Raw genomic sequence first — 57,671 nt, 5'->3', positions numbered from 1 at the left:
CTTACAAAGCAGGTTGAAGAGATCAACACAGAGCTTCGCGGTTTTGGCCGAGCGGCTGTGCAAGAGATCAAAATGATGAAGGACGGGAAGGTAGTAGGCCAGATTCGATATGGCTACAAACCCCAGTATGTCTTTGATGCCGTCAATAAAATCCTTTTGCCGGAAAACTGGCGATACGAGGTGGTAAGCAAAGAGATCTTTGATTCGCAGGTGGTTGCCGAGGTCCGGCTCTTTATCCGCGTGAATGATTCGGAGTGGATCTGCAAAGGATCCCAGACCGGTCAGATGCAGATCGTCAAAGGTAATGTCGGCGATTCATATAAAGGGGCAATCACGGATGCTATTCAAAAATGTTTGTCTCTGCTCTCGATCGGGACTGATGCGTACAGAGGATTGCTTCGTGATGTCTATCTTGGAAGTGATCGTCCAACTGCGCCCACGCCTAAGCAACAACAAGAGCAATCCAGCAAAGCATCCACTAATCTCCAAGCCGATCTCGATAAAAGTGATGCAGATCTGCCCAAGATTGCCGGTATCAGTTATCAGCGCAAGGATGGCATCGTTGTCGCTGTCGGCAACTCGTTTGATAAAAAGGACCTGCTGAAATCAGCCGGTTTCAAATGGGATAAGGCTGATAAGAACTGGTACAAAGAGGTTGTGCTTCATTAGCGCGTAACCCATCTCACTTTTTATCTCACCCAATGAGGGAGGACATTGTTTCCCCTCGTGGGGTCCGTGTGTTCTCCCTTTACCTTAGGGAGGAAATGACACATGGATATCAAAACCACACTGCTGACAAGTCTGCGTAAGCTGGCAAAACAGCATACCGAAGAGACTCTGGGAGATCGCAGCAATTACCTTGGTGCATCCGATATCGGATATTGTCCAAGAAAAGTGATCCTGGAGAAAATCAACCCAACCGAGCATGACCTGGCCACTCTTCTGCGTTTCGAGCGGGGGCACATGGCCGAGGAGATCGTTGCCAACGCTTTTGCCGCTGCCGGTTACACCAATTTCGAGCGACAGGTTGAAGTGGAAGCCGCAGGCAGTGTGCCAATCAAGGCTCATATCGACTTCGTCTTCACCTCTGAAATCCATAAGATAAAATCCGTCCTGGAGACGAAGAGCACAAGCAATATTCCCGAGGGGCCCTACGGTTCATGGGAGTCTCAGCTCTATATTCAGATGGGCGTATTAGCGGAAAAGTACCCTGATTACACAATCCGAGGTGCGTTCATAGCGTTGGATTTGGCCAACGGAGAGGCAGAGTTTTTTAACGGCTATTCACCTCAGAAGGCCATTTTTGACGGACTGCTCAACAAGGCTGAAGCTATCTGGGCTGACTATCAGGCAATGCTTTGCGGCAAAGAAGTAGAGCTTGATACTGATCCAGGACCCCTTTGTGGCTTCTGCAACCACTTGATAAGCTGCCCCATGTTCGAGGCTGATGAGGTCCCGCACCTGGCAGCAAGCGTTAATGAGTTACAGGAACTGCAGTCTCATGAAAAGGCATTCAAAGATAAGGTTGGTTCCTGCAAGCAAAAGATTTTTGCCATTGTCCAGAAACGAGGGGCAATCAAATCGGGCGGTTGCGTTCTCAGGGCGGCAAGCAGGAAAAGGAAGCATCTCGTTACCAGTCGCCTTGATCACTTTTTGAGAGAACATGGCAGCTCCATCGACGATTTTCAGGAAGATCGGTCTTTCTCCTTTCTGGAGATAAAGAAAACAAACTCTGCCTCGGTATAAAGGCAAACAACACAATCCCAGCTCGAGGAAATCATTTTCCCATGGTGGGAAGCTGCATTTCTCCAGAGTTTTATCAATGTTCTATCAAAGGAGAATGACATGAACAAGACAATGATAATCGGAAACTTAGGCAACGACCCCGAATTGCATTACACCAAAAACAGCGCTGCGCCTGTGACAACGTTATCCATTGCAACAACCGAGCGGTGGAAAGATGCTGATGGTAACAAACAGGAACAGACAGATTGGCATCGTGTCGTTGCCTGGGGAGGGTTGGCCATCGTGTGCGGTGAACATCTCCATAAAGGCGACAAAGTCTACATTGAGGGACGACTTCGTACACGGAAATGGGACGATCAGGAAGGCATCACCCGTTACACCACTGTAATTATCGCCAGGGAAATGGAGATGCTCGGTGGTAATGGTGACAGGAATACTGGCACTCCGCCGAATAGTGATACCGCCGAACCACCCTTGCCTGACGATGTCCCCTTCTAATCGATAAACACCAACAACCATTCACCTGACCAGGGGAATCCTTTCCCTGGCTGGGGCATTGGTTTCTCTGGTCCCAGAGGAGGAAACCAATGCTCTTTGTAAAAGATCAGGATGGTGAGTACCATCCCGCGCCGAAAAAATTGGTTCTCACCGAAGCGAATAAGCTCATGGGCTACCAATTGCGACGTGGTGCCTCGATTCTCTCTTCAGAATGCGCCAAGGCGGTTATCGGCTGTAAGCTCCGTGGCAAACAGTGCGAGGTGTTCGCCTGTCTGTTTCTGGACTCCAAACATCGAGTCCTCGCATTCAAGGAGATGTTCACAGGTACAATCAACAATACAACGGTCCATCCAAGAGAGATAGTCAAAGAGGCACTGCAACTCAATGCCGAGGCAATAATCCTGGCCCACAATCACCCTTCAGGTGCAAGTGAACCAAGCACTCAGGATATTTCCCTGACGACTATCCTGACCAATATTTTGAAAGTCATAGACGTGCGGATCCTCGATCACCTGGTAGTTGGTGATGAAGTGACCGCGTTCTCCGATCTGGGACTTTTGCCGAAAGAATAAACTCACATCCCATAACAAGGGGCAGACATGTCCCTTGAGGGGAGTGGCCTGCCCTTTGCTAGACAACAAAACTCAAGGAGGCAGGTATGAACGAACTCAACAATCTAACCGACGACCAAATAATTTCTCTCGCACCGGCAGCAGGATCTCTCACGCCCATTGGCACCGTTTCGTCACGGTATTCATTTGTACCGACCTTGACGGCGGTCGATTTGTTGCGCGAAGCCGGATGGCTTCCGATCCATGCGGAGCAAAGCATAGTACGCAAAACTGAGCGGGAAGGGTACCAGCGGCACCTCATCCGTTTTGCCAAGAATGGCTTGTCATTTGACGGCGAACGGGTTGATCTGGTCCTCTATAATTCCCACGATTGTGGCTGTGCTTTCAAGCTGATAGCTTCAGTCTGGCGGCAGATATGCGGCAACGGATTGATGGTTGCCTCGGAGTTTGCCAACTTCAGCCATAAGCATATCGGTTTCAGCCCGGATGCTTTTATCCAATCAGCTGGTGAGATTGCCTCTGCAGCCGGCATCATTGCCGAGCGGGTCGACGAGATGAAGGTCATTGAGATGACTCCGGATGAGCGAGGGGTTTTTGCCCAGGCAGCCCATGGCCTGATTTATGATGAGCCCAAGCAGGCGCCAGTGCTACCCCATCAATTGCTTGAAGAACGGCGCTACGACGACAAGGGGAAAGACCTCTGGACAACATTCAACGTGATCCAGGAAAATGCCATGCGTGGCGGCCTCAAAGGCATAACCAGAGGCGGCGACGGACGAATCAGGAGAACAACCACACGACCAGTCAAAGCACTTGATCGAAATATCAAACTGAACCAGGCTCTTTGGTTCCTGACGGAAAAGATGGCTGAGCTGAAGAACGTCGAGGAGGATCTTTCGACTGTATCGGCTTAATCAGCCATTTACCAATACATTAGCCGTCTCCTTTGGGGGACGGCTTTTTTTTTGTTCTCTTTTCGCAGAGTGTCGGAAAGTAGAATGCAGTGATGACATGAAAAGAAATAACAAAACCCACATTAAAAATATGGTTTACTAAAATTTTATACAATTTCCTTGGATTCAGAATTGACAAAAAGTCTAGAAAAACATAGTATGGTTGTGTGTTATCCTTGATGAATTCAAATTGAATGGATATGAAGCACGAAACATTTTTCCGCAAACATCCGGTGTTCACAGCCGAAGAGTTCAATGATCATCTCGCAAGTTTTGGGAAAACAGGCCCCAGGACCCGGGAATCCCTGCTGAATTATCATAGGAATACCGGGCATGTCATTCTCATCCGGAGAGGATTGTATGCGGTTGTTCCGATAGGGGCCGATCCGGATTCGTATCCTGTTGATCCGTTCCTTGTGGCTGCCAAACTCACGGCCGATGCTGTACTATCATACCACACGGCTTTGGAAGTACACGGTTACGCCTACTCCATACGTGAGCATCTGACGTATTCATCAGCCCGCCCGGTTTCCCCTGTTACGTTTCGGTCCCATGTTTTTCGAGGTGTCAGGTTCCCCCAACAACTTTGCCGTGCAGGAAAAGTAGATCTTGGTGTTACCGCCGTTGATCGAGTGGGTCTTACGGTCAGAGCCACTTCCCTTGAGCGAACATTGGTGGATGTCTTGGATCGCCCTGCTCTTTCAGGCAGCTGGGAAGAAATCTGGCGTTCCCTGGAGGCGATTGAGTTCTTTGATCTCGACAAAGTGGTCGAATATGCCCTTTTACTCGGTAATGCGACAACGATAGCAAAGGTTGGCTTTTTCCTGGATCAGCATCGCGAAGCGTTGATGGTTGAACAGAGTCATCTGGGTCCGCTTCGTGACCATCGCCCCAGGCAACCACATTATCTAGATAGCTCCAACAGAAAATCGGGGAAGGTAGTTGCAGATTGGAACCTGGTGGTCCCTGTTGATTTACTCGACCGGACTTGGGGAGAAGTTCTATGAAAATATCTTATGAGACACTGATAGCTCAAGCGGAAGCAACAGGGTTCAGGGCGGATGTGCTTGAAAAGGTTGCCCACCTGCTGGGATTGCTCGAAGCTCTTGGTGGCCATCCTTTTTTAAAAGGTAAACTGGCGCTTAAAGGTGGAACGGCGCTGAACCTTTTTGTATTCAATGTCCCGCGACTATCTGTTGATATTGATTTGAATTACGTGGGGGCAGAGGACCGTGAAACAATGCTCGCCGAACGGCCCAGGGTAGAGCAGGCAGTTCAGGCAGTATTTGCACGAGAAGGATTCACGGTGAGGCGCATGCCGGAAGAGCACGCTGGCGGTAAATGGTCCCTGCGTTACCAGAGTGCTGCAGGCCAAGGCGGCAACCTTGAAGTGGACCTCAACTTCATGTACCGAGTCCCATTGTGGCCTGTAACGTTGTTCGACTCGTATCCGGTAGGGACCTGGCAGGCCAACCGGATACCGGTAATTGATATCCATGAATTGGCGGCGGGAAAGCTGGCAGCGTTACTCGCACGAAGACAGGCACGGGACCTGTTTGACAGCCACCGTATTTTCCATAGGGAAAATCTCGACTCTGACCGACTGCGCACAGCTTTTGTCGTTTACGGTGCTATGAACCGCAAGGACTGGCGAAAGGTTTCCATCGAGGATGTGAACTTTGAAAGCGGGGAACTTGCTCGACAGTTAATCCCGACCTTACGTGTTATAGAATTTGCAGAAAAAGAATCTATCGACCAATATGGTGCTAGTCTTGTTGAGGAATGTCGACAGGCCTTGTCTGTTGTCCTGCCTTTCACTGAAAATGAGAAAGCGTTTCTCGATTTGTTGCTTGATAAAGGCGAGATTGATTCAACAATACTGACCTCCGATTTGGACCTGCAACAACGCATTCAAAAGCAGCCTCTTCTGGAATGGAAAGCTGTCAATGTTAGAAAACATAAAAGGATATAAAGATTACTGAAAATGTCTTCTCCGTATATCTGCAATGACAAGAGACAAAGAAACCCTGTCAACTAACTGGAAGAAAAAAGAAACAGCGTGTAAGAAGAAACGAAAAAATAGTTTATAATAATATACAGTTATGGGTATTGTCAGTTTCAAATACCATATTTCCCAGCTATTGGATCTTCAATCATCGACAAGCATCCTCATTTCAGCATGGTCAACATATGAGTGATGCCGCTGGCGAAGCTCTTTATATGCTTGCGACCCAATTTTTTCTGCTCGAATGGCATATCTGCCGTTTCCATTGATCAATCTCCACGCTTTGACTCAACCAGACAGGTTTACTCCGGCTGCCAGGCGCAATCTGCCCAGTGTGCTTCGTAGCGTTTCACAAAGTCTTTCATCTCTCGGATGTTGGAGGCAGGCTCGCGGCAAGCTCGGGCGCAGGTAGAAACGACATCCCGGTAGAACTCCGGAGCGACAGTATTGATTCCGCCATAATTCATAAGCAACTCTGGAAGGCGCTCTGTGATTTTTGCTCCGCGAGGTGCCATCACAATGCTCGGGGGCTCTCCATAGGTGTTGATCACCACGTATCTCCAGCTTGGATCGGCGGCTCCCTGACGAGGGACAATCTCACAGGGACATGCATCTCCACCGCCGGAAATGCCTTCATAGACTTTTTTGAGGGCCAGTGATTTCTGGGCCACCAGCACATAAGGTCCGGCCTCGACATACCTGCCCATGCTTTCGTCGTATTCGATTCCGAGCAAGGCCTCCAGATCAAAACGTGCATGCCGGTCAAGAGATGCCTTCGCCGAGGTGAACCATTGAAGTTCCCTTAGGGTGATCCCTGCACACTTGGCAATCTCTACAGGTGGATTGGGCCAGCACGCCACGAGGTTCTTGGCGATCTCGGCCGCGTTGTCATAGTCACTGCCGGCCCAGAAATCATCATCCTCGACGATATCCTCCTGTGCCTTTTCCCCTGTCAGCAGCCAGGTACTGCAATCAAACCCATTGTGGTTGAAATAACGGGGCTGGTCTGGCGGCAGAGATGTCTCCCAGGATGACAGCCATGGACCGGGTTCCCAGTCGAGTCCACCGGTCACCGTTGACACCGGAACTTTTGTCGGTAAGGTCAGCCACTGCTGGATTCTGTCTTCAACCTCGCGGCTATTGATGCCTCTGTGGCTATCTCTGACACGGAAATCGTGGTCAACTTGAGCGTACCGGCAAAGGGCCTGGATGGACCCGGTAAGAGTCCGGTCATTTCCGTCTTGCTTCCTCAGTAGCCACCGGCTGGAATCCTGGGCTGAGCGCAGGGAAGCTGGAAGCGATTTTTCCTTGGCACCAGCTAGCTCGACCCGGACACCGATTTTTGCCATTTCCTCAACCAGTTCAGGGCTGGCTGTCGCGAGGTGTCGGTTGATCCGCAGGATGTCTGGTCGGCCACGCAAGCCCTCACCGTTACGCCACGCCTCCAGAAGAACATTCCGGAAGGACCTGGGCTGATCGACTGGAGTGAAGGTCATCCACCGGATGGGCAGCCCGGCAACGGTGATTCCATATAGTATGAGGGGGCTGAGCCCGTACCGCTCTGCGTCTTTGATCTTGATCGGGTCCCCCACCGACACAATGCCATGTTCCGGATGATGGAAAAGGAACTTGGCTATCGCAACGTAGAAATGATGCTCTCTTGGTGATGGTTGTGTCTGTTGATTCATGGCCCCTGCCTACTTGTGAAAATTACCCACAGAAATTTGCAGTATGTACATCAGCCACGAATCGGTCCGGAGGAGAATAGCCCTGAGCTGCTCATCGGTCAGCGCAGTCTCCAACTCGTGAACCCGATTGAACAGCTCGATCATCTTCACCAGTGCCCGGGTATCGTGCATCAGAAAGTCGGTCAGCGGATCGTTGTTCAGCTCCCGGCAAACATAAAGAACCCTAGCTCGACGAGTTGGCTTGCCCTCATGTAGAAGGTCCTTCTGATTGGACACATCCGGAATCCATGCAGCGACGAGATCATCGGGTGCCAATCGCCTGAGAAGATGGTTCCACAGCTCCCTGAGCGAGCTCAGAATGTGTCTTGCCCGGTCAGTATTGTTACTATACAGGGCATCCCGAGCGCCGATATACGGCCGAGCGAGCCCCGGATCGACCTGCTGCAAAAGAGCGATGCAGCCAGATGTTTCCAGCTCGGCTTCAGCGACAAGTTGAATTTCCGTTTCTGCATCTTCCTCATCCCGTTCATCCCAGGGGCGAAGGGTCTCGAGCGCGAAGCTGGTGGCGTAGATCTCACGAGTGGCCCCCGGCAAAACGAAGGCGGGCAGGCGCGTGATGTCCGAGATCTCCCGCAGTGACTCGGCCAAACTCCCATACGAGGCTGCCACATGGGCAATTGAACTCTCCAGTCCAGAGATAACCGGCATCTCGATCTGGAAACGCCCCCTTATCGCCTCGAAATCGATGCCCGCCATGATCCGTTCCGTGGCGAAAAGTCGTAGGGAGGTATCACACAGGGCCAGCTGGGCGGATGCCTGAAGCTGGGAAATGTGCGAGAAGTCGTGCTGGATGGGCTTGATCGTATCAAGCCATGACTGATGTGCAGCCGAAAGGCTCTCGGCAATGCGGCTTGTCGCGGTGGCTTGCTTTATCAAATCCTGCCAGTGTTGATTGGCACTGACTATTTCCTGTATGCGGGCCGCTGCTCCAGATATTTCGAGGGCGCGACTGATTTCCAACTGCTGACGACGGATCGGTTCCAGCGTGAGCTCCATCTGCTCGATCACGCTCAGATAGGACGGCTTGGCCAGCCTGTTAATGGCCTCCATGTCCTGATGGAGCTTGGCGAGAGCAGATTTGGTGGACTTCAGATCGTCGGACATAATATCCATACTTTGCTATTCGTCCTGGGGTTGGAGACGAGCACTGCTTTTTTAAAGTTTGAGCAGACTGGGCCAGTCTCAAAAGCCTCTCTTGAAATCATCGGCGCTGATATCTCCAACGGTTAACCACCTCTTGGATCTGTATGTCTGGGGTTGCATCATTTTGCCAACCCTTGTCGAAATCGATGTCATTTGATTTCGGTAGCTGTTCAGGCTTCAAATCCCGGATAAGAATACGCGAAGGCAGCATTGCAGCCTGCCCAACAAAAATCGCTTCCTGCCTGCGCAGGCCAGATAGCATCTTAGTTAGACCGGACATCGAATCTGGCAGTATGGATCGAACGTGCTCTCTGTCGGCGTCATTTGTGATTCTCAGGACAATCCAGCTATTACACTGTGAAAGAACTGTTGCTTCCACTTCGCTCGGGCGCTGGGATACCAATAAGAGCCCAACGCCATATTTTCGCCCTTCCTTGGCGATGCGCCTGATTGCCTCTTGAGCGGCCTCATATTGCGCTTCACCCCGATTCGGAACGTAGCGATGAGCCTCCTCGCAAACCAATAGGACCGGGTCAGATTCGCGCTCTGGTTGGGTCTGCCATATCTTCAGATTGAATAGGGTTCTTGCAATAACCGCACTTGATACACCGGCGACTTCGTTGGGAACTCCAGACAGATCGACAATGCGTGGCTGAGGGCCGTCCCCAGTGAGTTGTTTGATGACTTCAGGGAATGGATCGTTACCGCCATCATTCCATTCCGCCATCATGAATCGGAGTCGGGCATCGGTCATCAAAACTTCGAGCTTTTGAAGAATCGAGTTATGAGAGTCCTGTTTGCTAGCCTGTGGAGGTTTGTCCGTGTCGATTTTAGCCTTTAGTGTCGACAATTTGTATGGAACCGGCGAGTCAACGGTAATGCTATTGGCATCTAGACCAAGCTTTTGTGCCCCCTCTTCACGGGCAGCCATAAGGGCGCTCTTGACGATATTGGCTTGAGAGGTCGCAACAAATTCAGTCTTTCCTATCAACAAGGCAACTGTCTCTTGGAAATTCAAGAGCCAGTATGGAAGGGTTAATGATCCATCATCAGAGGAAAGTTTTGCGTGATCCGCAAAAGCAGTCCCGTATTCACCATGAGGATCGAGGATAATTATTCTTGGCTTCCATTTCTCGTATGAGTTTTTTTCTCCTCTCTCAAGGATGCTGTGGATGACGGCGGCAACCGTCCCAGATTTGCCCGCACCTGTGGAGCCGAGAACGGCTGTGTGTTTACCGAGTAGTTCGTTCAAATCGGCAAGGCAAGGAGTCCCCCCGGAGCCGACATGCTGCCCAAGCTGTACAACGGCACCTTTTGCTTTACCGTAAATAAACCGCAATTCAGCTTTTGGGGTCAGATAAACAGTTTGTTGTGGGAGAGGGTATGTGGAAACCCCTCGCTCAAAGCGGAGTTCCCATTCACCAGATGACCCATGGACCCATTCGCCTTCGCCGAATAGGTCGGCTTCGACAATTCTTTCATCAGAGGATGACGCTGGTACCAGTCCCCGCTCTGCCTGGAATTCGGACTTCATCCTAAGTCGGCCAATCAACGCGTAGACGAGTCGGCGTCCGAAGTGAATTCTGATGATGGAACCAAATTGCCCTATGGGATAGGTTTCCCCTGCATACACCCGCGAAAGTTCAGAAAGGGTTGGATTCAGCTCGGCTACAAGGCGAGAGCCATCAACCTCGATTATCTGACCTATTGCCAGGTTTTCAATTGGCTCATTGGGATTACGAGTCGACATGCTCATCTTTCACCTCCAAGCAGGCGGGTCAGATTTTCAAACTTCCACCAAAGTAAGTCAGCGTCGGATGGCGTCTTATTGCTGCCATGAAAGAAACCGCGATTTGCGAAAATGAGTATCTGCTCGGTGATGATGGGATCATCATGCCAGTTCTTTAGTTGGCCTTGTGGCTCATTATCAGAGGTAAACACAACGACCGTAAGGCGACCTTCAGATTCGCGCAGCGCCCTGTCAATCTCGAGGTTGATGTGAGAATCTCCAAAGCGATACCCGCATGTAATGAGAATTTTCTGTGACCCAGGAACAGCCCTTAATGCTCTTCTCCCATGTTCGGCCAGCTGAGCGTAAGGGTCTCTTTGAGTTTCGCGGTATTTGGTTGACGCAGGCCAAATGAGGATTCTTTTGTCACCCTCTGATTGCACATTAACATTACCGGCAACACGGCGAGGAAGCGGGTCGCCATCAAACTCGCACCAGTTTATGGAGCCGTGCAATTTGAAAATCCTCGACGAAAGCCCATCACGCTCAAAGACTGAAGGGTTCCACCATCCGGTGACGCCTCCATCCAAACCATCTGAGAAAGAGATTCTCTCAAGCGCAAGTGCATCTTCAAGAAGCGTGTCGTAGTTAAGGCAGAGATAATCCACGCAACCAAGGCCGTCTGTTTTACCCGGTCGAATTGGGCGGTGAACCGCTTTTACAAATTTCCGGTGAACCGCCACATCAATCTTCTTGTCGCCGCACTCAATGATGTCAGAAATAGTGCGCTTGATCTTTTCTGCAGATTCTCTCAATTGCTGTCCGGAATACTGCTTCTCTTTTATAAAGACTTGGTTATCGGTCGCGCCTCGCTCAGCCCTTCTCTCAGCGATAGCCAGCAAGTCAATAATTTCACTTAGGTAATCCTCAATGTTGGGACCGCTCGCGCCAGTAAAGCTGTCCTGAATTCCCTTGAGAATAACTGCGGTGTCAGCATCGAGCATACCACTATCCAGCACCTTAGATGTAAGCTCCTCCATTAATGGGAGACCAGCGCATTTGCTACAGCCAGCACCAATCAGAAACACTCTGCCATGCTGGGCCATAAGCGCGTCCAGGCCCTCCAGAGCTTCACTAAATGGAGCAGCCCATATTGTTGCAAGATTGTCAGGTGCGCTCATGGGGAGTCCTCCCTATTTTTAATTTCATGCTGGCCTTCCGTTGAATAGATTCCCAAAGAAAATTTCAGAACCTGCAAAAGCTGCTCTCGGATTTCCTTTTCCGTCGCTCCCATATCAACGGTGGCAAATCGAATCTCATGGTTCTGGATCACGACGTCCTCGTTAACCATATCGCCCGCCGATGGATGAAGGAGCTGACCCGAGGTGTTTTCAGCGAGGAGAGCCCCATTACCACCCCTTCTCAGTAGTACTGCCGGATATATCCGAACGCCTTGTCGAACAGATCCTGGTCCTTGACCTGGTACTTGACGTAAATCACTTTGCGCAGGGCCTTCTGGACCTCGCGCTCTCCGGCCTTGGTGTTTTGCCAGCCTGGGAACCGAACCAGGCGCACGATCTCGTCGATATCGGTCACGATTCTCTCAACCACCATCGGTGTCTTGCCGTTCTTCACCTCGGCGAACAGCTCGGTCAGGGCCGCTTTGGCCTTGGCTTGTTCATCGACCGGGTCCACCTGTTTTTCGGCCTGGACGACTTCCTTGGCCAGGGTCAGCAGTTCCTTGAGGAAGTCGAGGCTGTGGAGCAGGCCCTGTTCGTGCCGTTCTTTGAGCTTTTCGAGGCGTTCGCCCAGGGCTACAAACTTCGGATTGTCCTTGTGCTTGCGCAGGCGGGCGATGAGCTTGATCTCGATTTCCTTGGATTTCTTATCCGGGTCCTTGGCATCGAGCAGCCCTTCGAGGACCTCGGCGTCCATCACCAGGGTGTCCAGATCGTCGCGCACCGTCTCCAGATGCACGTTCTCATGCACCAGCTCGATGGTCTTGGCCCCCAGGGCGTGCCAGAGCAGCTTACCGTTGCCGCTCGGCGGCTTCACCGACTCATACACCTTGGTCAGCCATTTATAGTCTTTTTCGTAAAGGCCGAGACAGGGATCGGGGGACAGCGCCTCCCACAGACGGGAGAGCACCGAGTATTCCGTGGCGAACTTGTCCCGAGTCTCGTTATCCGGCAGGCAGTCCTGCGCCGCGATCAGCCCCTCGTAGCCGCCGACGGTGCGGTCCACGCCCGGGAAGAACGCCAGGCATCTCGCCACCACGCCGGGCAGCTCTTTCTTGAGATCATCCAGATTGGTGATGACCTTCTGCACCGCCTTTTCATCGAAATCGAGGGCCGTAGCCACATCATCGAAGATGCCCAGGTAATCCACGATCAGGCCGTGGGTCTTACCGGGGTAGACACGGTTGGTGCGGCAGATGGCCTGCAACAGGTTGTGATCCTTCATCGGCTTATCGAGGTACATCACCTGCAGAATGGGCGCATCGAAGCCGGTCAGCAGCTTGGAGGTCACAATCAGGAACTTGAGCGGGTCGTTCGGATCGCGGAAGCGGTCGAGGATCTTTTCCTCCTCGTCCTTGGCTAGCTTCCATTCCGCGTACTCGTCGGACTTACCGCCCTGGGTGTGCATGACGATGGCGCTGGCCTCCGCACCGACCAGCTCGTCCATGGCCTTCTTGTAAAGCACGCAGCACTCACGGTCGAAGGTCACCACCTGGGCTTTGAAACCGTTCGGCTCTACCTTCTCCTGGAAGTGCTTGAAGATGTGCTGGCAGATGGCGTTCACACGGGCCGGGGCCTTGATCAGCACCGCCATCTTGGCGGCCCGCTTGGCCAGGTCGTCACGATCCAACTCGCTCAGCTCATCGGTCATCTGCGAGTAGGCTTCGTCGATGGCGTCCTTGTTGATATGTAGTTTCACGTCCACCGCCTCGAAGTGCAGCGGTAGCGTCGCCTTGTCCCGGATCGAGTCCTGGAACGAGTAACGGCTCATATAGCCCTGCTCATCCTCGTCCGCGCCGAAGGCCCAGAAGGTGTTGCGGTCCCGCTTGTTGATCGGCGTACCGGTCAGGCCAAAGAGAAAGGCGTTGGGCAATGCGTCGCGCATCTTGCGCCCCAGATCGCCTTCTTGGGTGCGATGCGCCTCGTCCACCATCACGATGATGTTCGAGCGCTCGTTCAGGCGGCCGTCCGCCTCACCGAACTTGTGAATGGTGGTGATGATGATCTTGCGGGTATCGGCCGCCAGCAGGCTTTGCAGCTCCTGCCGGGTGGCCGCGCCGATCAGGTTCGGAATATCGGCGGCATTGAAGGTGGCGGTGATCTGGGTGTCCAGGTCGATGCGGTCCACCACGATCATCACCGTGGGGTTGCCGAGCTTGCGGTGCATCCGCAGCTTCTGCGCCGCGAACACCATCAGCAGCGATTTGCCCGAACCCTGGAAATGCCAGATCAGGCCCTTCTTGGGATAGCCTTTGACCACGCGGGCGACCATCAGGTTCGCGCCTTCGTACTGCTGATAGCGGCAGATGATCTTGATGCGCCGGTGCTTCTTGTCGGTGGCGAACAGGGTGAAGTTCTGCAGAATGTCCAGCACCACATGAGGGCGCAGCATGGAGCGGATGGAGCGCTGCACGTCCGCAAGCGTCCCCTCGGCCTTGTTCTCACCTTCGTGCCAGGGTCCCCATATATCGATGGGCATGCGCACCGAGCCGTAGCGATAGCACTTGCCCTCGGTGGCAAAGGAGAGGACGTTGGGCACGAACATCTGCGGCACGCTCTGTTGGTAGCCGCCCACGATATCGCTGGCCCCGTCCACCCAGGTCACCGCCGGGCGCACCGGCGTCTTGGCCTCGCCGACCACCAGCGGGATTCCATTGACCACCATGATGATGTCGAAGCGGCGGCCGCCTTCCTTGACCGGGTAAACCCACTGGTTGGTGACCACGTAATCGTTGTTGCTGAGATTCTCGAAGTCGATCAGGCGTACCGGCGTGTGTTCGCCGCGCTCGCCGAAGGGCATGGACTTCTCGCCCCGCAGCCATTCGGCGAACAGTTCGTTGGCCCGCACCAGGCCTTCGCTCTGCACCGACAGCGGAATGGTCCGCAGGCGGTAGAGCACCTCGTCGGCACGGTCGGGCTGGGCCTTGATTTCCGGGTTCAGGCGGATAAGGGCGTCGCGCACCATCGACTCCACCAGCACGTCGGAGTGCTGGCGGGCCAGCTTTTCCGCAGACACGTAGCGCCATTTGAGGTTGGATATTTGAAGGGTGAGGTGTGAATCAAGATAGTCAAGTTGCGGTTCCGCCACGCACCATTGATCATCGGTGTTGGTTAGTGTATCCAACACTAGTTGTTCAACCGTATTCTCCTCGTTGAAATAGGTCATTTCTTTTTGGTTCCTGCCAATGAGGCAAGTTTTTTAGTCTTCAATCTTGTCAGAATGTCATCACTTCCCAACCTCGCTTCGGTGATTTTGTGTGCAGCAAATTCCCGCCATTCAATAACCCCCGGTGACCGGAAAGAGTCCCAAAGCACCCGCATTGTTGTCAGGCATTCTTCAGAAAACTTTTTGAAGTCTTCAACGCTGATGTAAAAAACATCTCCCGTATGTGGTTCAGCTGCAAAGTGTAATTTGTCTGAAGACGAACAAAATACCACCGAGAAATTCACTCCTGGGTGTTCGGCTGCCAAAGTATCCGGATGTGCCTTGGCCTGTAGTGTTTTTTCCTTGGAAACAATAGGGTTATCACCGGTTGCAGTGTAGTCCTCAAAGACAACGCCCTGTCGCCCAAAGATCCACCAAGGGTCAGGATCACCGGATCGCTCAGTGTTCCCCGATTCAAAACCCAGTAGTCGACCAAGATTAACCTGCGCTTCTTCAAACGGTTTCGATTCCGAACTTGAAAGCCCCTCTCTGATAACTTGGAAATATTTTTCAATTTTTGTGCTGCCAGACTTTCCGAATCGTTCGAGGATTCCTTCTATACGCTCTATGCGTTCTCCATAGATGACATCGACAGATATTTCCTGTGTCTGGCTGGAAAGCAGTTTTTGAATCTGTTTAAGCCATGGCAATGTGTTGGCGCATGAAAAGGCTGCCAAAAAATGTTCTTGTGCTACCGATGTTTGATCCGATTGGTAGGCGGCTGAGCCAGCAAGGTAATTCCAAAGAGCAGAATATCCCTTCAGTTCGTGTCCACCGGCAAGATTGGCAAGTACATCTTTTGCCGAGGAGAGTGCACCGTCAAAATCGCCAGACCAAAGGGCATCATGAAATTTCACTTCATGGGCAACCGAGTTGCCCAGCGGACTTGCGGAAGGTATCGGCAATTGGGTCAGCTCATCTCTTGTTTCCAATATATGGTTATCAGCCGATTTCCACTCTGGCCCGTGGGCAACAAATATGTCTATGTTGTCCCCCAATTCAGAAGGATTATCGACTCTTGACTGATCAACACCAAAATTGACTTCGGCCTGAAGCTCCGGATGCAGGGTCTCTCTCTTTTCCGGCATATGGAAATACTGATGCACCTTATCGCCGATAATAACTACAAGTGCGTAGTCGGTTGAAGACCGTGTGCATCTTCCTACCGCCTGGGTAATTCTGGTACGGATGCGAACCTGGAAGAGGACAGATGCACCCAATCGACTGATGATGAACCGCTCCTGCAGATTTGTTGATTCAGGAAGGCCATAGATAATCAAGTATCTGCATTCGTCTCCGATCAGATCGATTCCGTCATACCTGTTCGCCAGAACGGCTATGGCTGAACTGGCTTGAGTAAAAGATTTCTTCGATGCCTCTAGTTGTGCGGCGTCAAAGAGTGTATGACTCTCAGTCGCAGGAAGTGACCTAATGGCTTCTTTTACTTTGTCGGCGTCGCGGTTACTTGGGGTGAGGAGGAGTGCCCTTTCGAATTTCGTAACCCAGGAAATAGCGAGATTCAATGAAGTCGCTTCGTCCCACATCCTCATAGGGAATACGAAAAAACGTCGGCCGATTCCCTGTTTATCCCATCCTTCAGGAGCAGGTATCCGTTCGATTCTTTTACGGCCGAAAATCCTTTCCAGGTCCCCACCTTCACCTAGAGTTGCAGACATATAAATGCGCTGCCGTGCGTCTTGAAAGGGTGCGAAACTCTTGGTAGGTGCAATAAGTGGGCGAATGAGAATTGAATTGCTGGTGTAATAGAGATGGCAGGCGTGAAGGTGATCTCTGATCATACGCCATCTATAACCGTATTCCTCCGGACTTTCATCATCTGAGGAGGCATTATCCATTGCAACCGTCAGCGCTGTCCTGCATTTGAGTAAATAAGGGGTCGGAACCTTGTTGACGAACGATGTGTCAAGCGATCCGTCATTGCCCTGATCGTAGCGGAGCTGGTCATTTTCTGTGGTGAAAGGAGCGATTATCTGCCAGATTGCATCAAATGTTGTTTCGTCCTGATAGCGCCTGATTTCCAAAGACCAGAAACTCGACACATAATTCTCGGCGGCGTGCGCATCGTCAAAAATGAAGGTATGTACGTCGCTGAAAAAAGGGTTCGTGTTGAATAAAGCGCTATAGGTCGCAACACCTATGGATTCGCAATTGTTGAAGGCGGTTTTGTCTGCCCCAGGGTATCGGTGTTTGGAGCCCGAAAAATCAAGTGCGTTGATTCCATATTTTTCTTTGGCTTGTTCGACAACCTGATGGACAAGCTGCTTAGTTGGGCATAGCAGAACACATCTTTCCCGTTTTGTTCTTCTGCGCCATTCTGCAATGAGAAGACCAACCAGGGTTTTACCGCTGCCAGTGGGCAGTTCAAGTGCTATGTCACGTTTGTCAACATGATCAATGTATCTACGAAGCATGTCTGCCTGCTGCGCAAGAAGTCCTTCAACAGTGCGATCTCTTAAATCACGGAATAACGATTCTGGATCTTTGATGGAGACTGAAGATTTTTGAGGGATTTTAAATGCCATGGAGTAAGTCTCCTTGGTTCGTGTTGGATGCGTCACCGTCACTGGCGAGCTCTTTGGCGACCATGTTCGAAGTCACGCCGCCGCAGAGCGTGTCGGGAACTAGCTGTTCGACAGTGTTTTCTTCGTTAAACATGGGCGGCTCCTACTTTTGCATTCCTCAGACTGCGCAACATCTGCTGAGACGCGGCGATATGCTCCGAAATTTCAACCAGCTTGGTGCGAAAAGTTTCGAAGACAGTCACTACCATCTCCTGCTTTGCAGACGATGGTTTAGGTATTTGCATCCCGTACAAGACATCCGTTGCAAGCCGCTTGGTGCCGTGTGTGCTCTCTTCTGTAGCTTGCAAAATTCTTGCGGAATTGTCTTTGAACCAATGAAATACGTATTCAGCCGAAAAATCAGAATTGGGGATAATGCCTTTCATATCCTGATTGAACGTAACCTCCCTGCCGGTGACCGCGACCGGGAATGTGTGGGCAAGAATCATCCCACGAACAACTATCAGAATGCTTTCCGAGGGCAGGATGGTTACCCGCCCATTCAAGGCTGTATCAGTAAGTTTCTCCTCGGAATCGGATATGACGTCCTTCTTCATATCCTTCGGACTGACCCACGGGAAATCGCCATTCCAGAAATCACTTCGGCTGCGTGATGGAGTTCCACCACTAACCCATCGGCCAACATCTTTTAGGAAGACACATTCCTCGGTTTGAGAAAGCTCCTGAAGAATCTGGCTCCTCGTTGAACTCAGGGCTGATTCAGACTGCCGATAAGCTTCGGTCCACTTTTCCAGCGCTTCATCCGCTACCCATAGGATCTCGGCAATGCGCTTCTGTTCATCAAGCGGCGGAAGCGGGAATTCCTGCACTTTCAGGGTCTTCCAGTTGATCGTCGGTGAGAGCGAACCCACCGATATTTCGATGGCCCGCTCCATGAACATGTCGGATTGCAGGAAGAACGGCAAAAACTCCGGCAGAATCATCTTGGGTTTTGCACGGACGACCATGGCATGAGCCGAGCAGATACCATCAAACTCGGCCACAGCAAGCTTGCGTTGATACGCACGGCGGCGGCCGAAAATCACATCGCCCTTCTTGAAGGCCAGTTTCTGTCCGGTGACATCGGAAGGATGCCCCCACTGGCGCAGATGAATCGTACTGGGATCGAGGTGTTCCAGCCCGACATAGATGTCTGTTTTGGCATCGGCAGGGTCAACTCGCACGGCAACGTTCTGCGCGATTTCATCAAACTTGACCACCCTCCATCCAGACTTCAGCTTTGTCATGCCTCACCTCCGTGTCGATATTCCGGCTTCGGAACTCTGACACATTGATCCAGCTTTCTATGAAGCATGGAAATCAAGGTAAGATAATCAGCCGCGTCGACCTCTCCCTGCCAAAGTATTTTGGGGCCGTGCGCTAGCGGGTTGCGGATAGCAGCTGCACATCCCTTCAGCAGCTGTGCAAAGCCTTTGTGCTCTGATTTTTCTGTTTCGGTCTGGAGTGTATTGAATGCGAGGAATGGCTTTTCTACCGAGAAGACTCTGTCAATCAGGTTGGCACCATCTGCTTCTACACCGGAAAGATCACGAATTCTTTGGAACAACCCCTTGCAAGCTTCAAAAACGGCATGGAAATAGTTTTCCTGCATCAGTTCCGGCTGGCAGTATTTGTAGACTTCAGAATGAGTATTTCGGGGAGCCAACTTGTTTCGAACTCCCTGGGCTCGCACCTCTGCTTCATCCAGTGTTTTCGCTTGAGATGTAAATCTGAACTGGCCGTCCTTGCCATACTGAAGGCCATGAAGAATTAATACCGCGTTGAGTTCACCACGATGATGTTCAAACTCATCTCGTTTTCGAACAAATCGACTTGGGACAAGATAGGAGCGGACAAAGGCAAGAATCTGGTTTGCACTTTTTGTCGTGGCCTGGCTTTTCAAAAATACTGAATTCAGCCTTCGCCACTTGGTGGATTCACCAGAGTCATCGACAAGTCCACTCGTCTGCAAGTACCGACTGATGTCTGTTCCTGATCCAGCTTCGCCAAGTACTTTGGCAATGGCTTCGACTGTACCGGGGGGAAATGGGGGGGATGCGCTCATTCTTCCATCCCCTCCAGCAAGGCGGCGATCTCTTCCGGCTGGGGCAGTTGCCCCTTCAACTCTCTGGGTAATGTCTTGGTGATTTCATAAGTAGCCACGCCGATAGGCTTGCGGGCGTCGTGCAGGGCATATTCAACGATGGTGCGATTCTTGTCCTTACAGAGAATGATGCCGATAGAGGGGTTCTCGTCTTCTTGCCGAACCTGCCGGTCGAGCGCAGTCAGGTAGAACTGCATCTTGCCGACGAACTCCGGCTTGAATTTGCCGATCTTCAGCTCGATGACCACCAGACATCTTAACCGCCGGTGAAACAGCAGCAAGTCGATAAAGAACTCTTCACCATCAACCTCCAGCCGGTACTGGCTGCCCATAAAGGAAAACATGCCGCCCATAGCCCGCAGGAAATCCTCGATTCTGGCAATCAGTTCCCTTTCCAACTCTCGCTCGCTGTGCTCCTCGCCCAGTTCCAGAAAATCGAAAGTGTATTCATCCTTTACTGCCAACTTGGCCTGGGCGCGCAGTTCCGGCGTCAGCGCCTGGTCGAAATTAGTCTGGCCGATCAGGGATTTTTCATAACTCTGGTTGTCTATCTGATGAATAAGGACATTCTTGGACCACCCGAACTTGCGGGTCATGCGGATATAGAATTCACGTTCCAACGGATCTTTGCATCGCTGAAAAATCACCAGGTTATGAGTCCAGCCAATTTGTGCAACCAGTGGTTGCACTCGCTTGTCGTCATGGTAAAGAAGGTAAAACTCCCTCATGTAGAAGACATTGCGCCGGGAAAAACCGCTGATCCCTGGGAATTCCGTCTGCAGATCATTGGACAACTGTTCGGCTATGGCGGTGCCGTGGTCGGCGTCTTTCTGCCGCTCTACGATCATCCGTCCGATATCCCAATACAGCCCGACCAGCGCGGTATTGACTGCTTTCAGTGCAGTGTATTGTGCAGAACGAACGCGCTCTTTTACCTTGGCGAGAAGGTGAGCATAGTCCGAGCCAGGATTATTTGGTTTCAGTTCTCTCATCTCCCGTCCTCCTTAAGAAACCTTTGTTCCTGTGCGGTCAGACGATGAAAAAGTCGTTCATGTACCAACTTCCAACCTGTTTTCAAGGAGTGTTTATTCATCGCGCGACTCCTTGCTCATGGGCGTCTGTAGGTGTCAATTGTTTATCTCGCATCCATACAAGTGCATTATGCCAACGATCTACAGGTATTCGCTTCTTGCTTTCATGCCAGTTGCATAGTACTTCCTGGACTATTTGATCATCGGTTGGTGTGATTCCCTGATCCAGAAAATCATGCCAGGCGCTGAAGAGGGTTGCCAAAATTTCACATTGCTCCGTGGTAGCGGTTCGCAGTAGCTCCACTATGTCATGGATATGTTTTCTCTCGCTGGGAAAATACTGTTCAAAATATCCTTCATGGCCACCGTACTTTTCTCCTTTTCGGTATTCGATCCGTTTTCCGTTTTTCGTTATGATAAACCACTTGTTCTTTGTAAAGGTCATGTCCGTTGACCGTCTGGCTTTCGGATCATAGGGGCCGGCAGCTTGGCGAAGATGGTGATGTTCCAGGGCTTCACTCAAACCGAGCATTTTTTCACAGAGAAAAACGATCTTTTCGTGCTTAACGGAGCCAAAGGTGGGCTCCATGTGTAGTTTGGAGGTAATCTCCGCCGCCAAAACCGCTCGTTTGAAGGCGGGTTGCACGACTTTTTCCTTGTGAGATGTGGCCTTGGTTGCTGCATTGCTTGGCGCAGTGGTTTTTGAAGAAATTCCTTCCAGTATCCCAAACAGTGAGTCCATTGATTCCCGCAAGGCCTTCGAGCTTTTCTGCCAATCGATAATGGTCTGTTTCAAGCTGACGGTTTCCCTGCTTTCCTGACCATTGCTGTTATTCGTCCTCACATAAAGCGGGATGCTGAGGTTGCTGACTTTCTCCCGAATCTCGTCATTGCTGACCACCCGGGCAAAGCCGTCCTCGTCACCGAATGCCTGGTGGGCGGCGACAATGCGCTGGATATGATCGTCAGTCAGGGAGCTCTGCGCCCGCTCGCGGGTCACCTCGTTCACGGCGTTGATGAAAAGCACCTTATTCCTGCGTTCCTTGGGCTTGTTCATCCGGCAGATGACGACGCAGGCTTCCATGGGCGAGTTGTAAAAGAGGTTGGGACCGAGGCCCAGCACACACTCGATCACGTCGTGGGCTACCAGCTTCCCACGCATGGCCAGTTCTTCATTGCGGAAGAGGACGCCATGCGGAAACAGGATGGCGCAGCGGCCGCTCTTGGCCTTCATGCTCTTGATGATGTGCTGCCAGAAGGCATAGTCGGCGCGGCCCTGGGGCGGGGTGCCGTAGATGTTTCGGCCCCACGGATCGGCGGACCAGGCATCACGATCCCACTGCTTGATGGAGTACGGCGGATTGGCCAGGACCACATCGAACTGCATGAGTCGGTCGCCTTCGACAAAGGCGGGGTTGGCCAGGGTGTCACCCCGGACGATGCGGAAGTCCTCGATGCCGTGCAGGAACAGGTTCATCCGGCCGATGGCCGAGGTGAGCAGGTTGCGCTCCTGGCCGAACAGCCGCAGGTTCCGCCACTCCTTGTTCTGCCGCTTCAGATGGGCGACGGCGGAGAGCAGCATGCCCGCTGACCCGCAGGTGGGGTCATAGATCGACTCACCCGGTTTGGGTTCGAGCATCTCGGTCATCAGGTGGACCACGGTGCGGTTGGTATAGAACTCCGCAGCGGTATGGCCGGAATCGTCGGCGAATTTCTTGATCAGAAACTCGTAGCCCACGCCCAGCTCATCCTCCGGGCAGTTGGAGAGTGAAAGCGTCTGCGAGCTGAAATGCTCGATCAACTCGCGCAGCATGCGGTCCGGCAGGCGGTCCTTGTTGGTCAACTGGGCGTCACCGAAGACACCGTACAGAGTGTCGGGATTGGCCGTCTCAATGGCCCGCAGGGCGTCCTGGATGGCCTTGCCCACGTTCTTGACCTTGGTTCGGGTGGCTTTCCAGTTAGCGTCTTCCGGGATCTGGAAGCGGTGCTGCTCGGGAAGCGCGGCGTATTCCTGATCGCCGCCGGATTCCTCCAGCGCACCGGTCAGCTCCTCGTCGTACACATCGCACAAGCGTTTGTAGAACAGTAGCGGGAAGATGAACTGCTTGTAGTCCCCGGCGTCGATGTAGCCGCGCAGCAAGGTGGCCGCGCCCCAAAGGTAGGATTCAAGTTGGGATTGAGAAATGTGTTTATTCTTCTTCATCGCACTACCACTTCCCATTCAGAGATGTCCGTTGGAATATCGACGCCATCTAGGGAGTCCCAGTCGTAATCGCCGGTTGCCTGCATGTAGACGTCATCGGCGGCCGCCATGGCCGAGTGATAAGAGCCGAGTAGGTCATCCTTGAACCAAAGCCCCCAACGGCCGTTGGCTTGCGGTTTGATGAGGAAGCGGCCGATGGGTGATCTGTACTGATGGACTTTCACAGCAGACCCTCCCGGATTAGCAGCGCCTTCAACCGATCCTCGGCCGCATATGCCGCCTGCAGCGATTCCTTGAGGTTGGTGATGGCCTGATCGATGGTCATGGATTCTTCCTCGATCACCGGCTCTACGTAGCGGGGGATGTTCAGGTTGAAATCGTTCTCGCGGATCTCGTCGAGCGTGACCACCCGGCCGATCCCTTCCACATCCTGATAGCCCTCGTACCAGCGATGGATGTTGTCCACGTGTTCCGGCAGCAGCTCGTTCTGGGAGCGGCCGGTCTTGAACTCCTTGGAGGCGTCGATGAACAGCACCTTCTGGCGGTGCGCCTTGGGCTTGCTGTCGCGGAAGACCAGGACGCAGGGCGCGAGACCGGTGCCGTAGAAAATGTTCTGGCCGAGGCCGATCACCGCTTCGAGGATGTCCATCTCCAGCAGCTTTCGGCGGATCTCGCCTTCCTTGGACATGCGGAACAGCACGCCATGGGGAAGTACCACGGCCATGCGGCCGGTCTTGCGGGCCATGGATTTGATCATGTGCTGGACCCAGGCGAAGTCGCCGGACTTGGCTGGCGGCAGCCCGGCAAAGTTGCGGCCGTAGGGGTCGTTGATCCAGACGTCATCTCCCCACTTTTCCAGGGAAAAGGGAGGATTGGCGATGACGCAGTCAAAGTTGGCGAGGCTGTCGCCTGAATAAAAGGCGGGCAAGCGCAGGGTGTCGCCGCGTTCGATATGGAAATCTTCCGCGCCGTGGAGAAAGAGGTTCATCCGGGCGATGGAGGATGTGGTCAGGTTCTTTTCCTGGCCGTAGAGCTTGCCCAGCATGAGGTTCTCGTCGCCGCCATGCTCTTTGACATGATGTAGCGCCTCAAGGAGCATGCCGCCGGTCCCGCAGGCCGGGTCATAGATGGTTTCCCCGGCTTTAGGCGCAAGGATGCGAACCATCAGCGCGACCACGGAGCGAGGGGTATAGAATTCACCGGCTTTCTTGTTGGTCAGGTCGGCAAATTTCTTGATCAGGTATTCGTATGCCTGGCCGAGAATGTCCGCCTTGCAGTGCTCATTGCCCAGGTTGAGCGACGAGAAGTGTTCGATCAGGTCCTTGAGCAGCGCGTCCGAAAGGCGGTCTTTATTGGTCCACTGGGCATCGCCGAAGATGCCGTGCAGGGTGTCCGGGTTGGCCTGCTCGATACAGCGCATGGCCTTCTGGAGCGCATGGCCGATATTGGCGCTTTTGGCCCGGACATCCTTCCAGTGGCAGCCCTCCGGAACCTGGAAACGGTGGTTCTCGGGGAACTGGGCAAATTCCACGTCGCCGTCGGACTCTTCCAGTGCCACGGCATACTCCTCGTCATAAACGTCGGAGAGCCGCTTGAAGAACAGCAGCGGGAAGATGTAGGTCTTGAAATCGGCCGCGTCGACAGGACCACGCAGGATATTGGCCGCCTCCCAGAGATGCCCGGAGAGCGTCCCGATATCCAGATCGACTGAATTGTTATTTCCGTTCTTCCTGCTCATTCAGCTTGATCCTGTCTGCTCTTGTCCGCCGCGCCGCCAGCCTTCACCCACTCGTCAACCTCGTCTTTCTTGAACTTCCAAAGACGGCCCATGCGATGAGCTGGCATGCCATGATTGTTGATCCACTTGTACACTGTATCGTTACTGACACCGAGGTACTTGCATATCTCGGTAATTGATAACCAGCGATCTTCTATCTCTTTCATTTTCATGTACCACGGGCGTTTTGTTTGCTTTTCACGTTCGCCAAGGGAGAGACGCGAGAAACTGGACGCTTCTTTATCAGATTGAAATTTTGATTAATATACAAAAAGCTTATATACTAAGTCAAACGATCTTTGCCGATCTTAGCCGATTATCTTCTGTCACGACTGATGACATACGCTGAAGGCGAGCAAAGTACTGCAGATTATTGTTATGCTGGTCATCTCGTGTCATTTGAAATGGCACACTTAAGATCTTGAACTGTTTACAGTTTGTAGCTCATGATATATTGTGAAATAACCTGAAAATCGTAAATAACCGAGAAGTGCAATGGGTGGTACGATCTGGTTCTAGCAGGAGGGAGTTGTGACTTTTGGGATGATAAGTATAATTGTTGGAGTGATTCTCTTGGTCTTACTTAAGATCCTTTTTAAGGATGAAGAAAGATCTCCGCTTAAAGGATTCCATGGAATCGAGCATGATGAGGTATTTAAAGAAGACTTAGACTATGACCCAAGCTGGACAGTTCTTTCTTCAAATACTCATCATTCCGATGATGATTGATACAACACTTCGGTAATCCATCTTTCCATGTGAAGATGGGTTACTTTTTCTCAAACACACTGCCTTTCCAAAAATCTTTATCGTTTGTTGGCGGGGTAGAAGCTGTGTCGCCATGAATGATTCTGCCTGATGGTAATACAATTCCACCCTCATGTTTTTCTGGCTGCACTAAGTTACCTTCATAGTAAAACGATTGGTTTCGGTACAGATCATGGGTTGGCCTAGGCGGGGTACCATGATTTAAGCCGGCGACATCTTTCGCCAGTTCTCCCGCTGTTGTGTGGATACCACCACTACCAGATTCTTCTGTGCGATTTCTGCTACGAATATCTTGGGCTGGATCAGTGACGGAAGCTGCATTGGGGGTGTCCATTGGAATGTCTGATTGTGGCTTTGTGAGAGCGCCATCTTTGATTCCATAAGTTTTTGATCCGGCAACGCTTGCTGCCATTCCAATGTCATGCTTAAAACCTTGGTCTTGGACTCGATCTCTTGTGCCGGCGATGGTATTGCCCACTGTATTTGCGCTGCTTCCCCAACCATAGCCATTGCCACTGACAAAGCCGGAAACAATGGCATTCATATTATCCACGCCCTGACTTCCCTGTTGGGTCAGGAAGTGATTGAAGTCGCTAATGGTTCGCCGAATGTTTTCCGGTGATTCACTTCCATAGCGCTCAGTGGCGTAATTCCTGATGAGGGCTGTGGTGAGATCTGCTCCGTATGACTCAGTTGAGCTTTGCATTTCCCTTGCATCGCTCAGATATGAATAGGCTTCAGTAGCTCCAACCTGTTTTGCGAGCTTTGTCATATAATCGAGGCTTTTGGAATCCTGTAATGTTTGCTGGAGAGATTCTGAACGTACTTTTGCTGCTGTGTTTTCAAATGCTTTGGCCGTTTCTTCGGACACGTTGAAGCTGACCTTTTCATTGTTCTGACCAACCACTGTGAGCTGACCACCAGCGCTAAAAATCTTCCTAAAACCTGCTCCTACAGTACTGGAAAATTGCGTCCTTATATTTTCCTCCATAGTATTGACAAAACTAGACTTATCGTTGATTGCTCTTTGCCAATTCTCACGCATTGCATTATCGAGCCTGCTTGTAAAACCATGGGCTTCACTGCTGGTCAGGCTGGCCCTTTTTGCCGCATCCATAGCCAGTTGCCAGTTCTGACTTTTACCGAGACTGTTTGACGCAGCGACAATCTGTTGCTGTTGGGCCATGGCTCCAACGGTCACAGGATTCAGTCCATTGACAGCTGCGTGGGTGGTGTGGTGAGTTCCAGAACTGTCGACCGAGTAAGCGGCTCGACCCTCTGCCATGGTGTCGAGGGCGACACCGTTGCCATCTGCACCGGTGGTAGTGATAGTGGTGGAGCCATCCGAATTGACGGTTTCAGATTTTGTTCTGGTGGTGTTGCCGTCCGGACCGGTTGAGACTTCGACAGGGCCTGAGCCGGTACCCGCACTCACCCTTGCCGAAGCCATCATTGTGGCCATTTCACTATCTGATGTTCCCGGGGGAATCTGCCCAGATTCCTGCAGGGAATTTTTCGCGTTCACGGCAGCGGTATATCCACCAACCGAGCGGTGGGTGCTCCAGGCCTGTGCCGCTGCCATGTTTGAAAAACGGTGCTCCGGCATACCGGCGAGTAGCCCAGCCGCACGCACCTGTTGGTTCATGGCTGCCGACGTTCCTTCCGGGGTGAGCAGCTGGCCGGCCTGCGCTCCTGCAGACTGCACGATTCTACTGAGGTTGCCGGCAAGCATAGCTAGGGCATGACCGCCGAAGCGGATAAGCATCATTGAGAAAAAACTTGCCAGCATGATACCCGCTGAGCGAATTACGCCAAACATTGACAGCAATTTGATGGAGATGGTTGGAAATGCAGCCATGGCATAGACACCAAGGTTGGATTGGCGCATGTCCTCAAAGGCGTAGGATGCATAATCCATGGCAGCTCCATGGATAACGGCATCGGTAATCCCCCAGGTGGTGAGAAAGACGAAAAAGCCGAACATCACCGACAACGCCTTGCCGACAACAGGGGTAAAGAGGAAGAGGACCAGAAATGGAATAACACCGATGGCAATGGCGGTCATGACTGCCCGGATGATTGGGATCCACTCGTTCATGGTGAGGCCGATGCCCAGGCCAGTGGAGGTGATCTTGCGGTTGCTCTCCATGAGCATGGATGTTTCGTAGTCATCCTGGAAATAAAAGTTGTAGAGGATTTCGGCGATCTGGCGTTGCTGGATGATCTTTTCCGGAGTCGTTGCGGTACCTGTGGTGAAATTCAGGGTACTGGTGAGCAGTGTTTTACAGGTGTTCAGTTCAACAGCATTGGCTGGATCAAAATATGCTTTGCTGCAGACCTTCTTTATGGCCTCATCGTAATTGGTGGGATTGGCGTAAATGGGCTGCAAGCTGTTCCAGGCAGCCGTGCAGGTGACATTGGTCCCTTCCGGGTGAACGGCATCATAATAGACGGTATAGACGGCTGGATTGACCGCTGCACCCAGGTCGCCCAGAAAGTCCGAGGTGTTGTTGCGCAGATCATCGAGTGAAAGTGTGGAGCCTGGACGTAATAACTCAAAGGTCACGCAATCCTTCACATAGCGGATCATGCTGGTTCTGGCATAGTTGTTCTTGGGAGCTGATCCCTTGACCGACTCCAGAGCCTTGAAACCAATGCCACCAGCGGTCGCGCTAAACTGGGCGTCGGGAGCGGCGGCTGTATCGATGATATCGACCATCCCTCTTTCGATCTTGTTGAGAAAGCCGGCGGTGAATACGACCGCATCCGGAACCTGCCCGATGGTCTGGAACCTGTTCAATACCGGGTCATAGACTGTGATATTGCCTTTGGGTACAAAGAGAGCCAGATAGAGGGCCGCGCCGAACACCACCGGAACAGCCCACACCAAGGGAATGACCTTCGCTCCGGTGGCGGCACGTGCCAGCCAGGCGCTGACCCCGGCGATAAGGCCAAGCACCATGATGACAAAGAGCAAGCCCTGGTACCCAGAATCGCTGAAAATGAGGGCTATCTTGGTGAAGGCCTGGGTTATGGGGTTGAATCCGCCGTAGGTATAGTATTCCATGTCCAGGGCAAAGACCGGTCCCGCCGAAAGCAGGAACAGGCAGATAGCCGCTGATGTGATAATGGGGAGTCTGATTCTCTTCATAGGCCTGTTACATCTGCAGTCTCGCCGCGACGTCTTTCCCATAACGCCGAGTAATCTCGGCGGTTATCTGGTGCTCGACCTTCTGCATATGTTCGAGGTAATCCATAATCGTCGACATTTCTTTTGCCGAGGCGACATAGCTGGCCCGGGCGGCATCCTGGAGCCGCCTGATTCGCGTCTGCATAAGTGATATATTCTGGTCGGCATGTTCGGCAAAGACGACAGCCGCACAATTTTCCGATGGTTGGCCGGTGGCGGCCTCTGCCTGTTTTTCGAGCATTTCTCTTGCCTTCCAGGCGATGGTCTCGGCTCGTACATACAGATCCGACAACATTTGCAGGGCGTAGGCATTGGCGGTGATATCGGCAAGCCCGGCTACGGCTGCCTCTTTCATGCCTGACCCCACTGCGGTTTTGAGGATGGGTAGGGCTGAAAGGGGGCTTGCGGCGAGAAATGTCTCTTCAGCCCCGCTGAGCACACCTTTGTTCTCGATTTTATCAGCAATCGAGGTCAGAATATTCTGGACGTATTGGCGTAAGTCACGGTTGGTGTCGGTAATTTGGCTGCAGGTACCACCAGCGTTTTTTGCGAACACCTCACCACTGGTAAATGCCTTGATATCGTCCGGGTTGTTCTCCGAGCATGGTGGTTCATAGGAAATCTTGTAGGCATTGGCCGAGCCCTCGAGGTTGACGTCGCCAACCAGGCCGCGAATAAGATTGGTGTAATCGGAAGGCAGGCTGATCTTGCTGCCGACATTGTCGAGAAGGGATCCACCCGAGAGAAAAGTCGCTGTTATGTCACTGTTGCAGCCACTGGTTACCCTTGAGACATCTGCAGGTTGCGGAACGTTGTTGTTGGCTTGATCCTCAGTGGTAATGATGTCCCACATCTCGGATACACCCTGGCTCAGCTTGTTTTCCTTTATGGAGGTGCCGAGCTTTTCCTTCATCACCTCACTGGAGTGGAAACCGTTTTCATCCATGACCACTCCGACCAGCTCCTTTGCCGCCGCGCATTCATCGAGCTGCATCGAGTTGAGCTTATCGGAGATTGCCTCAAAGTTTTTGATGGTATTAGCGCATTGTTCGCACAGTGTTTTCAGGCCAAGGTCAAAGGCCACTGCGGCCGCACCGGAGAGAATCCCCTGGAGCTTATCCACCAGGTAGTCGGTATTCATGAAGGAGAAACCGCCCATGAACACATCGATCCCACCGCAACCGCTCTTGATGCGCGGTGGTTCGATCGTTATCGGATAAGAAACACTGTTTGGCCAGCGGGCGTTGAAACTGCCTCCGGAGTAGTAACCTCGTTGTTGTCCGGAGAGGTAATTGGGGGAAGTGGTGGTTTTTTGATCAAGCCAGTCGTCAACCCAGGCGGATGACGCAACGAAGGGATGCAGTAAAAGCGATATTGTCAAAGCTAATGCGAGGAGGGCTACTCTGCGTTTTTCCATGGCTGTTTTCCTTTATCCAGGATTGATGCGGGATCGAACGCTGAACCTTTTTGAAAGTCGTACATCAGGAAGGTGTCTCCCCGAGTGTTTCCCTGCAGGAGGCGGATAGCCCGGTAGAGTTTTCTTTCCAGCTCTGACATTGCGATGACGCCGCTCGCTACGGTCATGTAGTTATCCTGTCCTTTTTTGATAAGGAGCAGGGTTGGGGTAATGGTGATGTTGAATCGTGATGCGCTGTTGATATTCCTGCTGATATCCACTGTCTTGATCTGCCAGCCGTATTTGTCGACGAAATACTCAAGTATCCCTGCCTGCTTTTCACAAAAACTGCAGCCGGGACTGACGAAAAACAGCAAGGCATGATCGTTGCCGGCGCGATTGATTGTCTGGGATATTTCATCCTGCTGCATGCTGACTCTGGCGGTGACTCCTGGTCCCGTCGTCGGATACACATGATTGACATTGAACAGTTCACCATATTTCTGGGTGACGTACATGGTAGCATTGGTGTAGGCGAGGGCTTTGCGTCGGGCTATATCCTGCATGGTTAGGTATTCCAGAATGTTTTGCTCGGATGGGGTTTGAACCGCTTTTTTCTGCAGAACATTCAGGAGCTCTTGAAAATCGTCCGGGTACATATTCCACAGCTCTTCAATAGAATATGAATCGAGATTTGAAGCTATATTTGGCTTATTTACGGATAAATCCGGTGGCCTTTTCGTTTCCTCGTGTTCTGTTGACGGATTTTCGTACCAGAACCAGCCATGCTTGGTGTCGTTGTAAAATCTGTTCTGCTGTTCGGGCATCGTTTCGAGACCCGCAGCTATTGTGTTGCCAGCCATGATCGACAAACACACTGACCATAGCAGGAGAAAATCACCAAATCGGCAAAGCTTTATAGAGAATGTCGTCCGCATCGACAAAACCGAAGTATTTGGAATCAAAACTGCGTGGATTTGATCCGACCATGAAGTATTTGTTCTCTGGTACCGGTCCGGAAAACTCAAAAAGCGGCAGAGAATTGCCTTTGCTGTCTGTTTGTAGCGCGACTCCCAGCAGCCGTTGGTTACAGAGGTAGCTTCGCTTGAGAACGGTTGAAAGAAGGTCTCCTGGGCTGCAGCCGACCTTTTTGATCATGCGGTCATTATCCGGATCCAACCCTTTCTGGACAAAGCTTGTACCCTCATGTCTGAACACCAGGTAATCCCCAATCTTGATCTCGTGGTTTGGCCTGGTGAGGAAAAATATCCGATGCTCCAGCGATGGGCTGGTGGAAACAATGATCCGCTCTGGCAGCCAGGCTCCTACCAGAAGCGAAGCCAGAACGACAACAGCCAGGGTCTTTTCCCGGCTGTTCAGCCTGAAATTTTTCGTTTTGGTCTTTGCCTCTTGCTGTTGGTAACTCTTATTTGATTTGGATCTCGTTTCCATTTCTCAGCACCACATCTTTCAAAACGATGACATGATTCGGGTGGCTCGTAGCCTCACTGTTTAGAATCTGTTCAACGGTATCAAGCTTCATTGTCCACTGCTGTTCGGTTAGTTCACCGGCTGCCAGGAGTGCCTTTTGGGTGCGCAGATATCCCTTCAAATCCAGGATCTTGATCTTTTGGGCAAACATCCTGTCATAACCAATCACCGTGGCAGCAGAAAGTATCAGGGCAAGAATGATCACCTCGAGATAGCCGGGGCCGGTATGTGTCTGTTTCTCAGGTTGTCTACTGGTCTCTTCGCTCACAGTGTGCCCCGTATTTTCTTGATCAGATTGGTCATGCTGGTGCTTCCCACTTCCCGGTTAATTCGTTCCAGGAGAAAATCGAGCCCGACATCCCCCTGGATCATGAAAGCGTTGCCGCCATGTTCATAGACAACGGCCGGTACCTTGGTGATGCCGTACCTGGTGAACAGGGATGGTTGTAAATGGATTGGTACTTTATACCGCTCGCAAGGTTTTTCCGTTCGAGGGCAATCCAGCTCTTTTTTCAAAATCCTACTGAAATACGATTGACCTTTATGAACCCTCGCAACAGTCATTCCTTCGACCATACCGCGCATTACCAGTGAAACATTGGGGTCAGCGGCTTTATCAATGGTTGCGATATAGGAATGAACCGTCTCGTCCGGCACCGAGCTGGAGATGAAGAGAAAAATTTTTTCACCAGCTGCCAGGCTTCCCTGCGGTTTCGCCTGTTCCGCTTCCGTCTGTTGGATCTTTCGTTTCCATGGAGCGGTATATTGACCAAAGACTTCATCTTCCAAGCGCCGCTGCTCACATTGGACACGTTCCTGAAACTCAGGGGAGTGGAAGAACCGCGAAGTTTCCTCTGCCGCTTTCAACCCCGCTTCACCGTATTTGTTGACCGGCAGGGTCATCTTTTCCGCATCAGCTCTTGCCTTTTTCATGAGCAAAGACACATCGCTTTCGTTCAAATCCTGGGCATGGCTTGGCCAGGGAAATGAGCAGAGGATGAAGCTTGCAAAAATCAGTTGTCGCAGCAGGTACAGCATCGTTGCTTCCTGTAAACAACCCAGAGAAATTCATCGTTTGAGCCTTTCGCCCCATGGTAGGGGATGTTGAGGCCGGAGTCGTAAAATTTAGCTGCTTTCCCTACGGGATAGGCTGGAGAACGGTCGTCCGGTCTGACAACATGCATCTTGTAATGACTCTTGATTTACACAGGCGTATAGTCGCATCCGCACAGGTTATCCGCAGGATCGCAGATCATGAAAAGCCGGTTGAGTTTATAGAGCAGTCGTGAGGCGACCGCGTTGTTGGCCTGGACGATATTGTCGTTGTCCACATGGCCGGTCATCGGGTAGGCGGAGCCGCTGCTGCCGATACACCAGGGCATAAAGTCGAGGGGGTAGCCAAGGTTGACCGCAGTTGCATCGGCCATACAGGCCATTTGCATGGTCTTGTTAGCGTAGAGTGCCGCTTCAGGCGTGATGACGGCGGACAGTTCGTCATTCTGCCACATGGAGTCGTACTCGCTCCACCACATGCCGTAGTCTTTATGTTTGCAAAATCCATACATCATCGGGAAGAGATAGGCGTGCCCCTGGGCAAAGGTCGATTCATTGGCTATATCCACTGAATCGGAACTTTTGTTCTTTCCGCCAAGTTCATCTATGAGTGATGATCCTGTTTGTTTCCCCAGGTAAGCGGAATAGTTGGCCATGGAAACGGTGCCTTCCACCAGGAAAGGCTCCCAGTATTCCCATATTTCCCCTTCTTCATAGTAAATAGGTGGCGGTCTCGGGCAGATGCAAATGCCCTCGAATCTCAGCTCGATTTCTTCCCAATGGACGTCAGAGGCTATATTGAAAGCATCACCGGACTTTGCAGCCCATGCAGGTATTGGGATCGAGAACAATAAAAAGAAGAGGAAAATGGATTTATCTAGCCGCATCGTTTTCCTCTTCTGGTACGTGAAATTCACGTACCTGCAGCATAGTGTCTTTTTGCAGGATAAGAGATGGTGCCGCTGCCAGCTGCAACCTCTCTGCAATCTCGTCCGTCAGATAAAACACCGAACGTTTGAGCTGCTCGATCGCTTTATAGGCATAGCCGCCAGCGAGTAGAAGGCGAACCCGGCGATCGTTGGCATAAGGTGTTTGCCAGAACCACTTGATCTGAGAGGGATCATCCCAGTCAATAACCAGCAACCCGCCTGGGAACGAGACATAATCGAGGGGGTTGAAGGTGAACCCCCTGGGGTAGATGATCTTTCCATTGCCGTCGACCAAGTCGTGGTCAAGGGTATAGGTTGTATCGACTAGAAATGTCCTGTCTTCTGTTGCCCGGGGTAGATGGTGAAGATCCTCGGGTTGATATGTCTTTACTCGTTCCAGGAATTCATCTTCCTCAATATGGTTTTGTTCTGCCCGTTGTTGCAGCTCCGCTGCTATATCCGGTTCCACCACCTGATACACGTCGCCAATCACGCCAAGATTTGTGACCACACCAAAGGCAGGGCAGGCACCGAAAACGACAAAAATGGTTGGGAAAAGAAAAGAGATTTTACAGTTCACCCTGCCGCCTCAGATTAACCATTTCCTGGATTGCTTCATGGTAGGTTTTGCCATGAGTAACCATTTGCTCGATCCTTGCTATTTCACTGGCTTTGGAAGTGTAGATGAAATAGGCATAATCGTTGACCACAAGCCGGGCCACGCCTACCCCAAACGGGGTGTCAAAGAAAAGTTCTGAATATTTGGGTGGATTGGATTTGACGCTTTTCAAAAGCTTGAGGGTGAAGTTGTCATAGTCGATCAACCCTTTCTTTTGGGCCTGGTCAAAGTCGGACGATTCCAGGTAGATCTTGAATGCCGAATTGGAGTTGATGACGTTGCCGACTTCCCCGAAATTTTCCAGGTCGAGCAGGGATTGGGTGATGACCATGAAACTGCCGTTGTATTTCCGAGCCCGGCGGTAGCCCTCGTTGATGACCGGGGCGATCATGGCACCCTTGTCGAGAAACTGCCAGGCCTCGTCAAAGATGATGAGTCGCGGCCGGGAGCGGTCGGAAAGATAGAGATCCTGGGTAACGCCATTGATGATCAGAAGGGTCACGACCCGATACAGGTCCGGTTGAACCTTCAGGTTCTCCAGCTCAAGTACCACAAATTCATCTCGACGGATGTCAAAGGTGCTTGGCCCGACGAAGAATTTACCGTGAAAGCCGTGGCTGGTGAATTCACGGATATTGAAGGCCATTTTTCTGGCAACTTCGATAAGCTTGCTGTTGTCGGCCATTTCATCCAGATCCGATCCCGGCGCATTGGGGAACTTCATAAGAAATTCATAGACGGTGTCAGCGTCAGCCTCCTGCCCCTTTTGTTGCCAGGCCCAGCGCACCGCGTTGCGGATCAGGTTCACTTCAGTGTCGTTGCATTTCTCCCGATCAGAGTTGGAATAGGCCATCTGCGCAAAGACTGCGGCGACACTTTTCAGCTCTTCGTCGGGCTCCCGTATATGGGTAAAGGGATTGAGACAGACATCTATGTTGGGACCAAAATCGAGGTACTTGGCACCAAGCATATTGGCGATTTTTTTGTATGAGCCGCCGATGTCGATGATTCGTACCAGGGCACCGCACGCATAGTAGTTGAAAGCAATGAAGTTGACCTGGAACGATTTGCCTGATCCTGAGGTGGCACAGCAAAAGACGTTCTGGTTGGTGGCGTGGGGATCAAAAAAATCAAGAGACACCAGCTGTCCCTTTCTGCCGGTGAAAATCAGCTTTGGCTCGCCTCCGGAACCTGCAAAATCACCTTGAACAGGGAGAAGCGGGGTAATCGATGGCACAGGGGCGATAAAGTCCCGCTCCAGGTTTTCAATGTTTTTGCCGGTGGTATAGAGGCCGAACGGAAGCGAGGAGAGGAACAGGATTTTGAGGATCATGTTGTCCTGCTGCATTACATAGCCGTTATTTTCCCACAAGCGCCTTACCCTGGTGCAGGAATCCTTGGCCTGTTCGAGGTCGTCACTCCATACCCAGAATATGGGTAATATCTTAACGAACTTTTCCCCCCGTTCGAGGTCGTCGGTCGCGGCCAGATACTCCTCCTGTTTGCGCCGAAGAGTTGGGGAGAGAGAGCCAACGGCCTGCTGGTTGAGGGTCAGATTGCATTTGGCATGGAGTTTCATCTCCAGTCCTGCCTCAAAAACGATATTAAAACCATATAGGAAATCGGTCTTTATCTGGTCGGCATCGGATATAACTCCCCATATCCCACCAAAGAGTGAATTGGTTTGCAGTGGGTCGATATTGATCGGGATCACTTTCGGTGTTGTGCAGCAGAAATAGTGCTTTCCGATCTGCATGTGACCTGACTCTTCACGGATTACAGTTTCGCTGTTGATGATCTGCTTGCGGATGGGAATGGTTGGATTGTAAGTTTGAAAGTTCTGTTCCGGATACTCCTTAGGATAGTTGTTGAAAAGCCTGCGGCTCCATTCCAGCAATGCTTCTGGGTGCATATGGCGAGGGGAGATGAGTGCAGCCTTCAGGGTTTCATGTATTTGACGTTTGATATCAAGCAGAGGAGCGCTTTTCTCTTTCCTGGTAAAATCTTCAGACGTTTTTAGCTCCTGAGAGTCGGCAGGCATCTTGACTGCAACAAACAGCCTGAAGTTGCGAACCGGGATGTTGGAGCAGGCTTTCAGGCCCTGCTTACCCTCCACAAGGAAAGACACTACGGCGTTAGTATTGGTACTGACAATGGTCTCGGATCTCGTTCGATTATCCTGGTAGCGTGCAAGGATCGGTTCTATATGGGAATCTGCATGAAAGAGAAGCTGGATAACACTATCTTTTGGCAAACCTGCACGAAACAAGCCTTCGAGCGCGGTTATAGTCTTTGGACCCGCATAGATCACCGGGGAGCACTCCCACAGAAATCCAATGCTTCCATCCTGGTTCAGGTATATTTCCAGCTCTGGGTCGTATGCCAGGTAATTGAGATAGGAAGAGAACGGCGATCGGCTGGTCATCCTGGCCAGGTCACTATGTTTCAAATACTCCCTTGGGCCAAGGAGAGCCCGCTGCAGGAACCCGGAAAGCATAGGCTATCGCTCCTCGAGATCGGTGAGAACCCATTGCGAGTCCTCAATCTTGAGATAGACGTAGCGGCTCATGAATAGTTCTTGATCCTCCCCTTTATAAGGGAGCAGGAGAACCCTGAGAATTTTTGGCGGCTGTAGAAGAGGCTTTGTTTCTTCTTTAAGAAGCTCGCTAACTATTTTGTAACGGTTTTCTTGTAGCTCTTGCTGGGCTGTTTCTGCAGGATCTTGGGTAACCGCTGCTTCTGTCTTCGGATACCGGGCTTTTTGGTAAGCAGTGGGTGTGTCGATACATTCTCCAGCATCATCCTTTGCGCGACATATGAAATCCTCATTATAGGGATTGAGCACAGGGCCACAGCCTGCGAGGAGTAGCACAAAGAGGAGAAAGAGATATCCGACAATTTGGTTCAATTTGTTCACAGGTCATTCCCAAGATTCGAATTATCACACCAACGGGGAGTGCAAGGATCATCTTTTTTCTTACTATCTATTTTCTCAGGGGATGACTTGTGAAATGGATCGGAAATAGCGGAGAAAGCATTGAAGGGATCAGAGGGCTGGTTTTGAGTGCAAAAGAGCCGCTATGTCAAAGTTGATAACAGGCGAAAAGCAATTAAAATTAACATGATATAGTATAACACTCACACTGAGCAGTGTGGCATTTGGGTAGTTTTGAGCGGCAATCGCGTTCTAATTTGATTTACTTCCAGAGGTATTCTCGAGGCAGGTGATGCATGCCAAGAAAGAGGCTCCACTAAAAGAAAATACCTGGACCAATATGATATTGGACCAGATATTTTCAACTTGGTAAGGAGTTTACTTGAGTGTTATCCCAGCGTCCTCGGCAGCATCAGCGGCATGATTGACAAAGATATCGGCAAAATTGTCATTTTCGCCAAGTCCTTCAGTTACAACAATAACTTCAAAGCCGTTTTTCTCTAGAATAGATTTCCATGAATCATCTTCGGGGCCGGCCATGTCATTAATTGTATGATCACCGGCAACCACCATAAACGGTTTAAGAATTACCCTTTTGATCCCATACAGTTTCAAGGTTTCAATAACATCTTCAATGCCAGGATATCCCTCCACATTTCCGATAGCGGTTACAACATCGGGATATATCTTCCGCATCTTGGCCGCCAGCTCTAGATATATCCCTCCATTACCGGGAAAAAATTCATTGCCATGCCCCATGTAAAGAAGCCCTGCTTTTTCGTTGATTGCACGTTTAACATCCGGCTCCATTATCTCTGCAACTGCATTAATGTCTTCGGCATAGGGGTGTTTTAAGCCATATGTACCCAGTGCTGGTCTACCTAGAACCACTTTATAAAAAGGTTTATACTTAGCCTTTTTTAAGGTGCCCATGTTCATCAGTGCATCTACGTATGTGTGTAGGTCAAGAAATTCCTCTCCCATTGAAATATGTGTTGGCTGTATGACTATGGTGTCATAGCCATTGTTCTGCAAATCTGCAATTGTGGCAAGTGGCGTCTTTACGTGGAGGATATCTGTAGGTATTTCAGGGTGAGCTTTAATATATTCTGCATCTTCAGCCCGGTGCTGCCATTTTTTTCGGATAATATTTGAAGTGAATGCTATCCGCACTGTTGTGTCCGGATATTTGGTGATGATTTTAGAGCGGATATTGAGCAATCCTTGTAGCGCGGGCTCCACTGTGGTGCCAAACATTGCGAGAACAATGGCATTTTTATGTGTTACTTCGTAGGCACCGCTTGCGTGACAATGTGTTGTCACAGCCAGAAACATAACGACAACCGCGAAAAAAAATGACTTCAACTTCATAATAACCTCCTTCTTTTCACGGTCTGGAAAACAAAAATCCCAGACCAATTAAATAATTGATCCAGGATATCCCTATCGTCTCCCAGATTACTCTTAGTCCGTTTCTTTACCGGAGAACACGAACAGAAATTCAGGTAGGTCTTCTGACTCTCGGATCTTTCTCCTTCCACACCTTCCCATTCCTAAAGGAACAGTGGCTTTACCGTGGAATTTGTCCCCGATTACAGCGGCGGGCCCGTCCCGGATTTCCACCGGGTTCCCTTTTCAGCTTGTTGCCAAGCACCTGAAAGTACAATGAATATAAATGAAATACAACCTAACGTCAATATGTTGATTAACCTCAACCGTTAGACAGCTGGTTCAACGATTCTTGTCGAAAAGAACAGAGGAGGGGGATGAACGATATCTTTTGGGTTGACACACGAATTTGGATTTTGTAACTACATTGTAATACGAATTCTAAAAAAGTGTTACCTGGGTGCTTTGTTATGTTTTCTTATATGCAGAAGCATACCAGATAACGATCATTAATTTTGCTAGGAGGGACAACCAAATGCATATGGCCGACGCGCTTTTATCGCCTGCTGTTGGTGGCGCTATGTGGGTAGCAACAGCTGGAACAATTTTCTATTGCTCCAAAAAAGTCAAAGAAGATCTTGATGACCGTAAAATTCCTCTAATGGGGGTTCTCGGTGCTTTTATCTTTGCTGCCCAGATGATTAATTTCACCATTCCTGCCACGGGTTCCTCCGGGCATTTGGGCGGAGGTTTGCTACTTGCTATTTTACTTGGCCCGCACGCGGCATTTTTGACGATAGCTTCAGTACTGATGGTGCAGGCATTGTTCTTTGCAGATGGTGGTTTGTTGGCGTTAGGCTGTAATGTCTTCAACCTTGGTGTCTTTCCATGTTTTATCGCATATCCATTTATCTATAAACCAATTGCCGGAATAAACCCGACACCACTGAGAATTACCATAGGGGCAACGCTTGGAGCAGTCATTGGTTTGCAACTGGGGGCCGCAGGAGTTGTTTTGCAGACGGTTTCTTCTGGTATATCGGAACTGCCATTTAATGCATTTATTTCTGTAATGCTGCCGATACATCTCGCCATTGGTCTTGTGGAGGGGCTTGTTACGGCCGCAGTAGTCTCTTTTATCTGGAAGTCACGGCCCGAATTACTTGAGCTGACTGCTGACACTCGACCCTTGGGAGACATATCTTTAACAAAAGTTATTGGCGCTCTTGGAGTAGCCGCAGTTATTACCGGAGGGGCTCTTTCCTGGTTTGCATCTTCCTCTCCTGATGGGTTGGAGTGGTCGATGTTTAAGGTTTCCGGGCACGAAGAATTGGAGGCGCCGGAAAAGGGGATACATCATACTCTTGCTGTTTTGCAGGAAAAAACATCCTTCTTGCCAGATTACAGCTTCAAAGCAGGTGACCCTGAAGCCGAAGGCTTGGCGGAAACCGGGTCTTGGCCGGCCGTTGACAGTGGCACGACAATTTCCGGGCTGGTAGGGGGGGTGATGACTCTAGCCCTTGCACTGTCAATAGGTTTTCTCTTTAGAAAACGCAGCAAGACAGCTTGATAGGCGTTTTTAAAATGGTAGGGGAGAATGAATGACTCTCCTGCCATTTTTTATGCATTAGATAGAATTAGAGATAAATTTGCATGGCTAAAATTGATACCGCATTTTTTGATCTCACCAAATTAGAGGAGATGGCGAACAATGACACGGTCATTCACCGAATTGATCCACGCGTAAAAGTTTTAGTTGCCTCAATTTTTGTATTGTGCGTTGTTTCATTCCATAAATACACAATTTCCGCTATCTTACCTTTTGGTCTTTTTCTCATCATTGTCATTAACCTGGCGGAAATCCCGACTCCTTTTCTGTTGAAAAAAATAGTACTGGTATCGCCGTTTGCTATCATGGTCGGTATCTTTAACCCTTGGTTCGATCAGCAACCGATTATGGTTCTGGGAGCAATTACCATAACGGGGGGGTGGGTTTCCTTTGTGTCAATATTGTTGCGGTTTTGTCTCTGTGTCGGTGCTGTGTTAGTCTTGATAGCTTCTACAGGTTTTAATACTATCTGCTTCGCCATGGTGAAGCTAGGAATGCCAAAGATCTTTGCAGTACAATTGCTGATGCTTTACCGGTATATTTTTGTTTTGCTCGAGGAAGGGCTGCGTATGTACCAGGCTATGACCCTACGCACCTTTGATGGACGAGCGATAGCCATGAGAATCTATATGCATCTGGCAGGTCAGCTACTTCTGAGAACTCTTGATAGAGCTCAACGGATTCACCTGGCGATGCTTTGCCGCGGATTTGATGGAAATATCCGGGTTTGCCAGACATTACGAATGGCCAAGCTGGACCTCTTTTTTTTTGCAGTATGTTTTGCAATTCTTCTACTTATGCGCTGCTATAATATCCCTGCGATGTTTGGGCGATTGATTACTGGAATAACCTAATGAGCCATCATATCGTCGAAGTTCAAGATCTCAGCTATACTTATGCAGATGGCACAAAGGCAGTAGACGGGATCTCATTTCGTATTCACCATGGTGAATCGGTAGCCGTTGTTGGGGCCAATGGTGCAGGGAAGTCGACTTTGCTATTGCACCTGAATGGATATCTGACCCCCCAGAACGGTAAGGTAAGAATAGGCGATTTTCCGCTGACCCGGAAGACAATTAAGAACATTCGAAAAACGGTCGGAATGGTTTTTCAAAATTCTGACGACCAGCTTTTTATGCCGACAGTCTACGATGATGTCGCCTTTGGCCCGCTGAATTTGGGACTGGCAGTAGAAGAAGTAGAAGAAAGAGTTATAGAGGCGCTATCCAGAACAAATTCAGAACATCTCAAAGACCGTCCGCCATATAAACTCTCTGGTGGAGAAAAACGCGCGGTTGCCATTGCAACTGTACTTGCTATGAGTCCGGATATTCTTGTCATGGATGAACCAACCTCAAACCTTGACCCCAGAGCTCGTCGTTCTCTTATTGACCTTTTATCTGGTTTTCATCATACCAAGATTATCGCTACTCATGATCTCGATATGGTACTTGACCTCTGTGAGCGCACCATCGTTATCCTGGAAGGTAAAATAATGGCTGATGGCCCAACGGTGGAAATTTTTCAGAACACGGCTCTTTTGGCAACATGTCACCTTGAAAAACCTCTCAGAATGCAGCCTTCTCCAGTAATAGGCCCTAAAGTGCAATAGCTAGATATACTCAATTTAAGAGGAGGCGAAGAAGGAGAGTTTCTTATCTGGGCCCGATATATCTGTTATTTCAATTTTCACTTTGTCTTGTCGAGTTCAGTTACCGTTTAACCGACAATTAGATTTTCGACTGATGGTTCCTGCACTAATTCCGATTAGGGCGTATGTCCGGAAGAGGTACCCTGCTCGTGCTATACTGTAGTTGAAAGACCGCAGTGTGCAAGAGCGACCATTAAAGGAGGTAACCCATGATCCAAACATACGCCCATCAAAAAGAGTTACATGAAGCCCGGTTAAATCTCAAGACAATTGAGACCATGTTTATCAATCTCATTACCGATGGAACCAACTGTTCGCCTTTCGAATCCGAGGTTATTGTTGAAAAGGCTAAAGAAATCTTTGCCATTGGCGATCATGGCGAGGGAAACATCCTGCAGCCTGGTCAGATGATCTGGACAGCGGTGGATATGAATGAACCACCAGGGAAACCATTAGCATCCTGCAAACTGCGAAGAATTATTCTGACCCATATCAAACCTAAGGAGGACACGGAAGTTCGCAGGCTTTACAGCCGTTCTGCCAAGCGCCAGCAACAGATCAACCGGATGGCGGTTGAGGCACAGGAACAACAAGCCCTTCTTTCTCAAGAGGACTTGGCTGAAATCCTTGATACTGATGTCCGAACCATCCGCCGTGATATTCAAGAGCTTCGCAAACAAGGTATTTCGGTTCCCACTCGAGGACAGCAGAAAGACATCGGTCCCGGTGTGACGCACAGAGTTCAGGCAATAAACCTCTTTCTGGCAGAAAAAGAACCTGTCGAAATTGCTCGAGCCATTAAGCATTCCCTGACAGCAGTGGAACGTTATATCGACACCTTCTGCCGAGTCGTTTACTGTCAACGCCGCTTTCGCAATAACCTGAAAACCGCCCTGGTCGTCGGCGTTTCCCTCCACACCGTCAATACCTATCTTGCTCTGCACACCGATGCCTGTGAAGATCGGGCCTATCGGGAAAAAATTGCCGAGATTGAGGCCCGAGGCCGGGTTTACTATAAGAACATTGATTTCAAAAAAAAGCATGGGCCGAGCGGAAGGAGGAACACATGAAATCTTCCATTTCCAGCCTTGAGGCGCAGTTCGGTCCACTGCAGAAAAAGACGTTTGCTTCTGCTCTGTCTCTTTTCTTCGAACAGCAATGCCCGCAGATGGGCGGTCATTTGACTCGACAGGTAATAGTCAACAATATCCAGAAACTGGTTGATGACTTCTATCCGGCAAACACCCATCTGCGCATGGGACAGGTGATGTGGCCTGCAGTTGACGAAAAAGAGCATGCTGCCTATGGAAAATCTATGATAAAGACGAAGATCAAGCCGGTCTTCGTTGATATGATCGCCCCTGAGGACATAGAGGCAGCCCTTAAGGGAGAAAGAAAAAAGCAGACCCGTCAACGGGCAACGATCAGACTTTTTCATCAGGCAAAAGAACAGGGCGGGGTTCTAACCGGGGTCGATGTTGCAACCATGATGCGCTTGAGTCCGGCAACCATTTCCAACTATGTACGACAATGGGAAAAAGAACATCAAACTCTTGTGCCACGGCGAGGAACCATCCATGATATGGGACGGTCCGTCACCCATAAACGGCAGATCTGTTACAAGATGATCGTCGAAGGAAAATCGGTTCAGGAAACAGCCAGAGAAACCAACCATTCACCGGAGGCAATAACTCGGTATGTCAAAGATTATAAACGCATTCTTGCCTGTCTTCAGAGGGGACTTACACCGAAAGATACGGCTTTTGTCGCCAAGGTCAGCGAGAATCTTGTGTTTGAATATGTAAACCTGATAGAAGAAAATCAGGTTGCTATCAATGAACAGATAGGGAAAGATGGGAGCATCTTCAATGACATCCCTTTCTAACCTGGCAGGGTAAATAACCCTTCAGGGCATACGCCCTTTTTAAATATTTCTGCAAATTCAAAACCAATTCTCCAAAACCCTTTGAGAATTGTTTAAGTGGTAAATAAATATCCATTTGTGATTATTTTGCCGAGTTTGTCGCCGACTTCGCTGGTGATTTGATCTGTGAATTGTGGAACCCCTTTTTAAACTTACAGCCACCCCATACCTCCTTAAACTACCCCTTACTTTTTCCGCAACACGATCAAGCATTAAGACAAAACATGATCTGCGGATTATGTCAATCTGTAAAACTGAGCCTATCTTTCTGATATTTTTAGATTTGTGAGCTGAGGGCAAATGTCCCCTGATTCTCTTTCGGCCAAATAAAGTTAGCGTTCGATGAAAAAAGAACAGGCTTTAATCTTCCTTTAATCCTGTTCATGTTATTTTGAAATCAAAGGTATAAATTTTACGGAACTGAACATTAACTTTGCATTCGTATTCTACTGCTTCATTTTTTTTATTTATATTGGATTGAACTGACTTTGAATTATTTGGCCACAAACTGCGTCAGGCTCATACTCATAGGGGGAGGTTACTTGCGCCAACTAAAATAGTACATGTTGGGTACGACGCGAGAGGTGTAGTTAGCGGAAGTGAGAAGTAGCACCAATAAGATAATTAATGCCTTTACGAGGCATAGAGGGGATCCTTTCTTCTGTAATCGTCATTTTGGTCGAAAAGAGGTCGTATGTAAGAGAAGGTGTATGAAATACGAAGAAAGTTTTTCGAAAAAACGGCTCTTATTATTAAATCTCTTGGAGCGATTATGAAAACCTTAATGATCACTTTGTTAATGGGGTTTGTCCTTGCTTGTATGGCTTGGCCGGTATTCAGCAGCGAAGATGATTTTGAGCATGGCAAACGAATAGGCGATGGTACGCATCACCCTGCGGGATATCGGAGTAAAATTTACGGTACAGTAGAGAAACTTCCAGATGCTGGACTAGCGGGGATATGGATCGTTAATGGACGAGAATTTGTTGTAACGGAGAGAACCCGCCTAGAGCAAAAACATGGGTTAATTGAGCCCGGTGCTTATGTCGAAATTAGAGGCATAAAATTGGATAACACCTTTACTGTAGAAAAAGTAGAAGTCAAAAGAGCAAAATCGAATGCTTCACACGGAATAACTGAACAGAAAATCACCGGCAAGGTAGAAAAAATACCAAAAGGGAATCTGGGTACCTGGATTATTGGGGGCGAGGAGGTTCTTGTCTTAAAAGACACAATAATAGAAGAAAAAAATGGCAGAGCTACTCTTGGAGCTCTGGTGGAAGTAGTTGGTGTCAAATCGGGAGAGACTTTTCAGGCCGGCCGGATAAAGACACAATAAGCGTTACACTAAAGGGTGAAAGGGCAATGAAGGGTTTGGCCATGACGAAAACGCATATAGAAGGGTGAGGCGTTATGAGAATTCTTGTCATTGAAGATGAGAAAAGACTTGCCGCGATTTTGAAGAAGGGACTGGAGGAGAGCGGTTTTGTCGTCGATGTGGCCCTTGACGGTGAAGATGGACTCTTTATGGCTGGAACCTATCCATACGATGCCGTACTTCTCGATATACTTCTTCCAAAGGTCGATGGTCTTACTGTTCTCAATAAACTCAGGGCAAAAAAGATAGGGGTTCCGGTCCTGATGCTGACGGCAAAGGGAGAGCTTGAGGACAGGGTACGAGGTTTGAACCTCGGGGCTGATGATTACCTTGTAAAGCCATTTGATTTTTCAGAGCTACTGGCACGCTTGAACACCGTTATACGAAGAAGCATGGGTAAGGCGTCTCCCGTCATAGTTATAGATGATCTGTCCTTGGATATGAATGCCAAGACGGTAACCAGGTCGGGAAAGGAGATCAATCTGTCCGCCAAGGAATACAATCTCCTCGAATATCTCGCATTGAACAGTGGCCGGGTGATAGGCAGAACGGAACTGACTGAGCATCTGTATGACACGGATTTCGATTTGGACAGCAATATTATTGATGTCTACGTCAATTACCTTAGAAATAAGATAGATAAGGGCTATGACAGGCAATTGATTGTGACGGTAAGGGGTGCTGGTTATGTCTTGAAGGGGGAGCAATGATCTGGCTGAGATCGATTAAAGGCAGACTCTTTGCGTGGTCTTTCTCTTTCATTGTTACCCTGCTTCTTTCCTTGGGTGTATTTTTATATCATGAAGTTGAACAGATCCTACTGGAATCGGTCGACCAGTCGCTCCACTCAAAAGAACAACTCATCACCGGGCTTTTGCATGAAGAGAACAACAACATAGAAATTGAGCTTTCGGAAATCATGCTCGGTGAATATTCCCTACCGAGATCCGGCCACTACTATAAAGTACTGATGAACGGCCTTCTCCTGGCAGCCTCTCCATCCATGGTGGAGGGTGATTTTGACCTGGCATCCGGGAACATTGCATCCTCTGATGCCGAGAAGAACGAAAAGATCTATATGGCCATAGGGCCAGATAGAGAACCGATTAGAACGCTTCACCATAGTTTTAGCACCTACGGTCAGTCCTTCGATATATTTGTCGCAGAAAGCATCCGGGAATATGTTGAGATGATACATACCTACCGTAACATTTTGATGATAGTTATCCTTGCAAGCATTCTGATCGTTTGCCTTATGAACAGATGGATAATAATACGTTCCCTTTTGCCTCTGGATATCTTCACAGCCTCAATCAGTAGGATCACTCACAGGAGTCTCGATAACAGACTTGTGGTCAGAACTGAAGTTCAGGAGTTGGATGGACTTGCGGAATCGTTCAACGATATGCTGGACAGACTGCAAAGCGCCTTTGAATCCGAAAGGAGACTGGTGTCTGATGCCTCCCATGAACTCAAGACACCAGTGTCGGTGATCAAGGCCCATTGCGACGTACTCCTCCTCAAAGATCGCAGCAAGGAAGAGTATCGTGAAGCTCTTGTGACGATCCAAGACGTCTCCGCCAATATGGGTAGGCTTATAAACGACTTGCTTTCGCTAGCACGGCTCGATGCTGGGGCACTGTCAGCGTCTACTTTAAGAGATGTCTCCTTGAAAGTTTGCGTGGACAATGCTCTCAGGTTGGTTCAACCTCTGGCCGAGCAGAGGACCGTCAGTGTCAACGTATCTTCCTTAAAAGACATTGTACTGCAGGGTGATGGTGAAAGGTTGACGGAAGCGCTACTCAATCTGATCGAGAACGCGGTGAGGTATAACAAAGAGAACGGTGTGGTGGATGTCTCCTACATGCAAAAAAACGGAACAGTGCATGTTATGGTCTCGGATACTGGAATTGGAATCGCCGAAGAAGACAGGAACCGAATATTCGACCGCTTTTACAGGTCTGACGCCGTAAGAAATAGCGATGGAACGGGTCTTGGTCTCAATATTGTTAAGTTAATAGTTGAAGGCCACCATGGAACGATCATGGTGGACAGTATCGTGGGTGAGGGCAGTCGTTTTACGATTACTCTTCCTCTGTCGGTGTCGTGATAAGCCTCTTGAGGACATCTAGCCTGAAATTGTTGATGTTTTGCCCTGCGATCGATTTCTGTTATCCATCGGCGGCTTGCTCGATACGGTTTCCTATAAAAAGATTGAGTCGATTATTATGAGTGAAGGAGCTGATCCTGAAGAAACTGCAAGTCGGCTATTTTCGAAAGCAACGGATAGGGCGGAAAGAAACACACAATGATATTTCTGGAGAAAGAAATGAGCGAAAAAAAACAGATAGTCGTATGGGACATGTTTATACGAGTTTTTCACTGGTCGTTATTGCCGCTCTTCTTTGTGGCATATGTAACTGGAGATGATAAAGGACCTCTTCATCGTTATGTTGGATATGTAGTTTTGTTGCTTGTGATAGCAAGAATATGTTGGGGCTTTTGGGGTACAAAATATGCTCGTTTTAGTGATTTTATATGTTCTCCTGCAAAGGGTATAAACTACCTGAAAGAACTCGTGGGTGGGAAACCAACACACTATATCGGTCACAATCCCGCAGCTTCCTGGATGATTCTTCTGTTGATTACAAACAGTATACTTATCTGTCTGAGTGGATATGCCGCTTATGCAACCAAGGGAGAAAATCCTTCATTTGGACTTGGCAGTACATTATCTATTGTTGAAAATGCCTATGCAGATGATGAAAAAGAAGAGGAAGATGATGACGATGAAGAAAATGAAGGGAGTAATAACGCGGGAAAAGATGCTATTGAGGGCGGCAGTTCGGAAAAGAAAGATAATGATGGCGACAGCATCTGGAGTGACATTCATGAAATGTCAGCACAATTCATGTTGTTTTTGATTTGTCTACATATAGTTGGAGTTGCTGTTTCAAGTAAAATGCATAACGAAAACCTTGTAAAAGGAATCATTACAGGAAAAAAAGACATAAAAAGCGAATAGCTGTCCAATTAGAAGTTTCATCAAGCAAATATCATCTGGCACAAAAAGGAAGGGTAAATACATGAACCAATCAGAGTTACATAAAGCATTTAATAATTTTAAGGCCAATGATCAACTTAAACGAAAGCTCAAAATATTTCTTGGCATTGGTTGTCTCGGTATGCTGCTGTTGGGTGGTCTGATCCTCTGGGTAGGTTTTACGGCCGTTCAGCAGGTGGCACAGATTGGACGCGATGTAAATATCAAGGAGCAGGTGGAAAATCTCACAGGAGGGGTTAGAGATATTCCGGCCGTCGTCAAGGTTGGTTGCTGGGAAAAAGTGCAGAGTCTGATGAATATACAGGTATGGCTTGAAACTCCTCTCAGTGAGAATATCACGAGTTTAAAGGATGCGTGCTTTGCTTCGGATGGAAAATAACAAACCTCTATGAATTTTAATACAAAACAACCGGACTTGTCGCATGGTCTGAGTGAAAATGAGGCTCAAGAAAAATTAGCGCGAGAGGGATTTAACGAACTGCCTTCTTCCAAGCCCCGAAACCTCCTTGCAATCGCCTTGGGGGTTGCCAAGGAGCCGATGTTCTTGCTGCTGGTGGCCTGTGGCACACTCTATCTGATTCTGGGCGATGTGCAGGAAGGCCTCATGCTGTTAGGTTTTGTCTTCGTGGTAATGGGCATAGAGCTTTACCAGGAAAAGAAGACCGAAAAAGCCCTGGATGCCTTGAAGGATCTTGCTAGCCCCAGAGCTCTCGTCCTGCGCGATGGCCAAGAAAAGAGAATAGCCGGCCGGGAAGTGGTAACCGGCGATACCATTATCCTCCAGGAAGGCGACAGGGTGCCTGCCGATGCTACAGTATTCTCTTCGCTTAATCTCCTGGCGGATGAGTCTCTGTTGACCGGAGAATCCGTACCTGTGCGGAAGGCCGAATGGGATCTGCGGCAACAAAAAGTGCATCCAGGTGGCGACGATCTGCCTTTTGTCTATTCCGGTTCTTTGATTGTTCAAGGCAATGGCATGGCAAGGGTGACCGCCATTGGCATGAACACTGAGATAGGCAGCATCGGCAAGGCTCTGGAATCGGTAACCAGCGAAGACACCAAGTTGAAACGGGAGATGGGGGCACTGATTAAAAAACTGGCCATTATCGGTGTCTCTCTCTGTCTGCTGGTAGTCGCGGTGTACACCATGACCCGAGGTGATCTGCTAAAAGGGTTTCTTGCGGGACTGACGCTGGCCATGGCAATGCTGCCCGAGGAATTTCCCGTTGTCCTGGCCGTGTTTCTCGCCCTCGGCGCATGGCGTATGTCGAAGAAAAGTGTTTTGACCAGGAAGCCTGCAGCGATTGAAACCCTCGGCTCTGCGACTGTGCTGTGTTCCGACAAGACAGGGACGATTACCCAGAACAAAATGACTGTAGCCTGGCTCTATAATGGTTCAGAATTTCTCGCTCTAGATGATGCCAGGAGTTTTCCGGAAAACTTCCATGAAATTATCGAATTTGGCATGCTTTCGAGCCAGGCCAATCCTTTTGACCCCATGGAAAAGGCCATCTTAAAGCTCAGCGAGATGCATCTTGATGGGACCGAACATATCCATAGCGAATGGGAAATGTTGAAGGAATATCCTCTCTCTAAGGATCTCCTTGCCATGTCGAGGGTTTTCAGACAGACAGGGACGGACAAAAAGACCATAGCCGTCAAAGGGGCTCCCGAGGCAATCTTTGATCTCTGCCACCTGAGTGAAGAACAGCGGCAGAACCTGGCATCTGCAGTCGAACATCTTGCCGGGAAAGGGTTAAGGGTTCTGGGCGTTGGCAAGGCCGGCATAGACTCTTCCGACTTGCCTGATATCCAGCATGATTTTGATTTCGAATTTGTCGGCCTCATTGGTCTTTCCGACCCGGTCAGGCCAAATGTGTCGGAAGCAGTGGCTGAATGTCATCAGGCTGGAATCAGGGTGATTATGATTACCGGAGACTATCCTGTAACGGCAATGAATATTGCACGGGAAATAGGCTTACAAAACCATGATACCTGCATATCAGGTCAGGAACTGCATGAGATGTCGGAGTCTGATTTGTCTCTGAAAATTCAGCATGTTAATGTTTTTGCCAGGGTCGTACCGGAACAGAAGCTTAAAATTGTTAACGCGCTCAAAAGGAATAATGAGATCGTTGCCATGACGGGAGACGGGGTAAATGATGCCCCTGCCCTGAAAGCAGCGCATATTGGAATTGCCATGGGGGAAAAGGGCACCGATGTGGCCCGGGAAGCCTCCTCTCTGGTGCTGATGGATGACAACTTTGCTTCCATAGTCGGGGCGATTAAAATGGGACGGCGGATTTTTGACAATCTTCAGAAAGCCCTGGGGTACATTTTTGCAATACATGTCCCTATAGCCGGCCTGTCGCTCATTCCAGTTTTTTTCTCAGACCTGCCACTCATTCTCTGGCCTGTCCATATTGTTTTCATGGAATTGATCATTGATCCCGCCTGTTCCATCATTTTCGAGGCGGAAAAGGCAGAAGTGAATGTTATGTCCAGACCACCGGTAAAAATCGATGAACCGTTTTTCGGAGGACGGAAGATTTTCCTTAGTTGCATGCAGGGAATTGGTGTATTAGCCATAGTCCTGACCGTTTACGGACTTGGTTTGTATTTTGGCTATTCAGAAGAAGAGGTCAGGACCTTTTCCTTCATAACCCTGATCTCTTCCAATATTGCTGTGATATTATCCAACCGGTCGTGGACGAGAAATATTCTCCGGATCCTGCTTACTCCTAATCCAACGGTAAAATGGGTCGTTGGCGGTGCAATAATTTTCCTCATTCTGGTGCTGAATATTCCATTTTTTACAGAAATGTTTCTTTTTCAACAGGTGGATCTACTGGAAATAAGCCTCTGCGCTGCCGCAGGGTTATTGAGTATAACGGGATTTGAACTGTACAAGTTGATGGAGAAACGTTTCTGACTACAATACATTAAAGGGGATGGATATGTTAAGGGATGAACGCAACTACCGCCTCGGCAACTTTATTCTTATTGAGCGTATTGGTAGCACCCTTTCCTGGGTCACGCATAGTCCTTTTGGTGGCCAGCGGAGCGGCCGATGCTATATCCTCGGTAATATTCTCGTACTGCTTCCCTGCGATCATGTGGAACCAGGCTACTTAAAGCTTGAATTTCATGGATATTTACGAAAAGTACCTCAATGGACCAAAACTATTTATTACTGTCATGCAACCAGTCTTATGCGAATCGGCTTACTCCAAAGACTCACACGCGAGGAAATCAAGCACATCGCGAATAATAAAATAGGCTATGAAACTATAGTCCTGGTCGAACCAGGCACATACAGGTTGAATAGATATAAAATCACTGTCCACCACAACCTTGCTGTTTCCTGGCAAACAATTGATGGATTGAATAAGACAATCGGCGGGGCATGTTATATTGAATCGGGTATTATTTGGCTTGGCCCTCAGGAAAAAATAGCTGGTGAAGGCCTGAGGAAGGTATTCTTTAACGAACTCAAATTGCTGCCATCGTGGAATAAAACTGCTGTCTGGGGGTACGCACAATCCCTCGAACTATGTGATGAATCTAACGACAGTTAAGCTTCTTATTCTGGCCCTTGGAATTCCGTATCTGAAGAAAGCCTTTCTTTGGATAATTGTCGTCAGTTACAGAGTAATGAAATGAGTGGAAAAGAATACCTGGCAAGCCTTGAAACAGGGTTTGACTTGTTGAAAAACATCTGGAATCGATTTGTCGCGTGGAAAATATGGGCTCAGCTGACAACACTGGCCAGCAAATGCTGGCTGGCTAGGTGGTTTGTATGTATGCAAGCTTATTGCAGTAAAACACAGATTTCGCTCGGCGTTTTTAATTTGCAGTGAACAACTTTGCGATACAATATGCAGCCCGGTGAGCCATGTCTGGTATAGGCCTGACTTTTATAACAACCATTCTTCTCGCCTATATTGTCTGGCGAATGTGCTCAGTCGGGACATTACGTCAAGTAGCCACGAAAAAAGCCATTGTTTACAGTGGTCTTGTCGTCTGGATCACTCTTCTAAGTGGTCGATTTCTTGGACATGGAAGCAGCTCGGCGTGGGCAACATCTGCAGAATTTCTGGGAATCACAATTACAGGCGTACTTTTTCTTATTTTCATCTGCCTTTTTCCCATAGATCTGGTCACTGGTTTTGGCTGCTTTTCTCCTCACTGGGCTCCTCGCCTTCGGGCTTGGGCGATGGTTGGCGGGTGCATACTTTCAGTGGCGGCAACAATTCAGGGAGTTCGCCCCCCTGTAGTATCCCACTATGAAGTGAAATTGCATAACCTGTCAACGAAGCTTGATGGTACGACCCTGGTAGCGCTATCGGATCTCCATCTCGGCTCAACACTTGGTCCCGAATGGCTTGAATCCAGAGTGTCGCAAGTTAATGATATGAAGCCTGATATGATCTTTTTACTTGGAGATATTTGTGAGGGACATGGGGAAAACATCGAAGCCTTTATGCCAGCTTTGCAAAAATTCTCAGCGCCTCTTGGTATATGGTCAGTAAATGGGAACCATGAGAATCATGGCAAAAAACGCGATTTAAATTCTTCTTTCACTCGCGCTAAGATTGTCACCTTGCAGGATGAATGTATCGAGGTCACTCCCGGGTTACTTCTGGCTGGTCGAAATACTATCCACAATCGAAATGAGGCACAAGCTAATCAACCTTGGAATCCGCCCCAAGACCATCCAGCGGGCAGCCTGATATTGCTATCCCATGTTCCCGAGAACTATCAGGATGCCACAGTAGCAGGTGTCGACCTCATGCTGTCCGGACACACTCATAGTGGCCAATTATGGCCTTTCAATCATCTTGTCGCGATAGCACATCCAAAGCTTCAAGGGCGCTACGAGGTAGATGGCATGACCTTGTTGGTAACTCGTGGAGCCGGAACCTGGGGGCCTCGTATGCGCCTCTGGCAACCCAGCGAAATCCTTCATGTCACCCTTCGTTCTGAGTGAAGAATTATTACGCCATATAAATAGTTTTGGTGTTTATATCTTCAAATCGCTATTTCTTATCCCTTTTTTTGCGTTATGTTTTGCAGTGCAGCGATCGAAAAATGTCAAAGCTAATATAAATATCGAAGAACAAGGTATTCTACAAATCTCATAATCTACAGATTCTTGTTCACACAAGTCTATATTTTACTTTCGCCGATTCTAGACAGAAGTTCGTTTATATTGGCTGATTTAAATATTACCACGTCGAAGGTGTGAGTTCTTGAAAGCTAGCCTTGTTGTAGATGACTATGTGTATGCTAAGTGCGCGACAGATTCCGGATACGAGTATGAACTATTGAGCTACAGACACCTACAATGTTTCTCCTTGAGTCTCCCTGATTTCCAACTCTTTTCCTTCGGAAACAACAACGGTGATCTTTTTTGATGCACCTACTTCAATTACTGGAGTCGCTTGTTTGGCGAGGCTCAGGTAAAAATCGTGCAGACTTGCCGCTCCTTCTGATAATCCCCCACCAATCGAATATTTTGCCACTTGACCGGAATCGATGGTCGTTGTTGTTCCGAGAGCTGAAGTTGATTGGGTCGTGGCCGATGATTTAAGCATATCACCCATACCACCAAAGAATCCGGCTACGATAGTTCTGGCAGTTGCTGCACCCATTCTTGAGACGACTCGGCCGGACAAACCTACTTTGCTGTCGGAGTCTGTAACAAAACCTTTGACCTGGGTATCAATAATTGCTTTACCCTCGTTACTCAGACATGAGAGTGAGACGAGCCGCACATCTGCCCGTTCTTTGTCAAGCCTACCGACTGCTTCGGCAATGACGAAGCATCCTGCCAGGTTGGCCTTGATATCATTGGGAAGAACCGCCGGGGTCTGTATTCTGAGAAGGAGTGGCTCGGGGTTGTTGGTTCCTTTCCCTGAGGTAGAAGCATCGAAACCGGTCAATAGCTTTGCCTCCATAAAGGAAGGGGGAAGGTAGACTGTCCTTCCTTTTTTTTTATCGGTGCCGGGTGCTGGCTCTCCGGAAGCGATAGTTGAGTTCGACAATACAGTGATCTCACCGATCAGCTTTGGCTCAAGTTGTGCATGCGTCGGCAGGTTTGCAGGCATGGCTCTTCCTTCAGGTGGCAAAGGCCATGGCTGCTCCTTGGGCAGAGGTTGCGGTAGTGTTGTATGTTGAGTCACCTCTTCGGCAGAGGGGATTTCCGGGAGGGTCTTTTCGGTAAGTTGCTGATCTGTTTTCTTCTGCTCCCGAGCTAATTTTTCTACCGTTTCCTGGAGAGACTCAAGTTGCCGTCTTTGTTCACGGAGCATGGTTTTTTGAATCAAATCTGGTTCCAGCTGGATTTCTCTAGTTTTCTTTTGCCCGAAAAAGCCTTTGGAAGTACCAGGACCAGAAGTGTTGTACCCGGTGGCAACTAGAATAATGAAAACGACACCGATCCCCGCCCAGATAACAACCTTTTTTTGTTTGGGGCCTAGATCGTTGAATCTCTTTTTTAGGCTCATTACTCCCGCTCCTTCTGATCCACTATGAATACCATAGTGGACTGGTTGGGCTCTAAAGTGTGATTATCTACGGCGACAGCAAGAATTGAATTGCTGATGGATGAGGAGAGGAAAAGGTGTTCACTCAAATCAATTGAGACCCCAGATCGGGACGTTGCCTGATATTTTCTCAAACGAAGCCCAACGCCATCAACATCAACAACCTGCAATAGTTGTATTTCTAAATCTGGAGAAAGAGATACCTTCCTGGTTGATTCGCTTATCCTGTAACTAGCTGGGTAGGCACCGTGGTATGCTTCTCTGATGAGCAGAAGTGCCTGTTTCTCAAGAGGCATTTTTTGATAGTGGTCTATATTTTCCTTGAATGTATCACCGCTGGGGGATGCAAGACGGAGTGTTACAGAGGGGATGTCCGCAGGTGTGACGAGCAGGGTATATACTGCATTATTACAGACCACAAACAATTCGCTCTGGGTTTCTGCGTAGACATAGTCAGTCCCGGAATCCTCGATCTTGAATTTGATAAACCCATTATTGCCGGAAAAATGACCAGTCATGGCCTTTTCCTGAGAGAAAATTAAATCGTTCATCGGTCCCGGGCAGACAATCCGGTTAATATCCCTGTTGGAGAGTTCAACTGCTGTTGGTATCTCTGCCTGGATAACCTCGCTTGCCAGGCAGTCGCCAGCTGAAGTTAGAATTAGGACAGCCGCCGCGAGAAATATTTTAACCACGTTCCTGCTCCTGCCGTTGCGTCAATTTTTCTTTGAACGATACGATGTAAAACCTGCCGTCTTGAAGGCGATAGTCGATCAAATAGGTTTTACTGGTATTTTCAAGTAGAGTATCGCCGGCGTACTGTTTGAAATCCCCAAAGATTTCTATAAATCCGTCAGTGACACTGATTTTTTCAAGATAGAAAACAGAACTAACCTGTGATTCTTCAACTCTACTGGCCAAGGAATACCAGGAATCGGAAGCCTGCGGATAAGCCTCCGGAGCAAAATAGGCGAGCAGCTCTTCAAACTGGCCCCGTGCTGTCGGGGGCGAGTAAGTGGCTGCCAGATTGACAATTCTTCTACTAATGTCTCTGATATAAGCGTCATTGGGTTTGCCCTGGATAAACTCGACAGTCCCGGTCATAGTCGGGGGGATCAGTACTACTCGTTGATATTTTACCGCTCGGTAGACCATGGCGGAATTGAACATGACGGTAAGCGCCAGTATGGTGATGGTGAATTTGAGCATCCTGTTTTGGGCAAAAAGGTTGCTTGTTTTCTGAAGGAAAATTTCAGCTTTCATTCATGAAACTCCCTTTGAAAATAATCGGGATAATTTCTCATCTGAATAAAACCAAACATATAGAGGACATGCCTGAGAAAACCTCTGGGTTGTGATCTTTTAGTCCTGGTGTAGAGGTATTGGGTGATGAGAAAAACCAGCCACATGATTTTGCCGTAAAGAAGAGCCAATGTGAGAGTGAAGACACAGAGGATCAACTCGTCTGTCTCGAACCAGAGTACCTGGATCGGTCTCGACAAGTATTGGGGAAATCTGTGGCTGAAATTGTTTTCGCTCAATTGCCTTTTCTCCTGGGTATTCAGCGGCTCTTAACTGATCACTGCCCCGATCGTCTGGACGACTGCATCGGCCTTCAGCAGAAAAGCGCCACCAAGAACGACACCTGCCGCCGGCAAAATCATTTGTCGAATGGCAAGGATTGCCGAAAACACCATACAGGCGACCCCAGCAACGAAGCCGATAGGCCCCAGCAGGATTTGGTTCACCCCGATATCGTAGAGATCATAGGCAAACGAACCTGCCGCCGGCACGGTCATGGCCGTTGCATTGCTCGAAATCATACAAAGGGTTGCAATAATGACGAAAGCTGCAAGATTTCTACCCTGTTTACCCTTTGCAGTCTGTGACAGGACTTTGTCGTTCATCTGTTTTCCTCCTCGTTAAGAAATTAGTATTGTTCCAATGCCATTTGCCTGTGTCGGCTATTGTGTCCTTATCTCAACCCGCCGATTTTTGTATAATTGTTCTGGATCGGTGGTAATGGGATCCGCTTCACCTTTAGCTTGCAAAGCGGTCACACTAAACCCCTTGCTTTCAAGAAAATTGGCGACTGCAACAGCACGTTGCAGTGAAAGCATGAGGTTGAATTGCTCTGAACCGAGTTCACAGGAATATCCCGTGATGAACAGCGGGGTATCCCGCGAAATTCCAAAACGCTGCATACTTGTGAGGAATGTTTTTGCAGCCATGGAGGAAAGAGTTGCGCTACCCAGTTCGAAATGGATCATTGGAAGACGATAATTCTGCGCAGATTTGCTCTTCATTACTGGAGTGTCTGTGATCACAAAGGTGATGCACGTTACCTTCCGAGTAATATTCGATTGGAATTCGAACATTTCCTGGCGAACCTCCATTGCCTTCAGCTCTACCGATGACAAAAAGAGTGCAGTCAATACAGAAAATATGATTTGGCTTTTGTTCTTCATCTCTGTCTTCTTTTTTCCGACTGTGTGACCAACTTATTTTTTCCGCCATTTTTCCAGCTGGGGGCCGATGCGATTTTTGCCGGTAAGGGTAAGTGTCAATAAATGCTGTTTATTACTTATTAGTTTGTGCTCAGTAAGAGATTAACCAGGCTGTTCGTAAGCACGTTTTTTCTCACGATGCTTTGCTACCTGAACGCGGTTTCGTATTTTGTAGAGGCGTTTTATTTGTTGTCTGGTGAGTAAAAAGCAGAAGGTCGTCTGAATTTCTTCAATGAGTGTGTTCATCTCAAGTTTTTGGCCAATTGGGAGGTTGAAGTATCTGCTGGATGCATATCGTTCCCATTTCGCTGGAAGGTCGGCTGTCCTCAGAAAACTGAGACGAGCCTTTAGTGGCAGGCGGCTCAACTGGGCACGTAACAGTTCCCTTTTACCCCAAATTCTTTCTAGGAATTGCAGACAAAGCTGGTCTTCTCTACCGAGTGGATCTTGGATGATACCCTCACGCTGCAGATAGCGAATAATTCGCTTAGGCGTTGTGGTTTGCTTTGCATATTCAGAAATAGGTATCATCGAATTGTTCCTTCAATTTTCTGGATGCTGTAGATTCTCAAGTTCCCGTCCAACATGTTTCTCACGTATAATTACCAGCTATTTTTCCAACGTAGATGGCCGGAAGGATTTCTCCTTCCGGCCATTTTGATCGTAGACAGCAGTCTACCGCACCG

General features: G+C 49.4%; 54 protein-coding genes, 1 pseudogene and 1 riboswitch (1 of these 56 running past the window's edge). Of the genes and pseudogenes, 22 read left to right on the top strand and 33 right to left on the bottom strand.

Annotated features, from left to right (window positions below):
- From JWJ90_RS15765 to JWJ90_RS15735, 7 genes are all read left to right on the top strand, one after another.
- A protein-coding gene (locus tag JWJ90_RS15765) for a hypothetical protein (protein WP_205228186.1) crosses the window boundary here: on the top strand, positions 1–669 show its 3' portion. It extends 18 nt beyond the left edge of the window; 669 of the gene's 687 nt are visible here — the last part of the coding sequence; its start codon lies beyond the left edge, outside the window; its stop codon occupies positions 667–669.
- Between the two features lie 102 nt (positions 670–771).
- Positions 772–1,746, top strand: coding sequence for a hypothetical protein (locus JWJ90_RS15760; RefSeq protein WP_205228185.1), 975 nt, complete (start codon positions 772–774; stop codon positions 1,744–1,746).
- Positions 1,747–1,845: 99 nt separating this feature from the next.
- A complete protein-coding gene (locus JWJ90_RS15755; protein ID WP_205228184.1) occupies positions 1,846–2,244 on the top strand; it encodes a single-stranded DNA-binding protein in 399 nt (132 codons plus the stop codon).
- An 89-nt stretch (positions 2,245–2,333) separates the two neighbouring features.
- Positions 2,334–2,816 carry a RadC family protein gene (gene radC, locus JWJ90_RS15750; protein ID WP_205228183.1) on the top strand — a complete coding sequence of 161 codons (483 nt, stop codon included), beginning with the start codon at positions 2,334–2,336 and terminating at the stop codon, positions 2,814–2,816.
- Between the two features lie 86 nt (positions 2,817–2,902).
- Complete coding sequence (locus JWJ90_RS15745; protein WP_205228182.1) at positions 2,903–3,730, top strand: DUF932 domain-containing protein; 828 nt, start codon at positions 2,903–2,905, stop codon at positions 3,728–3,730.
- Positions 3,731–3,969: 239 nt separating this feature from the next.
- Positions 3,970–4,776 carry a type IV toxin-antitoxin system AbiEi family antitoxin domain-containing protein gene (locus JWJ90_RS15740; protein ID WP_205228181.1) on the top strand — a complete coding sequence of 269 codons (807 nt, stop codon included), beginning with the start codon at positions 3,970–3,972 and terminating at the stop codon, positions 4,774–4,776.
- The gene (locus JWJ90_RS15735; protein ID WP_205228180.1) at positions 4,773–5,741 is read left to right on the top strand and encodes a nucleotidyl transferase AbiEii/AbiGii toxin family protein; all 969 of its coding nucleotides are present in this window, start codon (positions 4,773–4,775) and stop codon (positions 5,739–5,741) included. The genes JWJ90_RS15740 and JWJ90_RS15735 overlap by 4 nt, the downstream gene beginning before the upstream one ends.
- Before the next feature lie 335 nt (positions 5,742–6,076).
- Here the strand turns inward: JWJ90_RS15735 and JWJ90_RS15730 are convergent, their stop codons facing one another.
- The 15 genes from JWJ90_RS15730 to JWJ90_RS15660 all read right to left on the bottom strand — a co-directional run bounded on the left by JWJ90_RS15730 (position 6,077) and on the right by JWJ90_RS15660 (position 24,701).
- Entirely contained in the window at positions 6,077–7,462 is a 1,386-nt protein-coding gene (locus JWJ90_RS15730) for a hypothetical protein (protein WP_205228179.1), read from the bottom strand.
- A 9-nt stretch (positions 7,463–7,471) separates the two neighbouring features.
- A complete protein-coding gene (locus JWJ90_RS15725) occupies positions 7,472–8,635 on the bottom strand; it encodes a pPIWI-associating nuclease domain-containing protein (RefSeq protein WP_205228178.1) in 1,164 nt (387 codons plus the stop codon).
- A gap of 88 nt (positions 8,636–8,723) precedes the next feature.
- Positions 8,724–10,421: an ATP-binding protein gene (locus tag JWJ90_RS15720; protein ID WP_240194981.1), complete on the bottom strand. Its 1,698-nt coding sequence runs from the start codon at positions 10,419–10,421 to the stop codon at positions 8,724–8,726.
- Positions 10,418–11,575: an SIR2 family protein gene (locus tag JWJ90_RS15715; protein ID WP_205228177.1), complete on the bottom strand. Its 1,158-nt coding sequence runs from the start codon at positions 11,573–11,575 to the stop codon at positions 10,418–10,420. The genes JWJ90_RS15720 and JWJ90_RS15715 overlap by 4 nt, the downstream gene beginning before the upstream one ends.
- Positions 11,572–11,745, bottom strand: a complete 174-nt coding sequence (locus JWJ90_RS15710) for a hypothetical protein (RefSeq protein ID WP_205228176.1) — start codon at positions 11,743–11,745, stop codon at positions 11,572–11,574. Before JWJ90_RS15710 ends, JWJ90_RS15715 begins: the two co-directional genes overlap by 4 nt.
- 71 nt (positions 11,746–11,816) lie before the next feature.
- Entirely contained in the window at positions 11,817–14,798 is a 2,982-nt protein-coding gene (locus tag JWJ90_RS15705; RefSeq protein ID WP_205228175.1) for a type I restriction endonuclease subunit R, read from the bottom strand.
- Positions 14,795–17,380 carry a DEAD/DEAH box helicase gene (locus JWJ90_RS15700; RefSeq protein WP_205228174.1) on the bottom strand — a complete coding sequence of 862 codons (2,586 nt, stop codon included), beginning with the start codon at positions 17,378–17,380 and terminating at the stop codon, positions 14,795–14,797. The genes JWJ90_RS15705 and JWJ90_RS15700 overlap by 4 nt, the downstream gene beginning before the upstream one ends.
- Complete coding sequence (locus tag JWJ90_RS15695) at positions 17,370–17,513, bottom strand: hypothetical protein (protein ID WP_205228173.1); 144 nt, start codon at positions 17,511–17,513, stop codon at positions 17,370–17,372. The genes JWJ90_RS15700 and JWJ90_RS15695 overlap by 11 nt, the downstream gene beginning before the upstream one ends.
- Positions 17,506–18,666: a restriction endonuclease subunit S gene (locus JWJ90_RS15690; RefSeq protein ID WP_205228172.1), complete on the bottom strand. Its 1,161-nt coding sequence runs from the start codon at positions 18,664–18,666 to the stop codon at positions 17,506–17,508. Before JWJ90_RS15690 ends, JWJ90_RS15695 begins: the two co-directional genes overlap by 8 nt.
- The gene (locus JWJ90_RS15685) at positions 18,663–19,484 is read right to left on the bottom strand and encodes a TIGR02391 family protein (RefSeq protein WP_205228171.1); all 822 of its coding nucleotides are present in this window, start codon (positions 19,482–19,484) and stop codon (positions 18,663–18,665) included. Before JWJ90_RS15685 ends, JWJ90_RS15690 begins: the two co-directional genes overlap by 4 nt.
- A complete protein-coding gene (locus JWJ90_RS15680; RefSeq protein ID WP_205228170.1) occupies positions 19,481–20,515 on the bottom strand; it encodes a PDDEXK nuclease domain-containing protein in 1,035 nt (344 codons plus the stop codon). Before JWJ90_RS15680 ends, JWJ90_RS15685 begins: the two co-directional genes overlap by 4 nt.
- 97 nt (positions 20,516–20,612) lie before the next feature.
- Positions 20,613–22,757: a type I restriction-modification system subunit M gene (locus tag JWJ90_RS15675; protein WP_205228169.1), complete on the bottom strand. Its 2,145-nt coding sequence runs from the start codon at positions 22,755–22,757 to the stop codon at positions 20,613–20,615.
- Positions 22,754–22,981 (bottom strand): hypothetical protein, encoded by a 228-nt coding sequence (locus JWJ90_RS15670; protein ID WP_205228168.1) that lies wholly within the window; start codon positions 22,979–22,981, stop codon positions 22,754–22,756. Before JWJ90_RS15670 ends, JWJ90_RS15675 begins: the two co-directional genes overlap by 4 nt.
- Positions 22,978–24,495, bottom strand: coding sequence for a type I restriction-modification system subunit M (locus JWJ90_RS15665; RefSeq protein ID WP_205228167.1), 1,518 nt, complete (start codon positions 24,493–24,495; stop codon positions 22,978–22,980). The genes JWJ90_RS15670 and JWJ90_RS15665 overlap by 4 nt, the downstream gene beginning before the upstream one ends.
- Entirely contained in the window at positions 24,492–24,701 is a 210-nt protein-coding gene (locus JWJ90_RS15660; protein WP_205228166.1) for a helix-turn-helix domain-containing protein, read from the bottom strand. The genes JWJ90_RS15665 and JWJ90_RS15660 overlap by 4 nt, the downstream gene beginning before the upstream one ends.
- A gap of 364 nt (positions 24,702–25,065) precedes the next feature.
- Here JWJ90_RS15660 and JWJ90_RS15655 point away from each other — a divergent pair, with 364 nt between their 5' ends.
- On the top strand, positions 25,066–25,263 hold the full coding sequence (locus JWJ90_RS15655; RefSeq protein WP_205228165.1) for a hypothetical protein: 198 nt from the start codon (positions 25,066–25,068) through the stop codon (positions 25,261–25,263).
- 40 nt (positions 25,264–25,303) lie between these two features.
- Here JWJ90_RS15655 and JWJ90_RS15650 read toward each other — a convergent pair whose 3' ends face one another.
- The 11 genes and pseudogenes from JWJ90_RS15650 to JWJ90_RS15595 all read right to left on the bottom strand — a co-directional run bounded on the left by JWJ90_RS15650 (position 25,304) and on the right by JWJ90_RS15595 (position 38,286).
- Positions 25,304–28,453: a conjugal transfer protein TraG N-terminal domain-containing protein gene (locus tag JWJ90_RS15650; RefSeq protein WP_205228164.1), complete on the bottom strand. Its 3,150-nt coding sequence runs from the start codon at positions 28,451–28,453 to the stop codon at positions 25,304–25,306.
- Positions 28,454–28,460: 7 nt separating this feature from the next.
- Entirely contained in the window at positions 28,461–29,909 is a 1,449-nt protein-coding gene (locus JWJ90_RS15645) for a conjugal transfer protein TraH (protein ID WP_205228163.1), read from the bottom strand.
- Complete coding sequence (locus JWJ90_RS15640; protein WP_205228162.1) at positions 29,891–30,853, bottom strand: conjugal transfer protein TraF; 963 nt, start codon at positions 30,851–30,853, stop codon at positions 29,891–29,893. The genes JWJ90_RS15645 and JWJ90_RS15640 overlap by 19 nt, the downstream gene beginning before the upstream one ends.
- Positions 30,786–31,340 (bottom strand): S26 family signal peptidase, encoded by a 555-nt coding sequence (locus JWJ90_RS15635; protein ID WP_205228161.1) that lies wholly within the window; start codon positions 31,338–31,340, stop codon positions 30,786–30,788. The genes JWJ90_RS15640 and JWJ90_RS15635 overlap by 68 nt, the downstream gene beginning before the upstream one ends.
- Positions 31,315–31,647, bottom strand: coding sequence for a hypothetical protein (locus tag JWJ90_RS15630; protein ID WP_205228160.1), 333 nt, complete (start codon positions 31,645–31,647; stop codon positions 31,315–31,317). Before JWJ90_RS15630 ends, JWJ90_RS15635 begins: the two co-directional genes overlap by 26 nt.
- Positions 31,644–32,417: a TrbC family F-type conjugative pilus assembly protein gene (locus JWJ90_RS15625; protein WP_205228159.1), complete on the bottom strand. Its 774-nt coding sequence runs from the start codon at positions 32,415–32,417 to the stop codon at positions 31,644–31,646. The genes JWJ90_RS15630 and JWJ90_RS15625 overlap by 4 nt, the downstream gene beginning before the upstream one ends.
- Positions 32,393–33,319: pseudogene (locus tag JWJ90_RS15615) on the bottom strand (TraU family protein). The gene JWJ90_RS15625 and the pseudogene JWJ90_RS15615 overlap by 25 nt, the downstream one beginning before the upstream one ends.
- A complete protein-coding gene (locus JWJ90_RS15610; protein WP_205228156.1) occupies positions 33,306–33,941 on the bottom strand; it encodes a hypothetical protein in 636 nt (211 codons plus the stop codon). Before JWJ90_RS15610 ends, JWJ90_RS15615 begins: the two are co-directional and overlap by 14 nt.
- Entirely contained in the window at positions 33,931–36,477 is a 2,547-nt protein-coding gene (locus tag JWJ90_RS15605) for a TraC family protein (protein ID WP_205228155.1), read from the bottom strand. The genes JWJ90_RS15610 and JWJ90_RS15605 overlap by 11 nt, the downstream gene beginning before the upstream one ends.
- Before the next feature lie 3 nt (positions 36,478–36,480).
- Positions 36,481–36,897, bottom strand: a complete 417-nt coding sequence (locus JWJ90_RS15600) for a TraV family lipoprotein (RefSeq protein ID WP_205228154.1) — start codon at positions 36,895–36,897, stop codon at positions 36,481–36,483.
- Positions 36,898–37,293: 396 nt separating this feature from the next.
- On the bottom strand, positions 37,294–38,286 hold the full coding sequence (locus JWJ90_RS15595) for a sirohydrochlorin cobaltochelatase (protein ID WP_205228153.1): 993 nt from the start codon (positions 38,284–38,286) through the stop codon (positions 37,294–37,296).
- A 116-nt stretch (positions 38,287–38,402) separates the two neighbouring features.
- Positions 38,403–38,588, bottom strand: a riboswitch (cobalamin riboswitch).
- 251 nt (positions 38,589–38,839) lie between these two features.
- On the opposite strand from JWJ90_RS15595, the gene JWJ90_RS15590 reads away from it, so the two are divergent.
- The 14 genes from JWJ90_RS15590 (at position 38,840) to JWJ90_RS15525 (ending at position 52,920) form a co-directional block, all read left to right on the top strand.
- A complete protein-coding gene (locus JWJ90_RS15590; protein ID WP_205228152.1) occupies positions 38,840–39,874 on the top strand; it encodes an energy-coupling factor ABC transporter permease in 1,035 nt (344 codons plus the stop codon).
- Positions 39,875–39,957: 83 nt separating this feature from the next.
- Positions 39,958–40,767 (top strand): cobalt ECF transporter T component CbiQ, encoded by an 810-nt coding sequence (gene cbiQ / locus JWJ90_RS15585; protein ID WP_205228151.1) that lies wholly within the window; start codon positions 39,958–39,960, stop codon positions 40,765–40,767.
- Complete coding sequence (locus tag JWJ90_RS15580; RefSeq protein WP_205228150.1) at positions 40,767–41,525, top strand: energy-coupling factor ABC transporter ATP-binding protein; 759 nt, start codon at positions 40,767–40,769, stop codon at positions 41,523–41,525. Before cbiQ ends, JWJ90_RS15580 begins: the two co-directional genes overlap by 1 nt.
- Before the next feature lie 248 nt (positions 41,526–41,773).
- On the top strand, positions 41,774–42,634 hold the full coding sequence (locus JWJ90_RS15575; RefSeq protein WP_205228149.1) for a DUF1670 domain-containing protein: 861 nt from the start codon (positions 41,774–41,776) through the stop codon (positions 42,632–42,634).
- A complete protein-coding gene (locus tag JWJ90_RS15570; protein WP_205228148.1) occupies positions 42,631–43,449 on the top strand; it encodes a DUF1670 domain-containing protein in 819 nt (272 codons plus the stop codon). The genes JWJ90_RS15575 and JWJ90_RS15570 overlap by 4 nt, the downstream gene beginning before the upstream one ends.
- An 811-nt stretch (positions 43,450–44,260) precedes the next feature.
- A complete protein-coding gene (locus tag JWJ90_RS15565; protein ID WP_205228147.1) occupies positions 44,261–44,827 on the top strand; it encodes a DUF5666 domain-containing protein in 567 nt (188 codons plus the stop codon).
- A 74-nt stretch (positions 44,828–44,901) separates the two neighbouring features.
- A complete protein-coding gene (locus tag JWJ90_RS15560; protein WP_205228146.1) occupies positions 44,902–45,576 on the top strand; it encodes a response regulator in 675 nt (224 codons plus the stop codon).
- Positions 45,573–46,976 carry a sensor histidine kinase gene (locus JWJ90_RS15555; RefSeq protein ID WP_205228145.1) on the top strand — a complete coding sequence of 468 codons (1,404 nt, stop codon included), beginning with the start codon at positions 45,573–45,575 and terminating at the stop codon, positions 46,974–46,976. The genes JWJ90_RS15560 and JWJ90_RS15555 overlap by 4 nt, the downstream gene beginning before the upstream one ends.
- Before the next feature lie 219 nt (positions 46,977–47,195).
- The gene (locus tag JWJ90_RS15550) at positions 47,196–47,891 is read left to right on the top strand and encodes a cytochrome b/b6 domain-containing protein (RefSeq protein WP_205228144.1); all 696 of its coding nucleotides are present in this window, start codon (positions 47,196–47,198) and stop codon (positions 47,889–47,891) included.
- Positions 47,892–47,952: 61 nt separating this feature from the next.
- Entirely contained in the window at positions 47,953–48,309 is a 357-nt protein-coding gene (locus JWJ90_RS15545; protein WP_205228143.1) for a hypothetical protein, read from the top strand.
- A gap of 9 nt (positions 48,310–48,318) precedes the next feature.
- Positions 48,319–50,862, top strand: coding sequence for a cation-translocating P-type ATPase (locus JWJ90_RS15540; RefSeq protein WP_205228142.1), 2,544 nt, complete (start codon positions 48,319–48,321; stop codon positions 50,860–50,862).
- Between the two features lie 25 nt (positions 50,863–50,887).
- On the top strand, positions 50,888–51,508 hold the full coding sequence (locus tag JWJ90_RS15535; RefSeq protein ID WP_205228141.1) for a hypothetical protein: 621 nt from the start codon (positions 50,888–50,890) through the stop codon (positions 51,506–51,508).
- An 81-nt stretch (positions 51,509–51,589) separates the two neighbouring features.
- Positions 51,590–51,790 (top strand): hypothetical protein, encoded by a 201-nt coding sequence (locus JWJ90_RS15530; RefSeq protein WP_205228140.1) that lies wholly within the window; start codon positions 51,590–51,592, stop codon positions 51,788–51,790.
- A gap of 35 nt (positions 51,791–51,825) precedes the next feature.
- Positions 51,826–52,920, top strand: coding sequence for a metallophosphoesterase (locus JWJ90_RS15525; RefSeq protein WP_205228139.1), 1,095 nt, complete (start codon positions 51,826–51,828; stop codon positions 52,918–52,920).
- 352 nt (positions 52,921–53,272) lie between these two features.
- Here JWJ90_RS15525 and JWJ90_RS15520 read toward each other — a convergent pair whose 3' ends face one another.
- The 7 genes from JWJ90_RS15520 to JWJ90_RS15490 form a co-directional block, all read right to left on the bottom strand.
- Entirely contained in the window at positions 53,273–54,439 is a 1,167-nt protein-coding gene (locus JWJ90_RS15520) for a TraB/VirB10 family protein (RefSeq protein WP_205228138.1), read from the bottom strand.
- Complete coding sequence (locus tag JWJ90_RS15515) at positions 54,439–55,173, bottom strand: TraK domain-containing protein (protein WP_205228137.1); 735 nt, start codon at positions 55,171–55,173, stop codon at positions 54,439–54,441. The genes JWJ90_RS15520 and JWJ90_RS15515 overlap by 1 nt, the downstream gene beginning before the upstream one ends.
- Positions 55,166–55,741 carry a type IV conjugative transfer system protein TraE gene (locus JWJ90_RS15510; RefSeq protein WP_205228136.1) on the bottom strand — a complete coding sequence of 192 codons (576 nt, stop codon included), beginning with the start codon at positions 55,739–55,741 and terminating at the stop codon, positions 55,166–55,168. Before JWJ90_RS15510 ends, JWJ90_RS15515 begins: the two co-directional genes overlap by 8 nt.
- On the bottom strand, positions 55,738–56,019 hold the full coding sequence (locus JWJ90_RS15505) for a type IV conjugative transfer system protein TraL (RefSeq protein ID WP_205228135.1): 282 nt from the start codon (positions 56,017–56,019) through the stop codon (positions 55,738–55,740). The genes JWJ90_RS15510 and JWJ90_RS15505 overlap by 4 nt, the downstream gene beginning before the upstream one ends.
- A 30-nt stretch (positions 56,020–56,049) precedes the next feature.
- Positions 56,050–56,385 (bottom strand): hypothetical protein, encoded by a 336-nt coding sequence (locus JWJ90_RS15500; protein ID WP_205228134.1) that lies wholly within the window; start codon positions 56,383–56,385, stop codon positions 56,050–56,052.
- A 57-nt stretch (positions 56,386–56,442) separates the two neighbouring features.
- Positions 56,443–56,946, bottom strand: a complete 504-nt coding sequence (locus JWJ90_RS15495; RefSeq protein ID WP_205228133.1) for an OmpA family protein — start codon at positions 56,944–56,946, stop codon at positions 56,443–56,445.
- Between the two features lie 141 nt (positions 56,947–57,087).
- Positions 57,088–57,516: a hypothetical protein gene (locus JWJ90_RS15490; protein ID WP_205228132.1), complete on the bottom strand. Its 429-nt coding sequence runs from the start codon at positions 57,514–57,516 to the stop codon at positions 57,088–57,090.
- Positions 57,517–57,671: the final 155 nt, after the last annotated feature.

The sequence above is a fragment of the Desulfobulbus rhabdoformis genome (assembly GCF_016919065.1).
GTDB lineage: Bacteria > Desulfobacterota > Desulfobulbia > Desulfobulbales > Desulfobulbaceae > Desulfobulbus > Desulfobulbus rhabdoformis.
The sequence above is the reverse complement of the archived record's forward strand: the minus strand, read 5'-3'. Positions and strand labels throughout refer to the sequence as shown.

Bases quoted from the DNA above. Each gene is read 5' to 3' on its own strand.
- JWJ90_RS15760 (WP_205228185.1), top strand. From the start codon at position 772: ATGGATATCAAAACCACACTGCTGACAAGTCTGCGTAAGCTGGCAAAA.
- JWJ90_RS15755 (WP_205228184.1), top strand. From the start codon at position 1,846: ATGAACAAGACAATGATAATCGGAAACTTAGGCAACGACCCCGAATTG.
- radC (WP_205228183.1), top strand. From the start codon at position 2,334: ATGCTCTTTGTAAAAGATCAGGATGGTGAGTACCATCCCGCGCCGAAA.
- JWJ90_RS15745 (WP_205228182.1), top strand. From the start codon at position 2,903: ATGAACGAACTCAACAATCTAACCGACGACCAAATAATTTCTCTCGCA.
- JWJ90_RS15740 (WP_205228181.1), top strand. From the start codon at position 3,970: ATGAAGCACGAAACATTTTTCCGCAAACATCCGGTGTTCACAGCCGAA.
- JWJ90_RS15735 (WP_205228180.1), top strand. From the start codon at position 4,773: ATGAAAATATCTTATGAGACACTGATAGCTCAAGCGGAAGCAACAGGG.
- JWJ90_RS15730 (WP_205228179.1), bottom strand. From the start codon at position 7,462: ATGAATCAACAGACACAACCATCACCAAGAGAGCATCATTTCTACGTT.
- JWJ90_RS15725 (WP_205228178.1), bottom strand. From the start codon at position 8,635: ATGGATATTATGTCCGACGATCTGAAGTCCACCAAATCTGCTCTCGCC.
- JWJ90_RS15720 (WP_240194981.1), bottom strand. From the start codon at position 10,421: ATGAGCATGTCGACTCGTAATCCCAATGAGCCAATTGAAAACCTGGCA.
- JWJ90_RS15715 (WP_205228177.1), bottom strand. From the start codon at position 11,575: ATGAGCGCACCTGACAATCTTGCAACAATATGGGCTGCTCCATTTAGT.
- JWJ90_RS15710 (WP_205228176.1), bottom strand. From the start codon at position 11,745: ATGGTTAACGAGGACGTCGTGATCCAGAACCATGAGATTCGATTTGCC.
- JWJ90_RS15705 (WP_205228175.1), bottom strand. From the start codon at position 14,798: ATGACCTATTTCAACGAGGAGAATACGGTTGAACAACTAGTGTTGGAT.
- JWJ90_RS15700 (WP_205228174.1), bottom strand. From the start codon at position 17,380: ATGGCATTTAAAATCCCTCAAAAATCTTCAGTCTCCATCAAAGATCCA.
- JWJ90_RS15695 (WP_205228173.1), bottom strand. From the start codon at position 17,513: ATGTTTAACGAAGAAAACACTGTCGAACAGCTAGTTCCCGACACGCTC.
- JWJ90_RS15690 (WP_205228172.1), bottom strand. From the start codon at position 18,666: ATGACAAAGCTGAAGTCTGGATGGAGGGTGGTCAAGTTTGATGAAATC.
- JWJ90_RS15685 (WP_205228171.1), bottom strand. From the start codon at position 19,484: ATGAGCGCATCCCCCCCATTTCCCCCCGGTACAGTCGAAGCCATTGCC.
- JWJ90_RS15680 (WP_205228170.1), bottom strand. From the start codon at position 20,515: ATGAGAGAACTGAAACCAAATAATCCTGGCTCGGACTATGCTCACCTT.
- JWJ90_RS15675 (WP_205228169.1), bottom strand. From the start codon at position 22,757: ATGAAGAAGAATAAACACATTTCTCAATCCCAACTTGAATCCTACCTT.
- JWJ90_RS15665 (WP_205228167.1), bottom strand. From the start codon at position 24,495: ATGAGCAGGAAGAACGGAAATAACAATTCAGTCGATCTGGATATCGGG.
- JWJ90_RS15660 (WP_205228166.1), bottom strand. From the start codon at position 24,701: ATGAAAGAGATAGAAGATCGCTGGTTATCAATTACCGAGATATGCAAG.
- JWJ90_RS15650 (WP_205228164.1), bottom strand. From the start codon at position 28,453: ATGAAGAGAATCAGACTCCCCATTATCACATCAGCGGCTATCTGCCTG.
- JWJ90_RS15645 (WP_205228163.1), bottom strand. From the start codon at position 29,909: ATGGAAAAACGCAGAGTAGCCCTCCTCGCATTAGCTTTGACAATATCG.
- JWJ90_RS15635 (WP_205228161.1), bottom strand. From the start codon at position 31,340: ATGGAAACGAGATCCAAATCAAATAAGAGTTACCAACAGCAAGAGGCA.
- JWJ90_RS15625 (WP_205228159.1), bottom strand. From the start codon at position 32,417: ATGCTGTACCTGCTGCGACAACTGATTTTTGCAAGCTTCATCCTCTGC.
- JWJ90_RS15605 (WP_205228155.1), bottom strand. From the start codon at position 36,477: ATGCTTTCCGGGTTCCTGCAGCGGGCTCTCCTTGGCCCAAGGGAGTAT.
- JWJ90_RS15595 (WP_205228153.1), bottom strand. From the start codon at position 38,286: ATGAAGTTGAAGTCATTTTTTTTCGCGGTTGTCGTTATGTTTCTGGCT.
- JWJ90_RS15590 (WP_205228152.1), top strand. From the start codon at position 38,840: ATGCATATGGCCGACGCGCTTTTATCGCCTGCTGTTGGTGGCGCTATG.
- cbiQ (WP_205228151.1), top strand. From the start codon at position 39,958: ATGGCTAAAATTGATACCGCATTTTTTGATCTCACCAAATTAGAGGAG.
- JWJ90_RS15580 (WP_205228150.1), top strand. From the start codon at position 40,767: ATGAGCCATCATATCGTCGAAGTTCAAGATCTCAGCTATACTTATGCA.
- JWJ90_RS15575 (WP_205228149.1), top strand. From the start codon at position 41,774: ATGATCCAAACATACGCCCATCAAAAAGAGTTACATGAAGCCCGGTTA.
- JWJ90_RS15570 (WP_205228148.1), top strand. From the start codon at position 42,631: ATGAAATCTTCCATTTCCAGCCTTGAGGCGCAGTTCGGTCCACTGCAG.
- JWJ90_RS15565 (WP_205228147.1), top strand. From the start codon at position 44,261: ATGAAAACCTTAATGATCACTTTGTTAATGGGGTTTGTCCTTGCTTGT.
- JWJ90_RS15560 (WP_205228146.1), top strand. From the start codon at position 44,902: ATGAGAATTCTTGTCATTGAAGATGAGAAAAGACTTGCCGCGATTTTG.
- JWJ90_RS15555 (WP_205228145.1), top strand. From the start codon at position 45,573: ATGATCTGGCTGAGATCGATTAAAGGCAGACTCTTTGCGTGGTCTTTC.
- JWJ90_RS15550 (WP_205228144.1), top strand. From the start codon at position 47,196: ATGAGCGAAAAAAAACAGATAGTCGTATGGGACATGTTTATACGAGTT.
- JWJ90_RS15545 (WP_205228143.1), top strand. From the start codon at position 47,953: ATGAACCAATCAGAGTTACATAAAGCATTTAATAATTTTAAGGCCAAT.
- JWJ90_RS15540 (WP_205228142.1), top strand. From the start codon at position 48,319: ATGAATTTTAATACAAAACAACCGGACTTGTCGCATGGTCTGAGTGAA.
- JWJ90_RS15535 (WP_205228141.1), top strand. From the start codon at position 50,888: ATGTTAAGGGATGAACGCAACTACCGCCTCGGCAACTTTATTCTTATT.
- JWJ90_RS15530 (WP_205228140.1), top strand. From the start codon at position 51,590: ATGAGTGGAAAAGAATACCTGGCAAGCCTTGAAACAGGGTTTGACTTG.
- JWJ90_RS15525 (WP_205228139.1), top strand. From the start codon at position 51,826: ATGTCTGGTATAGGCCTGACTTTTATAACAACCATTCTTCTCGCCTAT.
- JWJ90_RS15520 (WP_205228138.1), bottom strand. From the start codon at position 54,439: ATGAGCCTAAAAAAGAGATTCAACGATCTAGGCCCCAAACAAAAAAAG.
- JWJ90_RS15510 (WP_205228136.1), bottom strand. From the start codon at position 55,741: ATGAAAGCTGAAATTTTCCTTCAGAAAACAAGCAACCTTTTTGCCCAA.
- JWJ90_RS15500 (WP_205228134.1), bottom strand. From the start codon at position 56,385: ATGAACGACAAAGTCCTGTCACAGACTGCAAAGGGTAAACAGGGTAGA.
- JWJ90_RS15495 (WP_205228133.1), bottom strand. From the start codon at position 56,946: ATGAAGAACAAAAGCCAAATCATATTTTCTGTATTGACTGCACTCTTT.
- JWJ90_RS15490 (WP_205228132.1), bottom strand. From the start codon at position 57,516: ATGATACCTATTTCTGAATATGCAAAGCAAACCACAACGCCTAAGCGA.